Raw genomic sequence first — 57,671 nt, 5'->3', positions numbered from 1 at the left:
TGCTGATGTTAATATAAAAGCAACAAAATCTGGATGGACCGCTTTACATCAAGCCGCTTATGTTAATAATGAAACGGCTGTATCAATTTTGTTGACTCATGGTGCTAATAAATACGCACACGATAAGGGAGGATATTTACCAACGCGTGAGGCATGTTATTGGCAAACCGATAAAGAACAATTGCGCCGCCATGCTGAAATTATAGCATTGATTCGCGACTTTAAGCAGGATGAATCGCCTGCAATCAAAACTAATTCGGGTCTCAATCCATAAAACCTACAATTCAAAATTTTGATACAAAGAGGGCCTCGCTCCAACAGGATGGTTGTTGACTTTATTTACCGCTTGTCAGGGAAGGCAAGGCGCTGCCAAGAATGCCGAAAATCCCTTATCATACGATCCACACCATCAACCAGGCCTAACGATGGAATGTGCCCTATGGCAATAGATACAATTGAAAAGAATCCAAGTACTATACTCATATCCTGAAATTAATTCTTTGCAACTGAATAATTGTAATCAGGCTGTTATTAAAGCTTAAAATGCAGAGCAAAATACTTAAATACAAGGAACGAAGGTACAAGAAATGAATAACGAGTTATTGATTGCATATAAAAATTCTCAACGCGAAATCTGGGGGTTATTTGCACCATTAGATATGATGACTACTGTTACAGCACCAACATTAGTAAAGTTTTCACAGTTGCAAGCAGGGGATTCTGTTTTGGATGTTGGTTGTGGTACTGGTGTAGTTGCTATAACTGCTGCTCGGATGGGTGCAATTGTTTCAGGCCTTGATTTAAGTCCGCAATTACTGGAGTACGCTGATAGAAATAAAACTTTGGCTAAAGTTGATGTTGATTTTAAACAAGGTGATGTAGAAGCACTACCCTATGCAGATGAATCCTTTGATGTTGTTTTGAGTCAGTTTGGGCACATGTTTGCCCCGAATGCACAATTAGCAATTGATGAAATGTTGAGAGTACTCAAGCCGGGCGGGATTATTGCTTTTTCAACTTGGCCTCCAGAACATTTTGTCGGAAGGTTATTTGCATTAGTTAGTAAATATAATCCACCACCTGTAGCAATAGATTCACCTTCGAACTGGGGCTCTCCTGATGTGGTGAAAAATCGTTTGGGCAACCAAGTCAAAGAAGTAATTTTTGATTATGATGCGATGTATTTTCCAACTCTAAGCTTAGCTCACTACAGACGAACCGTGGAGAAAACACTGGGGCCCGTTGTAACGTTTGTTGAACAATCCAAAAATGATTCTGAAGCACTTAGGAATTTTCGCGCCGAAGTTGATAAGTTGGCCGAACAATATTTTATGGACAACAAAATACATCAATGCTTTTTGATGACACGAGCAATAAAGCTATGAAGGATTATGTAATGAGCGACCATGCCATCATGGTTAAGGGTATTTTTCCAAAATGGATCTAAATCTTCGCGCCTTCGTTTGAATGAAAAATCCTTAACTTAATGGCGGTGCCGCCTGGACTCCAGCTGCATTATACCAAAATAGTCAAATCATAAAGCTTGACTCACTTGAACTATGCTCGTTATATAACGTATTATCTCTTTTTAATTTAGAGTGTTTGCAATACGATTTCATGCTTGAATCAAGACCTATTAGGAGCAAGACCATGACAGTTGCGCATTATCCAGCCTCACTGGTCAACAACCACCTCATTGATTCGGGAACAATGCTTGTCCCGAAAGGTTACTATCGCTCTAAATTATTCACTGCTCCTTTTTCTACAAATGCTTTAGTTGCAGCAGCAGGTCCTCTTTTATCACTATTAGAGCGACTCTGTCTTAGCCCCTCGCTGCCTCCTATTGAGAATATCAGAGATAATATTGAGCATGAGTTACTTGCTTTTCAGAGTAAAATGGATGCTTCTAAATATCCGGCAGACTTTTCAGCCATAGCTTATTATTTAATGGCCGCAACTATAGATGAAATGATTGGTAAAAATTACATGCGAGTATACCAAATTTCTGCTGAATTTAAGGCATTCACGCCACTCACTAATGATAATGCTCAACCACAACACCGTTTTTTTGAAATCCTTAATTACATTAAGGAACGACCAACTCAATATCTTGATCTTATTGAGTTAGTTTATTTTTTCCTAATTATTGGTTTTGAGGGTCATTACCATCTCAAGGCGGATGGACGGCAGGTATTAGATAATTATATTGAAGATCTCTATCAAATAATTCAGCAAAATCGCTTCCATCAACCCCGCCGGTTATTTAATGAAAACCCTATACCTAAAATTGTTAAAAAGAATTATAAAGCGGTCATCATTACCTTGGTTACTGCGGTTACTATGGTAACACTTGCTTTTTTGACCAGCCAATATTTATTGGAAAATAAGGCGAAAACCGTTTTATTTGGACACACCCAACTTGCTCTTTTGGATAGCTAATGGACAATTCTTTACGCGCATTATGTGATGCTATAAAAAAAATACTTTCACAACTAAAGCCACAAAGTAATGAGCTATCTTTTATAGTGATTACCGGCAGAAATGCTCAAGGAAAATCGGCCATATTAAAACAAAGCAATATGGAAGAAATACCTGTTTTTAGCGAACAACATGCCAAAATTTATTTTAATCAAAAAGGGATCATCATTGAGCTTGGTGAAAATTGGCTTACTCATAGCAAAACCTTATTGCTTACAACGTTAAAACAATTGAATCGATGTAACTCCTATCTAAAAATTACCGGCCTTGTTTTATGCATTGATGTAAACGACCTGCTGATAGCCGATCCAGCACAGTTTGCAGAACAGAAAAAAGCACATTTACAATTATTGGAACGATTTGGAACAAACCTGGGTTATCCCGTCAATATTGCACTGATGTTTACTAAAATGGATACCCTCGCTGGTTTTACCGAATTTTACCAATCAGAACATACAACTGATTTATCAAAGCCTTTAGGGTTTTCGCTCGATTGCAGGAATGAATTAAAGAAAAAAATAGAAGCCTATTCATTACAATTCAACCAGCTGACGGAACAAATCGGCCAACAAGTAATTCATAAAATGCACCCTGCCCGCTCTACAATGCGACGCAGTTTAATTCGGGAATTTCCATTGCAGGTAGCTAGCCTTCGCGCCCCTATTCAAGCATTAATTCAAGGAATTTCTCCTAAACTCTTTAATTTACATTCGATTTATTTTAGTAGTGCGGAGCAAGGTGGGGTGAGTATTGATCGCTTAAACAAGAGAATTCAGCATGAATATGCCTTGGTAGTACAAGATACTTTTCCTCAGGCGACAAATTTCAGAGCCTATTTTGTTGAAGGTGCATTAAGGACCATTCAGGAGCATTGCAGCCAAATTCCACAAGCTAGAAAGTTTTCACAAAAGCCCATTATTGCAGTAACCGCAAGTATCGCCGTAATCAGCCTGCTGATTTTAAGCTATAACTATTACAAAACAGCTCATTTACTCGATGAAACAAGTAAAGAATTACTGGCTTACGATGTGCTCAATAGTCAAAAAAATAAAGAAAAGCAGGCTCTTTATCATTTATCCAATGCGGCAAAAACGATAAGCCACATTCCCAGTAATTCCTTATCGCTACCTACGGTACATCAATTAAAATATAATTTGCACCATAATGCTGAAAGCCGTCTACAAGGTGAATTTTTACCCTCATTAACCAGCGAGCTGGAAGATGTAATCAATAATCCAGGAAATACCCCTATCGTTCGTTATAACGCATTGAAAGTTTACCTGATGTTAAGCCAGCCAGAACATTTCTCAGCAATGCAAGTTCATGATTGGTTCGCGAGTCAATGGAAAAACCAACCTGAACATGCTTTAAAGAAACAACTGGCACTATTAAGGCTTCTGTTAAGTAAACCACCCAAAAATATAACTGTAAAACAGCAAGTAATTAGTGATGCCAGAAATTATTTAAATGCATTACCCACTAGTTACCTTTATTATTCGATTGCAAAAGAATTTTTCCCTGACACGAAACAAAAAATCGCAATTGATGGCTTTATATTGGCAACCAATGAGTTGCCAAGTTACTTTACCAGGGCAGGTTTTAACGAAGTTATGCAAAAGATTCCGAGCATCAGCTACAACCTACAAAAGGAAAAGTGGGTACTCGCACGCAATGACTTAAATCAATTACAGGAAATGATAACTCAGGCTTATTGTTTTGATTACGTAACCTGGTGGCAAACGTTCATGCGCAAATCACAACCCCTGCATTACCAAGACTATCAAACAGGGCGGCAAGTAGTTAAAAATCTGGAACAATCTCATGCGATAGGGAAGATAACAGCTCTAATCCAACAAGAAACCAAAGCTGACTTGAGTAATAGCTCATCACCTTTTAATCATGCGATTGCCAATCAATTTACTGATTTGAATTTAATGAGCCACTCCAGTACTAAAGAAATCAGCCAAAAAATCGTTGATTTGGAACGCTTTATTTCAACGTTGTCCATGATAAATGATGGCGGAAGAACTGCGTTTAATATTACAAAAACTCGCTTTTCCAGTGAAAGTGCTTCTGACCCCGTAAGCCTGCTTTATAATCAAGCACGACAATTACCTGAACCTTTAAGTACATGGACCAAACAATTAGCAAGTGATGCATGGGGTATTCTGATTAGAGACAGCCGTCAGTATATCAACCAACAATGGCAGCAGACTGTTTACAGAGAATTCCAAACCACTATTGCCAGACGCTATCCTTTTGACGCCTCACAACAAGAAGAAATTTCGATAAGTGACTTTAATCATTTCTTTTCTACTCGTGGCGCATTAAACTCATTTACCGAAAGCTATGTTAAACCGTTCTTGGATATTTCCAGCGCAGAATGGAAACCTAAAGCAGTAAATGACTCAGTATTACCTATTGCCTCAGAAACCTTAGATGCGCTGATACGTGCGAACATTATTACCAATATGTTTTTCCCTGATCATGGTGAAGAAAGCAAAATTGATTTTAGTCTACAAAAAATTAGCCTAGATCCTGTGGTTGCGAACCTAGAACTTGAGATTGGCAGAACCAAATTAACCGATAATCAAAGCACTGACTCAGTTATGCGTTTTACCTGGCCACAATCCTATGCCAAACTTGCCCTTGATTCAATTGAGGGGAATCATTATGAGTTAGCAGAGCAAGGAACTTGGGCCTTATTTAAACTACTCGAAAAAGTGAATGTCCTGATTGATGAACAAGACAGTTCTAGCTTACAAATTCTTTTTGAAATTAACAGCAATTCGGGACGTTACCTCTTGAAGACAAACAATCAAGTGAATCCCTTCACACCAGGAATTTTGAATGGATTTACATTAAAGGAATCTATAGTCTAGCTCCTGATTTCCTTAGCAAATCATTCGTCGGAACCATTCAGGGGTATGCTTGAATCTGAGGGAGCGATTTGATTTGAGCGCAGGTTGTGCGCAAAATGATGCTGAGAAAACGTAGCATACATCAGTATGTGGGGCTTCCGAAGTGCTATTTTCGCGAAAGATGTGCCAAATACAGCCGTTCAGTGAATAGAAGTGAACGCTTACCATTCGTCAGCGAAGAAATTTATTAAGAGCCACCTTTCAATGCTCGTGCTTCATAAATCAATGCCTTAGTATCCTCATCTTCGGGGTCTTTATCCCATTTAGGATAAATCCTCATATACTCTTCTAAAAGATCCAGCCCTATATTGCCACAGACATAGTTTTTGGTAGCATTTAAAACCGAAATTTTGTCTGAATATTGTTGTATTCTCGGATACATTTCTTTTTGTCGCTTGCAGTATGCAATTCCCGCTTCAATACGCCCCACCAGATCCTGTAATTGAACCGATATTCTTTCGGACTCATCAGTATGGTGCAGAGATTTTGAAAAAAAACGACTAACAGTGTCTCCCAAATCTCCTTTTTGATATGCAGACATAACGAACTCCTTATGTTCTTAACACATACAATAATGGTCATATTAAATTTTATTGATTTAATCCATTATATGTTACGCTACTGAATTTTTTAAAAATCCTTCCGACTTTTTAATTATAGTTCAATGTTTAACCACAAAGAGGCAGTTTCATTCGAATTGATATATACTCATTGTCTCTATTTTAAAAAGAAAGGTCTGATACTATGCGTACGCTTGTTTCCTATTTACTTATTGCATTACTAAGCTTTGGGCTTTTGGTCAACGAAGCCTCAGCGAAACGTTTTGGTGCTGGCAGAAGTTTTGGCATACAACGTTCACAAAGTGCTCTGTATTCACCAAATAAAGTGCAAAAATCCAGTGTTTTTGGGCAAAACACAAAAAATACAAGCCGATGGGGAGGATTACTCAGTGGGTTATTAATTGGCGGCTTGCTTACCAGTTTATTTATGGGGCATGGCTTTGCTAATGGGATCTTGTCATGGTTGATTATGGGGGCAATTCTCTTCTTTGTTATTGGCTTTTTCCGTAAAAGAATGCAACCTGGATTTCAAGCAAATCAAGGACAAACTCGTTCTTTTAATCAAAGTCCTTTTAATAATTTTACCCAATCATTCAGTAACAGTTCAGGAAATAGCGATGCGAGTAATGCGTCTGAATATCCTGCAGGTTTTGTGCCTGAAACATTTTTACGTGAAGCCAAAGTGACATTTAACCGCTTACAAGCTGCTTATGATCAAAAAAACCTTCAGGATTTGAGTGAGTTCACAGCACCAGAAGTATTTGCTGAAATCAAGATGCAATTAGATGAGCGGGGAAATGCCGCGAATAAAACAGATGTAATCACTTTAAATGCTGAGCTCCTTGATGTTTCAAGACAGTCTAATTCGCTCATCGCCAGCGTCCGCTTTACCGGTTCAATTAAAGAAGATAATGAGCCCGTTAGTCAACTTGATGAAATTTGGCATTTCCGTCAATTCTCTAATAGTTCTCAATGGGTTGTCGGCGGTATTCAGCAGGAAGTATTCCAACCTTAATTCTAATGTAGATAACCTGGGTATCTCGTTCTTGAAACCCAGGTTATGCTTCATCATCAATCAAAATTAAATGCCCATCTCTATTCCGACGGCACGTAGGCGGTAAGGTGAATTGTCAACAGTCTCTAGTTCAAAACAAAGCTTTCATCAAAAATCAGAACTTGATTTCGCCCATTTTCTTTAGCTTTATATAATGCGCTCTGCCTGTCTCACAAAACACATAGAATAAATCCCTGCTCTCATGGCAAAAGTGCCACCTGCCAACCACTCAAAAACCTGAGCTACGCTGTGCCCAGGTTACATGAGGGAAAGTTCTAATTTTTTATGAGTCTTTAGACGTATTGCACATCAATAATTTCGTAATCCACCATACCACCGGGTGTATTTACTGTTACTGAATCGTCCAATTCCTTGCCAATTAAAGCTCGGCCGATCGGGGAACTATAGGAGATTTTATTTTGTTTAATATCAGCCTCATCTTCACCTACAATTTTGTAGGTGACTGTGGCATCTGTTGCAATATGGCACACAGTAACTGTAGCGCCAAAAACCACCTTGCCATTATTGGGCAATTTGCTGATATCAATAATTTGTGCGTGAGATAATTTTGCTTCCAACTCCTGAATACGCCCCTCATTAAAACTTTGCTGTTCTCGAGCAGCATGATATTCGGCATTTTCTTTCAAATCACCGTGAGCTCGTGCTGTAGCAATCGCTTCAACAATACGGGGTCTATCCACAAATTTTAAACGATTTAATTCTTCCTTCAGTGCTTCTGCACCTTGTACTGTCATAGGATGTTTACTCATATCTACCTCAAAAAAAAATTCCCTGGTAATTCTACCTTTTCTCCAATACAACAAGAAAAAGAGCTTTTCAGATTAAGTTAAAGAAACCATTGTAACGATCGTAGCCTGGGTGAGGACGTAAGTCGTACCCCGGTTCAATCTGTCATAGGAAAACCCGGGTTGTGCTCCGCTTCACCCAGGCTACAATTTTTATTAATGTAAATCCTGCAATCGAGTTACAGTGTCTCTATCTTCATATTTCATAGCCAAGCAAGCCGCCTCAGCTCCTGATAGAGTAGTAGTATAGCTAACCTTGTGTTGCAATGCATTGCGCCTGATTGCAAAAGAATCGGCGATTGCTTGCTTACCTTCAGTTGTATTTACAATAAAATCGATTTCATTATTTTTTATAAAATCTAAAACGTGAGGCCGGCCTTCGTTCACCTTAAATACTCGACGACAATCCACTCCTGCTGCTTGCAAAGCCAATGCGGTACCGCGCGTTGCAATAATTTCAAAGCCTAGCTCAATCAACCGCTTAGCAATTTCACCTACTCGTGTTTTATCTGCGTCGCGAACGGAGACAAAAGCGCGACGGCGCTTAGCTATGTTACAACTGGCTCCCAATTGGGCTTTAGCATAAGCTTGTCCGAAACGTCTGGCGATCCCCATCACTTCGCCAGTAGATTTCATTTCAGGTCCAAGAATGGAATCTACTCCAGAAAATTTGATAAAAGGAAAAACTGGCAGTTTAATTGAATAAAATGAGGGCATGTGGTGATTTTGGCTCAAACCTTGTTCCTTTAAACTAATGCCCAATTTGCACAGAGCAGCAATTTTAGCCAAAGGCAATCCTGTCGCTTTGGAAACAAAAGGAACCGTTCTTGATGCTCTTGGATTAACTTCCAAAACATAAATGTCATCAGCTTGAATAGCAAATTGTGCATTAATCAAACCCACAACACCCAAATTCAATGCCATTTGCCGCATTTGCTCCATTAGGTCCTGTTGAACCACAACGCTTAAGCTAAAGGGAGGTAAAGTACAAGCAGAATCTCCTGAATGAATACCAGCCTGTTCTATGTGCTCCATTACCGCACCAATCAATACTTCTTTCCCATCACATACTGCATCAATATCTACTTCAATTGCATCATTCAAAAATTTATCCAATAAAACAGGTGAATCATTGGATACAGCAACCGCATGCGATAGATAGTGGCGTAAATCATCTTCTTGGTACACAACTTCCATAGCTCGGCCGCCGAGAACATAGGAAGGTCTAACCACCAATGGGTAACCGATTTTATTTGCTAAAGCAATGGCTTCTGTCTCACTACGCACAGTACCATTATCCGGTTGATGTAATTTCAATTCAGTGACCAATTTTTGAAAGCGATCCCTATCTTCCGCTCTATCAATTGCATCAGGCGAGGTCCCAATAATTTTAACACCGTTAGCTTCCAATGCGCGCGCTAATTTTAATGGGGTTTGTCCACCGTAGTGAACAATAACTCCATCCGGATTTTCTACATCAACAATACCTAAAACATCTTCTAGGGTTACCGGTTCAAAATACAACCGATCGGACGTATCAAAATCCGTAGATACTGTTTCAGGGTTACAATTGACCATGATGGTCTGGCAACCTGCCTCCCTAAGGGCCATAGCTGCGTGAACACAGCAATAATCAAACTCTATTCCCTGACCAATACGGTTAGGCCCTCCACCAAGGATCATAATCTTTTTCTTGTCCGTATCCGGACGCGCCTCACAACGGGTTTCATAACAAGAATACATATATGCCGTATCACTAGGGAATTCGCCAGCACACGAATCAATGCGCTTGTACACAGGAATAATTCCTAGTTCTTTACGTCGTGCACGTACCTGCTCTTCAGTACACGTCCATATTTTAGCCAAATAAGCATCGGCAAAACCACGGCGCTTCAACAAACGTAAAGTTACTGTATCGATATCTGATAATGCTTTGCCTTCCATAGAGCGCTCCAGAGCGACGAGTTCCTCGACCTGAGCTAAAAACCAGGGATCAACACGGCTTTCTTGATGAATTTCTTCAAGAGACATATTGTTTCTAAATGCATCAGCGATATACCAAAGTCTATCTGGGGTTGGCTCTCGCAAATGCCCTCTTAAACGTGCTAAATCACCTTTTGGAAATAAAGAATGCAGACCACAGCGCCCTATTTCTAAACCACGAATTGCCTTTTGCAACGATTCCTGAAAATTGGAGCCAATAGCCATAACTTCACCCACTGACTTCATCTGCGTAGTCAATGTATCCGAAGTTTGTGGAAATTTATCGAAATTAAAGCGAGGAACTTTAGTCACTACATAATCAATACTTGGTTCAAATGATGCAGGGGTCTTTCCACCGGTAATTTCATTTTTTAATTCATCAAGAGTATAGCCTACGGCCAGTTTAGCGGCGACTTTCGCAATGGGGAAACCCGTTGCTTTGGAGGCTAAAGCAGAACTTCGAGAAACCCTCGGGTTCATTTCAACCACCAGCATTCTTCCATCTTCAGGATTAACCGCGAATTGTACGTTCGATCCTCCCGTATCAACTCCTACCGCTCTTAATACTTTAATAGCCGCATCACGCATGCGCTGATATTCTTTATCGGTGAGCGTTTGTGCAGGAGCTACAGTAATCGAATCACCTGTATGAACCCCCATAGGATCAAAATTTTCAATGGTGCAGACAATAATGCAATTATCATTTTTGTCACGTACGACTTCCATTTCAAACTCTTTCCAGCCAAGCACCGATTCATCAATCAGTAACTCATGAGTAGGCGACAACTCCAACCCACGCGTACAAATTTCTTCAAATTCCTCACGGTTATAGGCAATACCGCCCCCGCTGCCCCCCATGGTAAATGATGGACGAATAATAGCTGGATAGCCTAACTGCGCCTGTACCTGAATTGCTTCTTCCATACTATGGGCAATCGCTGAGCGGGGCATATCCAAACCAATTTTAATCATCAATTGGCGGAATTTTTCTCTATCTTCAGCACGATCAATCGCTTCTCGTGTTGCGCCAATCATTTCGACATTATATTTTGCCAAGATTCCTTCGCGGACCAAGTCCAAAGCACAGTTCAAAGCGGTTTGGCCTCCCATAGTTGGCAAAAGGGCATCTGGGCGTTCAATTTCAATGATACGTGCAACCTCTTTCCAGGATACCGGCTCAACATAGGTGGCGTCTGCAAGTTCTGGATCGGTCATGATGGTTGCAGGATTGGAATTTACCAGGATCACCCGATATCCTTCCTCCCTTAGGGCGCGTACCGCTTGGGTACCTGAGTAATCAAATTCACAAGCTTGTCCTATCACGATAGGACCTGCTCCAAGGATAAGAATGGATTTAATATCGGTTCGTTTTGGCATATTGGCAACAAAAAAGAATAAAATTGACGTATTTTACCTACTTTTGCTTAAAGTTTATACCCTTGATGCAAAATTAACTGTATCGATTAGCTAAAATAATTTGTAATCCGGCCTCAGTTAACGATAAATATTTATAATTAGGATCTGCTGTTGTTCGTTCCAGCCATTCATTAGCAATACAGATGTCAGTTAATTTTTGTACGGATTCCAATGATACCGATTGTTTTAATTTTTGAGTAAGCATAGCGGCTGCATCTTCTTCCATACTTAAAAACACTTGATCGCGAGTTATGCCTCGATTTTTCATTTCATCATAAAATAAATTTAAAATATCAAGTTCATTCATGATGAGTGCCCTTAAAAATAATCGCTTTGAATACTTACAGTATAAGCTTAAATTAATACCTCGGTTATGATTCAAAAGAAAAAGACTTGGATGTTTGAATAGTTGGTACTACTCAACTGAGTTGGGTTTTAGGCGATTCTACATTATTCACTTCAGAATTCTGATTGACTAATTCATCATCGAGTTTTGTAGGAGAGGAATGATTCATTCCCGAACCAAAAAACGATTGCGGAGAAGAACCCAAGCCTAATTTTATTTTTTGCGAATTCGATAATACAGCAAGCAAAGCATCCGCCAAAATAGACATTTGGGCCGCCGCCTCATCTAGCTCTTGGGAAGAGCAGTCCTCTATTGTAAGAACATACCAGATATACCTTGTTGTCATTCCATTATACTGGTCTGGATTTTTCAACAAGTCTTTGTTTAGAGGATGGCGAGGATTTTCTTTTAACCAATGTAATAAACTCTCCTTATCTGTTACGTAACTGTTAGCAGGCACATTATACCATTTGCCATCCGTTTCATTCTTATATTGTTTCACCAACAAAATGGGTGTTTCCACATCATTATAGGCGATTAACTCATCCTTAATTTGTGTCTTGTCATCGTTAACTAAAGCAGTTCGTACCTCCTCCAGCTTTTTCGATAAAAGGTTATATTGTATAGACAACTTTTTTAAAGAGTCCAATCGTTGTTTTGCTTCATGGGGTAAAGGGGCTTTGACATCAGCTAATTCGTTTATGAGTGCATCGATTTTTTGTAATTGGGTGTGATCCCATAATAAAGGCGGTTTCTTAGTGTCTTTATGTTCCAAATCAGGAACTTCTAAATCTTCGTGCACCACGACAACGTCTTGTAATTCCCCTCTAATGCGTTGAAATCCATCAAAATCAACATCATCAATTAACTCGTCTGGGTTAATCCCTGCAACAAAAGCTCTAGCACGTGAAGATAAATCTGCATCAAAGAGGGTTTGCGAATTATATGCACTCCAAAAGCCATCCATTTCATAAAGCAAACCATTTTTAAAACCCAGCCAGAACGATTCGAGCATATTAATTACAGTATTGTAAATTAAATAAGTCGCTGTAATTGCAAGAGCGATTGCAGTGATTGCCAATGTCATAGGCACAACAATCATCATCGTCAACAAAAAATTCGTTATGGGTGACATGCCGTTATTTTTAAATGCGAAAGCCAAATATATAGGCAAGCCTATTGCAGCTGCAACGCCCAAAATCAATGCGATTGTTGCATACAACATGTTGTATGCAAGTATACGTAATGGCAATATGGTAATACCCAATAAAATCGCTAAAATATGTTTTAGAATGTACATAAAATGTATTAATAATTAATAAGTTGAATGATTGTATAAAAAAATCACATTGCGCGCAATGAGAAATCTTTGAATCCCAACTAGACGCATGTTAACCTTGCACATGTTTAGGTTTAACTCAAGTCGATCCGAAATGGAAGCAGTTGATGTCATTATTGTAGGTGCAGGCGCCGCAGGTTTAATGTGCGCCATTGAAGCAGGCAAACGCCATCGTAAAGTTCTGGTGTTAGATCATGCGAATAAAGCAGGAAAAAAGATTTTAATGTCAGGAGGTGGCCGTTGTAATTTTACTAATTATTATATTGAGCCTGAAAAGTACAAATCCCATAATCCCCATTTTTTTAAATCTGCTTTAACTCGCTATACTCAATGGGACTTTCTCGAACTTGTGAAGAAACATAAGATCCCGTTCCATGAAAAATCCTTAGGACAATTATTTTGTGATAATAAGTCAAAAGATATCGTTGATATGCTGCTCAAGGAATGTGCTGCTGCAGAAGCGACTATTCAACTCAATACCAACATAGAGCACATTCAAAAATCACAAGGCTTTAAAATACAAACTTCAAAAGGGATATTTCGTTGTAAGTCTTTAGTCATTGCCAGTGGTGGTTTATCCATACCTACAATGGGAGCAAGCCCATTCGCCTATAAAGTTGCAGAACAGTTTGGGATTAAAATATGGCCAACTCGTGCCGGACTAGTGCCTCTTACTTTGGATGTATTGGAGAAAGAACGAGTCGCTCTACTTTCAGGGATTGGTATTGATAGCTTAGTAAAAAATGCACGCATCGAATTCCGTGAAAATACATTATTCACGCATCGCGGTTTGAGTGGCCCTGCAATTTTACAATTATCGTCCTATTGGCATGCAGGAGAAAGTATTTGTATTAATTTATTGCCGGAAATCAATGTATTGGAGTACTTAAAAAATATACGTCTCGAAAAACCACAAAAACAATTAAACTCAATTTTGTCCCTACATTTACCGAAACGAGTCATCGAACTCTTTATTTCACCAGAACTTGCCGAAAAAAAACTTGCCGAGTTATCAAATCGTGATTTGGAATCTATAGCAAAACAACTCAACTCCTGGATAGTAAAACCTAATGGCACCGAAGGGTATCGCACTGCCGAAGTAACCATTGGCGGTGTGGATTGCCATGCCATTTCTTCAAAAACAATGGAAGCTCAAGATGTCCCCGGACTATATTTCATAGGGGAAGCCTTAGATGTTACCGGTTGGTTAGGAGGGTATAATTTTCAATGGGCTTGGTCATCGGGATGGGCAGCCGGGCAAGTGGTATAATTCCTCTACGTGTTATTACAGCATGTGCAATGTTTTGCCAAAACTAAAGTAATAAGCAAAACATCGAACAAGTCATCAAATGCCTTGATGAAGCGTTATCTAACTCTTCTCATCAAATATAGGCCTAAAAGGGCAAAAATAAAAGTAGGACCCAAAGCAGCTAATTCAGGTGGCAATTGAAAAACTGTACTGAGTGGGCCAAAAAAGCGACTTAAAATATGAAAGCTAAATCCGACTGCAGCACCTACTAATAATTTTGATCCCATCGTGCTCGAACGCAAAGGCCCAAAAATAAATGGGATGGAGAGAATCATCATCACCATCGTCGTAAGTGGTTGAATAATTCGTTGTAAAAAAGCGAATTGATAATTATGCACATTTTGATGATTACGCTTTTGTTCTCGTATGTAGCGATTCAATTCTTTCAAGGTCATTTCATCCGGATCGCTACTGCTGATCATCAAGATTTTGGGTTTTACAGGCACCTCCCAAGGAAGAGAAGCAATAGTCCGAGCTGTGATTTTATCTGCGCTAAAATCCGTTTGCTGTACATTATAGGCAACCCAACCGGTTGGAGTATATTTGGCTTCACGAATAAAACGAGACATTTTTAAATGATGATGCACATCAAAATGAAATTGATAAATGTTGTTTAGGACATTATTAGATCGTATCACACCCACAGAAATAAAATCATTACCATAACGCATCCAAAAACCACCTTTTGTGGTTCTTAATGTTTGTCCACCGCTGATTGCAGCCGATTTATAATCATTCCCATAATGAGATAAGTAGGGGACTAAGGTTTCGCCCAGTGCCGTAACGATTACAATGAGTACTAAAGATGCTTTTAAAACTGCCCAGGTTATTTGTCCTATAGACATTCCTGAGGCCCGCATTACTACTAATTCACTATTATTGGCCAAAATTCCAAGGCCAATCAAAGAGCCCAGAAGGCTTGCCATAGGGAAAAATAAATAGACTTGATATGGCATTTGTAACAAAATAAAAAACGTTGCTTGAGCGATACCGTAATCAACTCGACCTAGATCACTTATTTCGCCGACAAATAAAATAAAAATCTCTAGACCTACTAGCATGAGCGTGACTAAAGCAATAGAGCCGAGAACAGTTTTCGCTATGTAGCGGTCTAATATTTTCATACTCATGCCAGCTTCGCCCTATCACGCCAGATTAGTAATAGTCCAAAGATAACAATGATAAGATGAACCCACCATAAACCCATCCATTGTGGTGTTTTTCCAGAAATCATTGCATCACGCCCAATAAACAAAAAGTTAGCATATAAAATATAAATAATGATTGCGGGTAATAACTTGGCATACTTCCCAGAACGAGGATTAATACGGCACAAGGGAACAGCAATCAAAGTCAAAGTAAAAACCATGATGGGTACGGATATACGCCATTGTAACTCAGCTGCCTTAGCAGCACTTTTATTATTGTAGGGTAATAAGCTTGCAGTACTCATTGTACGAAGATCTTCAGATGCCTGGATTACAGGATGTGGTAATCGTGTTTTATATTGGCCAAATTCCGCAACTTGATAATCAGCATGGCCTGGCACCCCCTGATATTCTTTACCCTTTTGCAGAATAATATAATCCTCACCTGTTTTTGCATCGGTTTCAGCAAAGGCTTGATCCGCCCATAATATATCCCAACGCATTTGCTTATTGACAACACTTCGTTTTGCCAGAAATACCTGTTCAGCCTTGGCATGATCACGACTCATAGATTGAACATAAAACACTTCCTGACCACCATTAATGGCATGAAAACGTCCAGGCATGATTGTTTGAACCAAGGTTTGTATCCCCGTAGTACGTAATAGCTTAGCACGTTCGATATATATTAAAGGGCTGACCCAAATCATTACTATAGTCACAATAATCGCCACTACTGTTGCCATGATAAAACTATGTTTTAATAATTGATTTGGCCCATACCCACAAGCACGTAATACGGTCATCTCACTTTCAGCATATAAACGCCCAAAAGCAAGCAACAGGGCAATATAAAAACCTAATGGAATCAGTAAACTTAGTAAAGTGGGCAATTCCAGCATCATTAACTTCATAATAATGACGCCCGGAATATTTCCGGAAGCTGCCCGATTGAGATATTGAATGAATTGATTGCTCAGAAAAATTAATACCAATATGGAAGTTAGCGAAATCAAAGTGACAAACACTTCTTTAGCTAAATAACGAAAAATGATCACTCAATCAATGCCCCCATTTTAGTAATCTTATTCATAGAATCATTCTCATCTTAAGCATTGTATCCTCTTGTGGAGAACTAAAAAAGCCTTTTCTATCTCACACAGAAACAATCAATTATAATAAGGAAGGAGAACAACATGAAGGCGACCTCGATTTTTAGGGCTTCGATCAGTATATGGAGGATATGACAGGGGAAATCTAAAAACAGCACAAACTCGATTGTTTGCACTGTTTTTTAAAATAGATACTAATTAATGTTTAACTTCAGTTGCTTTTTTAGCTTCTTGAACGAATCCAAACATTGCTTTCTCAACAATTTGAAAAGATTTTTGCATGTAATCTAAAGCCTTGTGACCATTTTCAACAGCTAGATTAATTTGCTTTTCTAATAGTTCTTCAGGTTTTTTAATGCTCGCAATCTCTTCAGGTTTGAGATAATGCATACCTTGTAATGTTTTTACATTCAATTCAGCCATGGCTTGAAAAGGCTCTTGAAGTTTTTTCGCCATTTCAGTCCATCTTTCGAAATTTTGTTGAGTCATGATACGCTCCTCTATGTTGCATTGCACAATTTAATATTAGTACATAGATAATAAATATGTCAATGAGTTAGCGAAAAAAATTTTGCGATGCAGCATAAGTAGAAAACACGTTGAACTCACTTATTTTCATTGATAAAAGCAACTTACCTTTAGAAAATATCGGGTTTAACTTTTAAATAAGCTTTGCCATTGTTGCATCATTTTTTGCATTTGCTGATTCCATGTTTCAGTTGCCTGGCGGTAAGGGTTATTTTGCAAAGGTTTCTCCATAGCTTGAAACATTTGTTCCATCATCTGTTTCAAAGACGCATGCATTGGATGATTTGCCAAAGCGATGATTTGTCGCAAAATATCTGAAGATAAAAATTGAGTTGAACCAGCCTCCATCTCGACAATAATTTGTAGCAAAATTGAGTTGGTTATGTCATTTCCGGTTAAGGAATCTTCTACTTTAAATTGCTTTCCATCTACAACATAACGCTGTAACTCTTCAAGGGTTATATACTGACTGGTTTCAGTATCATAAAGCCGACGATTTTTGTATTTTTTTATTAATCGAGTCATTGTTTTTCTCTTGATATTTAGGTGATTTTGAATTGTTAAAAATCTCACCCTATTCCTCATTACCTTATCAGTTAAAAAACTGCCTTAAGATCCTGGGAACACGCCGTAGGACGAAGACAACAGATTGATTCCTTAACTGAATGGCGATGAATCGACACCCTCTCCTGTCAGCAGGAGAGGGTCTTTAATAAGGAAGATACTATCATTTTAATACATGTGGAGGCCACCATTGACGCTTAAATTAGCTCCGGTAATATATCGACTCTTCTCACTAATTAAAAATTCTACAGCCCAAGCGATTTCTTGAGTTTGTGCCAAACGTTTAGCAGGAATTTGCGCAATAATCCCGTCCAGGATATCTGGTCTAATCCCTTTCATTAACCGAGTATCTACATAACCTGGAGAAAGACTGTTCACGGTGATGTTTTTACTCATTAGTTCTTGTGCCAAACTTTTAGTGAAACCATAAACACCCGCTTTCGATGCAGCATAATTTGCTTGCGAAAATTGTCCTTTTTGGGCATTCACCGAAGAAACATTGACGATTCGTCCTGATTCATGGTCTTTCATGTTTTCAACTACATGACGAGTTACATTAAACATCCCATCAAGATTAACAGTTAACACTTCATCCCATTGTTGTTTGGTCATTTTTGTAAATACTGCATCGCGAGTGATGCCTGCATTATTAATTAGCGCATCGATATTACCGTACTCTTCAATAATGGAAGAAATAACAGTTCCACATTGATCATAATCGGTAACATCCATATGTCGAAAATAGATATTCTTATATCCCTCATCTAATCGCTCTTGTTCCCATGCTTTTCCTTCTTCGTCAGAAATTAGATCAAGAGCAAAAATATGTTTATAAGAAGAGTTTAATTCCTTCGCGATTGCGGTGCCGATATCGCCAGTACCACCAGTGATCAATACAATATTATTATGTTGCATAGGATTCTCTATGAGTTAGGATGTTGTGAGAATTAATGAAAAACTGACTATCAAGCCCAAGGTTAACCCTGGGCCTAACTGTTACATATACTGTCCGCCATTAATATCCAAGTTCGCACCGGTAATAAATCCACTATCCGGAGAGGCTAAAAAAGCAACTGCATCAGCAACTTCTTTTGGATACCCCAAACGACCAACAGGTATACTTGAGATGATTGACTTGAGGACTTCTTCTTTCAATGAAGATAGCATTGGCGTTTCGATATAGCCAGGAGAAACCGTATTCACAGTGATGCCTTTATTTGCTACTTCCAGGGCGAGACTTTTAGTGAATCCATATAATGCAGACTTGGTTGAAGCATAATTACATTGGCCAAATTGACCTTTTCGTCCGTTAATTGAAGAAATGCTAATAACACGACCATAACCCTTATCGAGCATTAAGGGGATGACATTACGGGTCATATTAAATACGCTGGTTAAATTGGCGTCAATCACGCATTGCCATTGTTCTGGAGTCATTTTTCGTAAACTGCAATCTTGAGTAACTCCGGCATTATTAACCAGAACATCAACACGACCATAGCGCTCCATGACTAAGGCCATTATTTTTTCACAATCTGCAAATTGTGCGATATCACCATAAACGATATCAATATCATATCCGAGCTTTTTTTGTTCTTCTTGCCATTGCTTCGCTTCTTCATGTTTTCCATGTTTGAAATAACACGCGACAACTTGAAATTCGGCAGCTAAACGTTGACAAATGGCGGTGCCTATACCACCAGTACCACCAGTAACTATTGCTACACCTTTCATCATAACCAACTCCCTGTAATTGCGACAATAAAATACTACTATAGACAATAATAACTAAAAAACAAATAAAACCATCGAATTCACTCTGTCCTATCATCTTCATGATACGACAGAGTGAGAAATTATAGAAAAATTATCTATCTATATACAGGAACATACCCTTTAATCTGCTGGGCAAATTGTCTCAATACGTCTAGACCTGATTCTTCTGCTTGTCGGCACCATTGCTGTAATGCGTCGATTAGCTCTTTTTGGGAAGAGGCAGTCTTTAACCAAATACTTTGTAATGACTGCTTATAGGCATACACTATACGCAACTGTTCGCGAGCTTCTAGCAAATTAGATAAACGAACTTTTGCTTTATTACTCAAGAGACAATTTTCACGTCGCAATAAACTTCCAGCACGCGCAAAAAGTTTCCTTTCTTCCTTGCTTTCAATAACGCTATGCTTTTCTTGTTTCAGTATGGGACGAATCACACTTTTGTAATAATTAGACATCACTTGAAAGCGATTCGCAATCACTGCTCTAACAGTATCCAAATCTACTTGCAACTTGCCTTGTTCCATAGCCAGTTTAGGTGGTAATTTTTTTACCTTAGCAAGGCCTAAAAAAGAAAGAATGCGAATGTACATCCAACCAATATCAAACTCCCACCATTTAACTGAAAATTTGGCTGAAGAAGCAAAAGTATGATGATTGTTATGCAACTCTTCTCCACCTATCCAAAAACCCCAGGGGAAAATATTTCTTGCAGCATCGGGGCATTCAAAATTTCTATATCCCCAATAGTGACCAATTCCATTAATGACCCCAGCAGCATGAAAGGGGATCCACATCATTTGAATTGCCCAAATAGTAATTCCAGGAACACCAAACAAGAATAAATCTATGAACAACATCAAAATAATTCCCTTGGCAGAATGGGGGGAATAAATTTTTCGCTCAAGCCAGTCTGTAGGGGTCCCGTGGGAATACTTGGCAACCATTTCTCTATCTTTACGAGCTGCTTTATAAAGTTCAGCCCCTTCCCAAAATACTTTTTTGATGCCAAAAACGACAGGGCTATGAGGATCTCCCTCGGCATCTGATGATGCATGATGTTTACGATGAATAGCAACCCAATCTGCAGTAACCATTCCAGTCGTCAACCACAACCAAAAGCGGAAAAAATGACTGACAATAGGATGCAACGTCATCGCTCGATGCGTTTGATTGCGATGAAGATATAGCGTTACTGCTGCGATAGTAATCTGCGTCATAATCAATGTTGCAATCACATATCCCCAAAAAGACAGGTTTAAATAACCAAAAACCATAATAGCTCCACTTCAAATGCAAAAATGCAAAAATGCAAATTAAGAAAAAACTCATCCTTTAGTTAGGTACCCATATTGTAAGGATTCCAGAAAATCCTTATATCATCTTAAGGATAACACAATTTTACTCTTTACGTTGCAACATTTAATTATGTAGCCGATAATTAATAGATAATTACATAGGAATTATGTTATGAACGATAAATTTTCCCTGGGAAAAATCTTTGAGAATTTAGTGCCTTTCTTAATAGCAGGAGTTGCTATTGCACTGTTCTTTGGACTGCTATTTATGTTTTCCTACGTTTTAATTTGGGGTCTTATCATAGGAGGTATTCTCTGGATTATCACAACAATAAAACAATATCTATTCCCAAGCAGCCCGGATAAAACAGAAGTAACTACGAAAAGTCAGGGCAGAATCATTGAACATGACGATAAAAAATAATGCCCGAATTACCTGAGGTTGAAACAACAAAAGAAGGAATTAAATCCCATCTGGAAGGACAAACAATCACAGGGATTACTGTGCGTAATCCTAAACTCCGCATCCCTGTTCCGGAGAATTTGGATCAATTATGTGCTGGCAAAAAAATAGTCACCGTTTCCCGTAGAGCAAAATACATTTTGATTCATCTCTCAAAAGGATATCTTTTAATTCATCTGGGAATGTCAGGACATTTACGTATTGTCCCAGCTAAGAGTGAACCAGAAAAACATGATCACATCCTATTGATGTTGACAAATGGCCTTATGCTTCGCTTCTGTGACCCCAGGCGTTTTGGTTTATTTCTTTATATCGATGAAAACCCCTATCAACATCAACTGCTTGCTCATTTAGGCCCAGAGCCGCTTTCTGATGAATTTAATAGTCATTACTTACTTCAAAGAGCGAAAAATAAAAATAAACCCATCAAATCATTGATTATGGATAATGAAATTGTAGTCGGTGTTGGAAATATCTATGCTACAGAAAGCCTTTTTTTAGCAAATATCCATCCAACCACCCCAGCTAAAATGCTCTCTGAATCAATGTGCCATGCGCTTGCAACACAAATTAAAGAAGTACTCAAACAGGCCATACTATGCGGCGGAACTACTCTCCGAGACTTCTATGCTTTTGACGGAAAACCGGGTTATTTCAGTATGTCACTCAAAGTATATGGCCGGAAAAATCAACCTTGTTTGCTTTGCCAACACCCTATAGAATCACTCATAATCGCTGGGCGTAATTCTTTTTTTTGCCCTAAATGTCAAAATTAATTTGCATCAAATAATGCAGCGATAAAGGCAAAATCCCGATCGTGTAAGAGTACGCTATAGTCTGTTCATTCTATAACTCAATTGCCCAATACTTGATTTTAAATTACCATACAATTGCTTAATTTTATTGAGGTTTTTTATGTTGTGTTTAAAATTAGCAAGACACATCGCTCGACAATACCAGAAAAAAGGAACAATTCACCTTCCCGATTTCGTTATTTATGATTTTGATGAAGAGGAATACCAAACCTTTTGGCGAGAAATCACATCATATCCGCGGCAACGATTGTATACAGATGGAATCGATGTGTTTCAAGTTAGTTGGTTTCGTACTATTTTTGAATCATTTAAAGGTTGGTTAGGCTTTGAAAATCATTGCCACCCTAATCGCATTGAAATGACTTTAGCTAAAGTCGCCTATACTGGCTATATCAAAGGCTTTAAATCTAAAGAGTTAAATAAAAGCACCGATGGATTCCCCATATCTAGTCGCTTTATAAAATTAACTAACTTATCAAGAACAAATGAAACCTCTGGAGAACTACAGCGATTATTAATGGGTTATTTCATCACTCATTCACACGCCTTTCCAGAGTTCAATGCATCCATTCGTGAAAGTTACCCTTTTGGTCAGACTCTGATACAAGAACATTTGGCTTATTTAATTCCCTCAATTGATCCTCAAGATAAGCAAACGATTAAAAATGCGATAAACCAAATCCGTTGTTATAGACAATCCGTCAGCAAAACATATTGTTTTCACTCCAGTCCCTTTGCTGAGGCCTATGCGCAATTTTTGGTTGAGCAACAGCAATACCATGAAGCATTACAATGGTTTCCGGAAGTCAAAAGTAAGTTTAAAGAATCGTTTATTGATTATTATTTAACTCAGAAAAAATTGGATCCCCAAGCATTAAAAGTTGCGATAGAACTCATTGCTGCATTATTTTTATCGGCCAATATGAACGATCAAGAAAAAGCTGTTGATTACATTAAAGTTAATTTTGACGACGAGGAGCAAGCTGTCTATTTAACACCCTATTCCAAATTACGAGCCCAAGTAGCAAAAGCTTATTTAGAGGATGCTAAAAGGGAGCACAACAAATGGGCGATAACCAAATTACTCACTGGCAATCAAACCATTAAGTATTTAGCTCAAGCAGTCAGACTCCAACCCCAAATAATGGAGGAAGACGACTCCACTCAAGACATCATACTGAAAGAAGAATGGACTCTGTATCAATTTGACCGTGCCATGGAAAGCAACCGCTTTCATGACGCTGATGCTTTATATACAGATAATCCTGGCTTCAAATTTAATAAATATGGGCTTGAACGTTTACGAGAATATTATTTTACTCAATTTAATGCAAATGAATCACGAATAAAGCGACTGTTATTGAGTCAAAATCCGGAAGCAGCAGTGCAAATAGCCGAAGAGCAAGTAACCCGGGCTAAAAAAATAGTGGGTATCGAGCCTCACGATTCTCTTGTCATGGAAGCAACTGTAAATTATGCATCTACACTATTAGCAGTTGATGAATTAATACACTCTGCGAAGGATTCCGATCGCACTCAATTGAATAAAGCACAACTTTATCTTAGTAAGTACTTATTCCTCAATAGCAATAGTGCGCTAACACAAGTTTATAATAAATTGTTACTACGAAAAATTGATTGTTTGATTGCACGACTTGCTGTCCCCATTGATTACAACGATCATTTAAATACCCGAATTGATTTTATTAAAGAACACATCGGCGAAATAGAAGAGTTGAAAAAGGAGCTTCGGGCTTTTATTGCCTTTAATGAATCCAAAACAAACGAAATGCGTCAAACGCTTGCGAAAATGTATTATTTATTGGCTGATGCCCTGGTTTATTTTGAGGAGAAAAAACAAGAGTCTATGCCCTACTTCAAAAAAGCGAAGGAACTAATGCCTGAGAATATTTATTACAATCTGCGTTATCTAGAAATCATTCAAGATGAACGAAGATATGAGGCAAGAGAAAAACTAAGTGAAATTGGTCATTTACATCAACTTCAATACAACAATTACATGCTCGAACGTTGGGGGGAAGACAAAATCATGTCCTCCGGTTTTGATATTCATATGGTTCCCCCGAACGACTCCCTTTTCAATTCCATTGGTAGGGCAATAGGTTTTTCTAAAATTGCATTATACCCCAGATAGTTGTGACAAAGATTGCATTCTTACCTAAAAAACTATCTGGGCAATCGAATCAACTTGCGCTATATTACCGCTAATTTACTTAACCCTGGCGCTAATGAAAATAAATCAACTCCGAACGGCATTGATTCTCTGCAAGATCATATTTTATACAGGAGTAACCAGCTTACGCTGTCTCTTTAAATATTTTTCTAGAACCATAAACCGTCCGTGGACGGATAAAGCATTACATCATTGGATTGATCAATTGCTGAATGCGGTGCAAGTTGAGTATAAAGTGATAAACCCTTTTAATACTCAACCCCTAGCAGGAAATGCCACGATTATTATGTGCAATCATTCCAGTGCGTACGATATTCCTCTTGCATTTAAAGCATTCCCAAATAACTCCATTCGCATGCTCTCAAAAAAGGAACTCTCAAGGATCCCTTTAATGGGGCAAGCAATGAAAGCGGCAGAATTTCCTTTTATTGACCGAAAAAATAGATATCAAGCCGTTAAAGACCTGGCATTTGCCAAGAAATTAATGGAAAGTGGGATTGTCATGTGGATTGCTCCCGAAGGTACTCGTTCCAAAGATGGAAAACTCGGCTCATTTAAAAAGGGAGGCTTTATCACTGCGATTCAGTCGAAGGCAACCATTATTCCTATAGGTATACGTGGTGCTAATAATATTTTACCGGCTCGCACTTTTAATTTTCATCTCAAACAAAAAGCCGAAATACACATAGGCAAGCCGATTGATGCATCACAATTTACTCTTGAAAACAAAGATGAGCTCATTCATCAAACTTTTGAGGTAATCAAAGAGCTGGTTGGAGAAAATCCTCCTCACTAATATAGTTGTAAATACTGTCTTTAAAAGCAAGTTAAATGTTCATTATAAACTTGCTTTTAAAGACAGTATCTACATTACGAAACAACTAGAACCTAACACCATATCCACTTGGTGTATTGACTATGGAAGCTGCCAATCCTATAGCTCTCGGATCAGATGCCGCAGTTAAAATATTGGTTTGTTTATCCCAGGTAATTGCTTGCATATCACCATAATTTTGTCCTAACTGCATTAGATTATACCCCATGGCTTTTAATGCTTCTTGTATTGATGGGGGCAAAGCATCAGGCTCAATCTGTATCACATCAGGTAAATACTGATGATGAAAACGCATAGCCGATACCATACTAATTGCCCCATACGCGTCATGAAACACCAATGATGCAATTAACACCATAGTAGGAATACGACTACCACCAGGGGTTCCCAAAATTGCTACGCGCCCTGGTAATTCAAGAAAAGTAGGCGTCATGCTGGATAATGGCCTTTTACCAGGAGCGATCGCATTTTGATCTGCGCCAACAATGCCAAAAATATTCTCTTGGCCAACTTTACTCGAAAAATCATCCATTTCATCATTCAGCAACACACCTGTTCCTTCAGCCACAACACTGGAACCAAAAATAAAATTTATGGATAGGGTTGCAGAAACACGATTCCCCTCGGCATCAATAATTGAGAAATGAGTTGTGTTCGTAATGCGATTCTTTTTCTCTTGATTATTTTTCGTTTGCCCTTGCAAAATAGAACTGGCAATTGCTTTATGTGGAGGAATTAATGTACTTAACTGTTTGCCATTTTCTGCAGAAAGTAACTTTTCAACAGGAATAGTCACAAAATCAGGATCGCCTAAAAACCGTTCACGCTGCCAATATGCCAGTCGCATGGACTCTACCAGGTAATGTACCCATTGAACTGTTGAGAATGATGATAGGGAATAGTGAGATAAAATATTCAGCATAGTCAATAAGGCGATGCCCCCTGCTGAAGGTGGAGGAGCAGTAATAATTAGCATATTATGATATGCCCCAATCAAGGGTTCTCTGACTTTGATGCGATATTTAGCCAAATCCTCGAGTGTCCAAATACCTCCTGCAGCATTCACACCTTTAACCAAACGTTCAGCAACCTCTCCGGAATAAAATCCTTGCTCTCCTTTTTCCGCAATGAGCTTTAAGGTGTTCGCCAAATCAGTTTGAATTAAACGCTCTCCAATGAGGTATGGGCGCCCATTGTTCAAGAAAATTTTAGCAGTAGCTGGATATTTTTTGATTTGTTCCAATCGATCTGCATTCTTTAAAAATGAACTTAATTGTTTATCAACCAAAAATCCTTCTTGTGCTATCTTAATGGCAGGAGCCAATGTTTTTGCCAAGGGTAATCGCCCGTAATTTTTGGCAATATATACCAATGCTGCAGGCTCTCCTGGAATTGCTGCAGCTAAACCTCCATTTAAGGATAATCCTGGTATCACGCTCCCATCTGGTGCCAAATACATGTCTTTTTTCGCAGCCAACGGTGCAGTCTCCCGCCCATCGATAAAAATGTTCTTATGTTGATTTTCTTGATGTAGAAGCCAAAATCCACCGCCACCTAGCCCGGAGTGATATGGTTCAACTACTGCTAATACTGCTGATACGGCAACGGCTGCATCAAAAGCGTTTCCACCACTTGCTAAAATTTCAAGTCCTGCATTAGTTGCCAATGGATTTGCGCTGGCTATAGCATAACCCGGCGGAAGAATGTCATTTGATTTGGCAAAACTAGTTATGGTGGGATAAAACAATAAATTAACACTGATTGTAATTAGAAAAAGTACTTTAAATAATGCTCGATGTTCCATGCTCATCCTGTCTCTTTTGGAGTTCCCGTACGACACAAGAAGGAACAAACTGAGAAATATCTCCATTTAAATTCGCAATTTCACGCACAAGAGTAGAAGAAATATACATAAAATTTTCTGATGGGGTTAAAAATAGTGTTTCAATTTGCTTGGATAATTTTCGATTCATTCCCGCCAATTGAAATTCATATTCAAAATCAGACACTGCGCGCAAACCACGTAAAATAATTCCCGCATTCTGTTCTAATACAAAATCGATTAACAGATTATCAAATCCGAGTACACGAACCCCTGATAAATCAGCAACTGACTCTTCTACAAGTTGAATCCTTGTTTCTAACGGCAAAAAGGGACGTTTCGCCTTATTGCTTGCCACAGCGACAATCGTGTCAGGAAAAATTTTAGCCGCACGACGGATAATATCAACATGCCCATTGGTAACCGGATCAAACGTTCCGGGATAAATTGCTTTTAATTTCATATTAATTAACCTGATTGCATATGCGAACAGTCTAGCGTATTGTTAGTTGAAAAACTACAAAAATGGACTTGAGGTGATAAATGAAAAGTATGAAACATTTTATAATAATTCCCTTTTTCTTGCTAACCGCCTGTGCCCCTCCCCGACCTGCTGCAGAATTGCCTGAAAACAAGGTTATGCCAGTAGAACAACGTAAAGCAAAAACAGAAACTGTTTCTTCCTGGGAAATTCGTGGTGCAATGGCTGCAAAAAATAAAAATAAAGGTTGGTCGGCTACTATGAATTGGAAACAAAGCGGCCCAGGTGCTTATCAAATTCGACTAATGGGTCCTTTAGGTGGTGGAACAGTCCTTATCGACAAAAAAGGTGATATAGTTACATTCCAGGATGGGCCTAAAAAAGTCACGTCACACAATGCTGATGAACTATTAGTAGAACAAACTGGAATCAGACTCCCGGTAAATAATCTTTATTATTGGGTGAGAGGACTTCCTGCTCCAGGCCCTGTTCAAGCAGAACATCGCGATGATTACAATCACCTGGTACAGTTAAAGCAAAATGGCTATACAATCAATTTCACCAAATATACTTCGGTAAAAGGGATTGATCTGCCAAGTATGATCCGTCTTGAAGGAAATGGAGTAATGGTCAAAGTAGTGATTCAAAACTGGACTGTTTAAATACAGCGTTTGAGCTTGAATTTGGACGAAGCGAAGTTTAGGAGTTTCTTGCTAAATTTCGTTTCTGCTTTACTTGCTCAACTACATATGACATTCTTGCCTCAATGTCAACTCCTACTTCTCGTTAAAAATACAAAAAATTATTGCATTCAAAGTTGACATGTTCCGAAAACCACTGCAAAATACGCATCACATTTGCAGGGATGAGCGCAATTTTATAACGGATGATTGTAAGAATCTGCAAATTTTAGGGGTGTCGCCAAGCGGTAAGGCACAGGGTTTTGATCCCTGCATACCTAGGTTCGAATCCTAGCACCCCTGCCACATTCTTGTTGATTCAAGTAAACAGACAGCAGAAGATAACCTGGAAGGATGCGTCTTGTAATGCTCAAATAATAATAATATCTTTTTGGCTGTCTTCTGCTATGTGTTTAAGTTAAATGATTAACCTAGATCTAAAGGCTTTTTACACATGTCCACAATGATGATTTTTGCCGGAAATGCAAATCCGGAATTAGCTCAACAAATTTCTTCTCATTTACAAATACCTATTGGCAAAGCGACTGTTGGTACGTTTAGCGATGGGGAAACGATGATCGAGATTCTTGAAAATGTCCGAGGAAGAGATGTTTTTATAATCCAATCAACTTGTGCTCCAGCAAATAATAATCTGATGGAACTCCTGACAATGGCTGATGCGCTAAGAAGGTCCTCTGCATCTCGTATCACGGCCGTAGTTCCTTATTTTGGTTATGCACGTCAGGATCGTCGAGTTCGCTCTGCACGTGTGCCAATTACAGCCAAAGTTGTTGCTGATATGATGGCATCAGTAGGTATTTGTAGAGTGCTTACTGTAGATCTACATGCAGATCAGATCCAGGGGTTTTTCTATATGCCGGTCGACAACGTTTATGCAACTCCGATACTTCTCGATGATATTAAAGAGCAAAATCTGAAAAATATGATGGTTGTCTCTCCTGATGTCGGGGGTGTTGTTAGAGCACGTGCTGTCGCAAAACGTCTTGACCATGCAGAGTTATGCATCATCGATAAACGCCGTAGTGGTCCTAATAAATCCGAGGTAATGCACATTATTGGTGAGCCAAAGAATAAAAACTGCATTATCGTTGATGACATTGTTGATACCGCAGGAACTCTTTGCTCTGCAGCACACGAACTTAAGAAAAGTGGCGCTCACAGTGTTAGGGCTTATATTACTCACCCTGTTTTATCTGGCCCTGCAATCAATAACATTAAAAACTCGGGACTAGATGAAATTGTAGTAACAGATACTATTCCTTTGTCTGATGAAGCACGTAAATGTGAGAAAATTCGCGTTGTAAGTTTATCTGATATGTTGGCTCAGGCTATTAAACGAGTTAATATAGAAGAGTCTGTAAGTTCCATGTTCGCAGAATAAATTTAAAATCTGGATGAAAGCCACAACAACCGGGAAATCTTTGATAGAAGCCCGGGGCTCTCCACTTCGGTTCATCCAGGCTACACTAATCATAAGTGTCCACTATCTTTTAGTTTATCCCCCACACCCTTACAACTATTTATATTACAGACTGGATTCTCTAGCCAAAAACTGAACCTAAAAAAAAGGAGCTAAAAGCTCCCTTTTTTTACTATAAATTTTATTAGTCGCGAGTACCAACATATTTATCATCGAAATATCGACGTAATTTGGTTCTTAAAGTTCCACGACTAATCCCCAGCATAATTGCTGCTCGAGACTGATTGTATTTACAATGTTCCATTACTGCACGAAATAATGGTGTTTCAATCTCTTCAAGTACAAATTGGTATAAGTCAACAGGATCAGTTCCCTTAAGCTCTGAAAAATATTTTTGCACTGAAAGAGTTACGCTTTCGGCCAGTGAAGCGGTGTTATCCACTACTTCATTACTGATTGTTGTCATTATTATTAGCTCCTCCTTTTAAAAACAGTATATTACCGAAACAAGCCCATTGAGACAAGGGTAGAACAGAAAAAACTGTATTAAAAATCAATATATAATGTTGAATATCAGTTCAAAAAGTTCTTATAGGGAGTAGGCTGCTTTTTACGATCTACTCCTTACAAAATTACTCCAGTTGCATCCTAGAATTTCATCATTGAAGGGTCATAAGGTTTTCCATTAATTGTGAATTTACCTTGGTCTAAACTCACTTCTATTACATAATCCGTACCTTGGACTGTAATTAGCCCATTTTGTTGTAATGCGCTTAGTTGTTTATTTGTTTGCATTTCTGCCAATTGCTCAGGCGTTAAAGCAGGTTGATTTGTTTGGTCTGCAGCTTGGCTTGCTTGGAGCTGCTGAGTTAAGGTTTGTTGCAAGTCAGGTTTATTGGAAATTTGTTGTATCACTGATTGCTTCATAACCGCTTTTACAGCTTCTGCCGGAACTTGTAACTTCGCCTTTCCTTGAATTTTTTGCATCATTTCAAATGGATTAGCATTTTCACCTTTAGGCAATGTTACATAAAGATTCCCTTCAACCTGTCCTTGAGGAATCTTGAGGCTAAGTTTAGAAATCTCAAACTCTGCACCCTTGTTAAATAATTTGGGTAGTTCAGGGAGAAGAGCAAGCATTGCTTGTTGCCGTTGGGTGTCATTCCCATTTTGCATGGCTGTTGTTTGTTGGTTAATTTTAGCCAGTACATCCGCGTCAAGATTTCTTAAAGCAACATCCAACTCCCCTGGACCATAATTTTGTCCATTCGCTAATACTGATTTTAAAGCAAGGTTAAAATGAGTATTGAAAAGATGTTGTTCAATATCGCTATCTGACTTAATTATAAGGTCATTCAACGAAAACAGTTTTTGATCTTTTACAAAAACATCAAAAGAAGGTAGGGAGAAATTTGCATCGCCCAGATACAATCCGGCAGGTGTTTCATGCAAATCATAATCACTGGATACCTTGTTTAAAGTAATTCGAGTACCCTCTTTAGTAGCTTTTAAACCATCCAGAACGATTTTACCAGCAACTTTACCCATCCCAGAAGACATTGTGGTTTTTGAATTCATTCCTAACCATTCAAGGTCGCCAGAACCATCTTTTGCAATTAATTTAAAATTAGGAACGCTGAATTCCACAGTACTTTCATTAAGGTAATTAACAAAAATACTTAAATCTAACTGTGGTTTTACGGAGTTTGCAGTAAATTGAGCTTCAAATTGTTGATTGTATTCTGCAGGGAATGGAAAAACTGCCTCACCATAACCCAATCCAAAACGTAATTGTTTGTTTGCATAAATAAAAGGGCCATGATGGATTGTTAGTGGCATCTCCATGTTATAGTCTTGAGCAGGAAGAGTTTTAGTCTGTCCATTTTCATCTTGTACTACACGCTCGGGAATATGCAGGCGCCACTTAATTTGAGCTTCAGAGTTAAATAATCCTTTATTGTATTGTTGGATTTCAGCATAAAGCCCATTAGACTGGTCAATTACTTCTATATTCTTTCTGATTGTTCGTTCAGTAAGAACGCCCATACCATAATATCCGCCTAGAATTAGAACGGCCAGGATAATTACTAATCCTGTAAATTTTTTCATTCTCGTCTCCATGTTATTAATTCGCATACAAAACTGCAGCTGAAAGTATAACAGCAAATAACATCAGAGTGCGATAAGCATATAAAAAAACAGTTGTAACTATTTTCTTATCAATCAACACAATTTCAAGCACTTAGGCGTGCTTTTGGGGTTTACAGTATGTTTCTTTAACAGTAAATGCCAACACAAGTGCGATAATGGAACAAAGTGGTAGCAACTTCAAACCTGCTTGGAAATCAGGAAGTAATAACGTTTCGACATTATAAGCACGAGCACCAGATACCATGTCAACCAATCGTCCGACTAAGGGCTGCAATAACGCCCCTACAAAAATCGATACCATGTTAGTAAACGCAATAGAAGTTCCTATCACATTTCTATCATGGATTTCAGTTGAAACGGCATAAGCAATAGCAACACCGGTATTGGTTAGACCAAAAAGGAAGAACAATAAATAAGCTGAGTTTTGACTTAAAGTAGGACTAAATACATACAAGGATGTGAAAACGACACCAAATAATGCAGAAATAATCATTAAAGGTTTACGACGTCCCATCTTGTCTGAAAGCCAACCGGATAAAGGACCACTAATACCCCAACCGATAAAAATTAATCCAGTAGCAAAAGCGGCCGCATGAGCACCTAACCCCCTGCCGAATTGCAGATATGCAGGACCAATTGCCTCGCCAATAACAGCAGTTGGTCCAAATAAAAATCCAGCATATAACGCATTAAGCCAGGTTTGTCTGCATGATAATATGACTTTTAAACTCTGAAGAATACTGAGCTGATTTGCAGAGCGGATCTCACTACGATGCTCACCAGGTTTATCTTGTACGAATTGGTACAATAGGGCTGCAAGTGCAATGAACAGAAATGCAATAATCAACATACTGTGGCGCCATCCCACATTAGTGACTAAAAATGAAACTGGAGCTTCTCCAGCAGCAGCACCTAGCATTCCTAAAGCCTGTGTTAAACCTGCAAGCAAACCCAGCATTGTAGGGGGAAACCAAGATGTAGCCAATCGAAGTGAGCAAACGAAAGCAAAAGCCGCGCTAAAACCTATAAGCATCCTACCTATTGAGCCCATAAATAGGCTATCCGCAAGACCAAAAACACAACAGCCAAAAGCCGTAACTAACGACATCACTGTGAGTAGCCAACGTATACTTAAGCGGTCTACTGTGAGTCCGACAGGGATTTGCATAAGGATATAAGGGATATAAAATGAGGCAGTCAAAATACCAAAACCTGCTTCGTTTATTCCAAAATCAATTTGTAAGTATCGATGCATTACTCCAGGAGCAACACGAGCCATATAATCAGAAAAATAGAATGCAGCAGCCAACCCCCATACTAACCAAGCAAATCCCATATAATTTTTACTGGTATAAACTTCTACTCTTGACTCATGTATTTTGTTCATAAACTCTCTACGCTAATAAGATCCTAGTCGGCTTTGTAGGGTTACAACACACACATCAAAAAATAACCCCAAGATAAAGATTGCCAGCATTTCATTTAACAACTCACTTTTATATCGTTAGCAGTATAAAAATGAAAAAAACTAACAATATTTATCCAAAAAATGAGCAATAAATCTGTCAAACAAAACCTACATTATACTGCTGTTGTCATTTATTTCAACACATAGTTTGGTTTCATTTTCATAGGTACAGAAAATGGTTATAATTGTCGTACTTGATATATATGGCATAACATATACCTAGTATCGCTATATGTATACTATTTTCGGCTGTTTTTACACCAAAATGCCGGGGTATCGTCCAAAATTACAACTAAGGCAAAAAATGAACGCTCTTAACCTTGCAATTAAAGAAGCTCTTGAAGCAGCTGGTAATTCCAAAGAAGCGAATAAAGCTTATCTTGAATTTATTAAAGCCAACTTCATTATCCCTGTAGAACAAAGTTCTAATGATGACCAACCTGTGGTGTTATTTTTACAAGAGGGAGAGCATATCTTCCTTCCAGTATTTACTGAAATGAGCTATCTTGATGCTTGGGCTAGTGATATTGTGAAGGACATAAAACTCCTTAAATTATCTGGTGTCGACTTACTTAAGGGGCTTGGTGATAATGTGACTATATGCCTCAACATAGGTAGTGAAATTTATAAAGAATTTAATCCGTCCGAAACCGCGCGAATGCGGTCTATGATACTCAAGCTGTTCAAAGATTAGAATATATCAAATGAGGTTGACGCATATTACGACATGTCGTTCGTAATCACGTCATCCTGAGGAGTTTACGACGAAGGATCTCCTGATTTTAACATGATAACTTTGTTATAATGTTCATATCTCTGCTGGAGCTCCCTCACTAAGGGATTACGTATCCCAATGGACGCAAACTAGTACGACAAAGTAATAAAATTACAACCACTTTATAACTTTTACGTATAAAATCTATGCTACCAACTCAAACAATTGGTATCCAACAATTGCAGAAGCTGCTATAGCACCGCTAATTTCGATTACCAGGGACAAAAAGCCATGCTTATGACCATACTCTTGATCATTTGCAGCGACCCCTTCACCCGTGGTCAATTCCTCTTTTTCTAAAGCATTCAATTCAAATAAAGGTTCTTCGCCCTCAATTGCATCCCACCATCCTTCTAACCAGTGTTCTGCTTGTTGGGTTCCTTCACGAAATGGATTATCTTGTTCCGCTACTTCTGCCAGTGCACATTCATATCCAAATGCATAACTGTCTTCATAGCTTGGATGTTCAATGTTAAAACGTAATTTAATATGTGGTAGTAAGGCTGTTATGTCGTTCATGATTATACCCTCTATTTATTCGTACAGTATTTACCTTTAATACTGTTAATAATTTCTACACTTAAAACAATTTTACGACTTTCTATAAACGCTTATTTACCAAATAAAAACATTTACTAAATCTTGACAAATTTTTCTTTAACCTGAAAAAAAATAACAACAACATCAATGAGAGTTTTTATAATTCTATATTATATAAAGCAATTATCAGGCCAAGTTTTTTTCTGTATCTTTAAGAAACAGAAAAAATAGAGTAAGAACAAAAAGAGGGATGAAATGTACATTTATGGCAGAACTTAATTTCTTGCCGGCAAATTTTGCCGCCAATACATGTTATTACTATGGTGCTAGGCGATGAAACGTCCATTGCCCATTTTTTAGATAATAGTGAATTCTATCGTGCAAACGGTTATCCCGTCCTTGCCAAAACTCAATTTCATTAGGAATAACCATGTAGCCGCCCCAAAATGTAGGACGTAACACGGGTTCTTGTCCATGTTTTTGAATTAAATCATTCAGGGCTTTTTCCAATGCTTCTCTTCCTTCAATTTCATGGCTTTGCGGAGAAACAATAGCACTGAATTGGCTTTTGATCGGTCTTGTAGAAAAATATAGATCTGATTGTTCTTTATCAATCGATGTTATTTGACCTCGAATACGCACTTGTCTTGCCATTTCTGGCCAGTAAAAATTAAGTGCTACATATGGATTGTTTTGAATTTGCTTTGATTTTTTACTTTGATAATTCGTAAAAAAAACAAAATTCCCCCCTTCCAAACCTTTTAACAGAACAACTCGAGAATCTGGGAAACCTTGATCATCTACGGTGGAGAGAACCATAGCAGTAGGATCATTCTTTTCATTTTTTAAAACATCTTCAAACCAAAGCTTAAATTGAACAATTGGATCTTCGGGAAGTGATTGTTCACTTAAATTGAGATCACCATATTCTCGTCTTATATCTGCAATGCTTCGAAAATTTGTCATGAAGTACCATAAGAAAATTGGGTACATAACCCAGAGTTAATATTCAATTGTTCTGGGTTATGGCGTTGCTCACTTATATTGACCATGAACATGTTGTTCTCGCAGAGGCATAAACCCATTTCTAACAAGACATGTGCCTGTGCAAGAATAGATTTACGCCTTCGCGGGATTGACAAAAATCATCAAGGCACAAAATCATGAAATCAATAGTAGCCTTGTTTAACCCAGAATTACACCCTGATAGATTACCAGCCTGTAACTTCGGCAACTGCATCACCTAAATCAGCAGGCGAACGTACTGTTCTCACCCCGGCAGCTTCTAAAGCTGCATATTTTTCAGCTGCAGTCCCTTTGCCACCAGAAATAATTGCACCAGCATGCCCCATACGTTTTCCGGCAGGTGCGGTAACGCCCGCAATATAGGAAACCACAGGTTTGCTAACATGTGATTTAATGTATTCGGCTGCCTCTTCTTCTGCAGAACCTCCGATTTCACCCACCATGATAATCGCTTCTGTTTGAGGATCTTGTTCAAATAGAGCTAAAGCATCAATAAAACTGGTTCCAGGAATTGGATCACCACCTATGCCAATACACGTACTTTGACCAAACCCTTTATCTGTGGTTTGTTTTACTGCTTCATAAGTTAAAGTTCCAGAACGCGAAACAATACCTACTTTACCAGGTAGGTGAATTGAACCTGGCATAATCCCAATTTTGCATTCGCCTGGGGTAATGATTCCAGGACAATTGGGTCCGATCAAACGGGCTTGAGTATTATTCTCTAAATAGACCTTTACCTGTAGCATATCCAATACGGGCACACCCTCTGTGATACAAACAATTAATTGAATGCCTGCATCTGCAGCTTCTAAAATAGAATCTTTGCAAAATGGTGCGGGGACGTAAATCACGCTCGCATCCGCTTTGGTTTCTTCAACGGCTTCACGCATGGTATTAAATACCGGCAAGCCTAAATGTTTCTGTCCACCTTTACCGGGTGTCACGCCACCAACCATACGTGTGCCATAAGCAATCGCTTGTTCTGAATGATAAGTTCCTTGCTTTCCAGTAAACCCCTGACACAATACCTTAGTATTTTTATTAACCAATACACTCATTGTTAACCTCGAAATTTAGTAATTAAGCAACAGCTGCCACAATCTTTTTCGCAGCATCAGTTAAACTGGTTGCAGCAATCACATTCAAATCACTTTTATTTAAAATATCAGCACCTAGTTGTGCATTATTACCTTCAAGACGTACCACCACAGGAATTTTTACATCTACTTCTTTCACTGCAGCAAGAATACCATCAGCAATGAGGTCACAACGAACGATACCACCAAAAATATTTACCAAAATACCTTTGACGTTGTCATCGGAGACAATAATTTTCAGTGCCTCACTGACTCGTTCCTTAGTCGCGCCACCACCAACATCAAGAAAGTTAGCCGGTTCACCACCATGAAGCTTAATCACGTCCATGGTCGCCATTGCCAATCCAGCACCGTTTACCATACAGCCAATAGTGCCATCTAGAGGAATATAATTTAACTCCCAGTCGCTGGCACGATTTTCGCGCTCATCTTCTTGAGTTGTATCACGCATGCTTTTTAATTTGGGTTGACGGTATAATGCGTTGCCATCGATATTAATTTTTCCATCCAAACAAATTAATTGTTCTTGTTTTGTTACAACTAGTGGATTGATTTCTAATAAGCTCAGATCACAATCAACAAACATTTTGCCTAAGCCCATCATCAAATGAGTAAATTGCTTAATTTGATCCTCTTTGAGGCCTAATTTAAATCCTACGTCACGGCATTGAAATGGCATCACACCAACTAAAGGATCTACAATTACTTTAAAAATTTTTTCGGGCGTTTCTTCAGCCACTTTTTCGATTTCTACACCACCCTCTGTAGAAGCCATAAATACGATACGGCGTGTAGCGCGATCAACAACCGCTCCTAGATATAATTCTCTACCAATATCACATGTTTCCTCAATTAAAACAGCATTAACTGGTTGTCCATGAGCATCGGTTTGATATGTAACTAAACGTGTACCTAATAATGATTTGACTGCTGCAGCTAACTCATCTTTATTCGATACCAATTTCACACCACCAGCTTTTCCTCTACCGCCAGCGTGTACTTGGGCTTTAACAACCCAACGCGCAGTAGATAGCTGTGACGCAACTTGCATTGCATCTTCAACACTGTAAGCGACTTCACCGTTTGGTACTGGTAAGTTGTAGCTAGCAAATAATTGTTTGGCCTGGTATTCATGTAAATTCATTGCAATTACCTTTCTAAAAAAGCAAAATTCGTCAATACTCATAAGTGTTAATTTATGCATCATATCCCGGGTGAAGAAAGACCAAACTCAGGATGTACAATTGATAAATTTAAAAACCCCTGGGCTCCAGCTGCGCCTTCACCCAGTTACATTTATGTGCCAAAGCGAATTTCGCTGTTACATTTCATTAAACATTAAGCAAAAGACGAGCAGGATCTTCCAATAACTCTTTCACACTTACCAAAAACTGTACTGAATCTTTACCATCAATCAATCGATGATCATAAGATAAAGCCACATACATCATAGGACGAATCACGATTTGTCCTTTTTCCACTACAGGTCTATCTTCAATTTTGTGCATTCCCAAAATTCCAGTTTGGGGTGGATTAATGATCGGAGTAGCTAATAAAGAACCGAATACCCCACCATTCGTGATAGTAAAGGTACCTCCCTGCATGTCTTCCATGGCTAACTTACCTTCTCTAGCCTTTTTTGCAGCATCATTAATTGCCAATTCAATTTCAGCCATACTCATCTGATCTGCATCACGAATCACAGGTACGACCAATCCTCTCTCAGTAGAGACGGCGATACCAATATCATAAAAGCCATGATAAACCACATCCTGACCATCTATAGAGGCATTCACTGCAGGAAAACGCTTTAATGACTCGACAACAGCTTTGGTGAAAAAGGACATAAACCCAAGTTTGACTCCGTGTTTTTTTTCAAAACTGTCTTTATATTGAGTACGCATGTCCATCACTGCTTTCAAGTTGACTTCATTAAAAGTCGTCAACATCGCTGCATTATGCTGAGCTTCCAATAAACGTTCCGCGATTTTAGCTCTCAAGCGTGTCATTGGAACCCGACGCTCTTCACGTAAGCCCATAGGTGCTTTTTGTGTTTGCTCTTTTCCACTTTCTTTAGATTGGGATGTTTTTTCTCTACTCGATTCTATATAAGCGAGAACATCTTCTTTAGTAATACGACCATCTTTGCCACTGCCTTGTATTTGCCCAGGCTGGAGGTCATGTTCTGCCATCATCCGTCGAACTACAGGACTGGTTGACTTATCTTCTTTAGCACTTACTTCATCACGTTCAGATTGTTCACTAGCCTTAGATGCTTCTGCTTTTTCTTCTTTAGCTTCAGATCCAGCACCCTCTTTGATTTTGGCAAGTAATTGACCTGAACGAACTGTGTCACCCTCTTGAAACATTATTTCAGCCAGTATTCCATCAGCAGGAGCAGGAACTTCCAGTACGACTTTGTCTGTTTCCAGATCGAGTAAATTCTCATCACGGGTAACTTTATCACCTACTTTTTTATGCCACGCTGCTACAGTTGCATCTGCAACCGACTCAGGCAAAACAGGTACTTTGACTTCAATAGACATGGTTATACCTTCTTATTTTATTAAATTCGTTAACAAATTGTAGTCTGGAAAAAGGCAAAGCCATACTCCAGACTACGAGAAACTCACAATTAGTCCAATAAAGCTTGCTCTACTAAAGCTTGTTGTTCTTTTGCATGCAGAGCAGGGCTTCCTACAGCAGGTGCCGCAGCAAATTCCCTTCCGGCATAATGCAAGGTTTGTTCAGGACGCAAACAATCTATTATATTATGCTGAGAAGAAAACCATACCCCTTGATTTTGTGGCTCTTCCTGACACCAAATAACCTTCTTGGCCTGAGGATATTTATTTAGCTCAGTCATAAGTGCCTTTTTAGGGAATGGATATAATTGCTCAATTCGCACTAAAGCTATATGGTTTAATTCTTTATCACGACGCATTTGCAACAAATCATAATAAACCTTTCCACAGCACAGCACTACTTTTGTAACTTTTTGTGCATCAATTGCATCAATTTCCGGAATAATAGTATGGAATTTACCTTTGAATAAATCTTCCAATGGAGAAACTGCTAATTTATGACGTAGAAGACTCTTGGGTGTCATAACAATCAACGGTTTACGGAAATTCCGGATAACCTGTCTTCTTAATAAATGGAAGATCTGAGCAGGTGTAGTTGGCGTACAAACTTGCATATTGTGCTGAGCACAAAGCTGCATATAACGCTCCAAACGAGCTGATGAATGCTCTGGGCCCTGTCCCTCATATCCATGAGGTAATAACATGACTAAACCACATAAACGACCCCATTTTTGCTCACCAGAACTAATAAATTGATCGATTACCACTTGCGCGCCATTGGCGAAATCACCAAACTGAGCTTCCCAAAGTACCAGGAAATTTGGAGCAGAGGCGGAAAATCCATATTCGAAAGCCAGTACTGCTTCTTCAGAAAGTACTGAATCGATTACCGAAAAAGGTCGGTCCAGCTCATTGGTGATTTGCTCCAAAGGAGTGAACGCCTCTCCAGTTTCAACATCATGCAATACAGCATGGCGATGAGCAAAAGTTCCTCTTCCAGAATCCTGGCCAGACAAACGCACACCATAACCTTCTTGAACTAAACTGGCATATGCCATAATTTCTGCATATCCCCAGTTCATCGGTAACTCACCGGCAGTCATCTTATCACGTTCATTTAATAAGCGTTGAACCACTGGATGCAATGCAAAACCTTTTGGCAATGTGCTTAATATTTTAGCTAATTTTTGTAAGTTCTCTTTTTTGATTGTGGTATCTACTTTATCTGTCCATTTTGCATTCAGATAAGGGGTCCAATCAACTGCATACTTACCTTCATAATCACCATGAACCAAATCTACAACCGCTTTACCCTGATCCAGGGCATCACGATATGCATCTACTAATTTTTCAGCATCTTTACTGGTCAGAAAACCTTCTTGTACCAATTGTTCAGCATAAATTTCGCGCAAGGGGCGCATGGATTTAATTTTTCGATACATTGCAGGTTGGGTTACCGCCGGCTCATCTGCCTCATTATGGCCATGTCGTCGATAACATACGAGATCCACTACTACATCTCGTTTAAATTTCATTCTGAAATCAAATGCCAGTCTGGTCGCAAACACCACTGCTTCAGGATCATCGCCATTCACATGAATAACAGGAGCCTGAACCATTTTGGCAACATCAGTACAATATAAAGTAGAACGAGCATCGAGAGGATTGCTGGTAGTAAAGCCTATTTGGTTATTAATTACAATGTGAACGGTACCACCAGTACAATAGCCACGGGCCTGAGAAAAATTAAAAGTTTCCATTACGACACCTTGGCCGGCAAATGCAGCATCGCCATGAATAACGACAGGAACAACTTTATCTTTTTTGTCCAGATCACTACGTCGACCTAAACGAGAACGCACAGATCCCTCTACTACTGGTCCAATAATTTCTAAGTGTGAAGGGTTAAAAGCTAAAGCCAGGTGTACTACTGAGCCCGAATTTGTTTTTATATCTGAAGAAAAACCTAAATGATATTTCACATCACCAGTACGTTCATATTTTATTTTTCCTTCAAATTCTTGGAACAGTTGATTAGGTTCTTTACCTAGTACATTCACGAGTACATTTAAGCGGCCTCGATGTGCCATACCAATAACTAATTCTTTAACATTATCTTTGCCAGCACACTCAATAATTTCTTTCATCATGGGAATTAGTGAATCGCCCCCTTCAAGAGAGAATCGCTTTTGACCCACGTAACGTGTACCTAAATAACGCTCCAAACCGTCCGCAGCAATTAAATCTTTTAAAATTTGCATTTTTTTTGCTGCATCTAACTTAAGTCGGCCACGTACAGATTCCATTCGTTCTTGCAGCCATTCTATTTCTTCAGTATTAGAAATATGCATATATTCAATACCAATACTGCTGCAATATGTTTCGCGCAGTGCTTGATATATTTCATCCAGAGTCATTTCTGGACCATTAAATCTAGTGCCTGCAAAAAACTTACGGTTTCTATCTACATCGGATAAGTGGTGATACTCCAATTCCAATGCAGGCACTGGAGTACGCTCTGTCATTTCCAGAGGATCAAGTTTGGCCGCATGATGGCCCAATGAGCGATATGCGTTAATTAAATCGGCAATCCGAAACTGCTGACTATCTGAAGCTTGAACGACAGGTATTGCTTTTTTATCTGCATTCTGCAAAAAATAATCACGAATTTCTCTATGCGAGAATTCTTTTTCGGCGCTATTAACCTTAGGCAAAGCACTGAATACTGCTCGCCAATCGGATGAAACCGAACTCGGGTCAGCAAGATAATCTTCATAAAGACTATCAACATAAGCCATACTTCCGCCAGATAAATAGGAAGAAGCCCATTTTTTTTGCAGATCGGAACTGCTCATTTTCTTTTCTCCAAAGGGGTATTAATCACTACCACCAGTAAATTGGCTATTCCACTCATCCCCGTGGATAAAACAGCTATCCCCGCAAGTGCGGGGATCATCCTTATACTGATTTCGAGCTCATTTAAGATCATTCCCATTGTATGGGAACTATATTTTTCTATACATGGCTTTTACCAGTACCTTAAAAATAAGAAAAGTACTATTAGGTCTCTTTTGTCAACATTTGTTGGCGAATCTCGGAAATCGCTTTCGTTGGATTGAGTCCTTTAGGGCAGACATTAGTACAATTCATAATACTGCGGCAACGAAATACACTGAATGGATCTTGCAATTTATCCAAACGATCTGCTGTGGCTGTATCACGACTGTCTGCTAAAAATCGTCTTGCCTGTAATAATCCAGCAGGACCAACAAATTTGTCCGGATTCCACCAGAATGAAGGACATGAACTGCTACAACATGCGCATAAAATACATTCATATAATCCATCAAGTTGAGCGCGTTCCTCTGGTGATTGCAACCGTTCTTGAGCTGGAGGAACCTCATTATTTTGCAAATAAGGCTCTATACGCTCATATTGTTGATAAAACTGCGTCATATCAACTGCTAAATCACGAATTACAGGAAATCCAGGCAAAGGACGGACAACTATTTTATCGGTATTCAACTGAGACACATGGGTAATACAAGCCAAGCCATTTGTCCCATTAATATTCATACCGTCCGAGCCACAAACTCCTTCGCGACAAGAACGTCGGTACGTGATGGAGGGGTCCTGTTCTGCTTTCAAACGTTCGAGTAACGTGAGTAACATCGGATCGCTTTTAACTGGGATCTCCAATTCATAATCTTTCATATAAGGCTTAGCATCCACCTCAGGATTATAGCGATATATTGATAGGGTCAATTTTCTACTATCTGCTGCCATGTAATCTATCCTCTTTAGTAAACGCGTTCTTTTGGCGCAAAAGGCTCGACATGCTTAGGTGATGCATTAACTGGACGAAAATCAATCTTCTCACCTTCCTCAAAATATAGCGTATGTTTAATCCAGTTCGCATCATCGCGTTTTGGATAATCTTCACGACTATGAGCACCGCGACTTTCTGTACGAACAATTGCAGACTGCGCTGTAGCATATGCAGTTGCCATCAAATTATCCAACTCTAATGCACTAACTCGCTCTGTATTAAATATCTTACTTTTGTCTTCTAATTTAGCATGCGCCAAGCGCTCACGCAGAGCCTGAAGACGTTTTAAGCCAGAAGCCATTACTTCACCGGTACGGAAGACACCGAAGTCTTCTTGCATTACACGTTGCATTTCATCATGAATTACTGCTGGGCTTTCACCGTCTGTTGAATTATTCCATCGGTTATATCGTTGCAATGATGGAGCAATATCATCATCACTAATATAAGTCATTTCAGGCAATTGATTTGACTGCCATAGCTCTTCAACATGCAATCCTGCTGCGCGGCCAAAAACAACTAAGTCCAGTAATGAGTTACCACCTAAACGGTTCGCACCATGTACAGAAACACAAGCACACTCACCTACTGCATATAAACCATCTACAGTATGTTCAATACCGTTGGTTTTGGTAAGTACTTGGCCATACATATTTGTAGGTATACCGCCCATGCTGTAGTGGCAAGTAGGAACTACGGGAATTGGCTCAACAATTGGATCAACTCCTGCGAATTTCATAGACAACTCACGAATTCCCGGCAAGCGTGATTTAATAAGATCGGCACCCAGGTGATCCAATTTTAATTTAACGTGATCAACTCCTTTAGGATCAAAACCTTTACCGGCACGGATCTCAAGTGCCATCGATCGAGCAACTACATCTCGGGAAGCTAAATCCTTAACTCGCGGCGCGTAACGCTCCATAAAACGTTCGCCGTCCTTATTAATCAGATAACCGCCCTCACCTCGACAACCTTCAGTCACCAAAACACCAGCTCCAGCAATTCCAGTAGGATGAAACTGCCACATTTCCATATCTTGTAATGGGATACCGGCTCTTAATGCCATACCAAAACCATCACCAGTATTAATAAAGGCATTGGTTGTAGATTGGTAAATACGGCCTGCGCCACCGGTAGCCAAAATACATACTCTTGATTGGAAAAATACTACCTCTCCTGTTTCGATACACATCGCAGTAACACCGGATATATGTCCATGCGAATCTTTAACGAGATCAAGCGCATACCATTCACTAAATACATGTGTTTTAGCTTTTAAATTTTGTTGGTAGAGGGTATGTAATAACGCATGCCCGGTTCTATCCGCTGCAGCACAGGTTCGCGCGGCTTGATCGCCACCAAAATTTTTGGATTGACCGCCAAACTGACGCTGATAAATTTTACCATTATCCATGCGTGAAAAAGGCAACCCCATATGCTCGAGTTCATATACAGCTTCAGGGCCCGTTTTACAGAGGTATTCAATTGAATCCTGATCACCAATATAGTCAGCACCTTTCACGGTATCATACATATGCCAACGCCAATCATCCTCATGCGCATTTCCCAGTGCACAAGTAATACCTCCTTGAGCAGATACTGTATGTGACCGAGTTGGAAATACCTTAGATAAAAGTGCGACTTTTAAACCTGAATTTGCCATCTGCAGTGCAGCTCGCATTCCAGCCCCACCAGCTCCAATGATTACTGCATCAAATGTGTTACGTGCAATTGCCATGCTACTGCCCCCAAAGGATCATTAAGCCCCAGATAAATTGACTAAGGAGCCATAAAACTACTAACATTTGTACTGATAAACGCAGAGCAGTACACTTCATATAATCGGTAGTCACAGTCCAAATACCTACCCATGCATGCAATGAAAGCGCAAACAATGCGATAAGAGACGCAATTCGAACTAATACATTGGAAAAAAGAGCGTGCCATTGCGCAAACCCCAGCTCAGGGTGCAATAACAAAAAACCAATTATAAAAAAAGCATATGCAGCAAAATAAACTGCTGTAACTCTTTGAATCAACCAATCCTTTAACCCATTACCTGTTAAGCTGGTGACATTATTTACCATATCCAGATTCCTAGAAAAATTGACAAAATAATGGCAAGAAAAATGACTAAAACAGCGGAACGCCTACCAGCATCAAGATGCTCACCAAACCCCATATCCATCAAAAGATGCCTAATCCCTGCAAGCAAATGGTAAATCATCGAGGCACCAAATGCCCACATGACCATTTTATAAGCAGGATGAGACAGCAAATTTTTCACCTGCGCAAATGTTTCTTCTGATTGCATTGACTGGCCAAAAATGTACAACATAATGGGTAACAGTAAAAATAAAACTACCCCTGAAATCCTATGTAAGATGGACGCTATAGCCATAGGGGGATATTTTAAACTGCCCAAATCCAGATTAACGGGTCTTTTTTTGTTCACTGTGAATTTCTTCCTTAATTAGAAATGTTAATTAAATCGCACAAATGCGAAGTATAGCACTCTGTTTTTATCGTGCAAGATAAGCTCCTGCCTAATCCGAGCAAATTTTAATTTGTTTCCATCTAATTCAAATAAATTTTCTTTAATTACCTCATTCATTAAAAAATCTTCAATTCAAAATAAATTTTGTAAATACTGTTAGATAATACTTCGACAACTGACTCAAGCAAAATTAATATTTTTACAAATTGTCATTCTATGATGCAAATAATCAGATCTTTTTTCATTTAGATCTTTTATTGTGCTTATATTTGATGTGCCAAATGAAAGACCAATCTATTGTATTGCTAAGGAAATTTTTGTAAAGATGTTGCAAGCCTTTACACAGGGGAAGTATATAAAAGTGAAGCAATAAAACTCAACTAAAAATAATTGAACAGCCAATCAAAAGTGCATTAAAGACAATCCGTCAGAACATACTTATCTTTTTGGACCTGAACCGGATGTTTTATACGGTTGTCGAAATATTTCACGCGGCGATTCAGAAGGATATCCATACTTATCTGCATTTTGTTTGACAATTTGTAAGTAACGCTCACCCCATGCGCCCGGATCAAAGTTAGTTACTACGACGTTGTAAGGTAAATTGATAATCGACTCAAAGGCTTTTCTTTGGGGAAGCAAATGCCCACCGAAAGCTACTTGCACCTCTGTTTCTTTATCAATGCCTTCTTCTTTCAAACGCTCAACCAGAATATATATCATTTTTTCTATGGTCATGTAGAGCTTATACATTGACATTCCGGCAGAGAACAGCTCTTCGCCTTTAGACGTAGATAATTTTGATCCTGAATCAAGAATAGAATATACAAATTCAAACTCATTTGTTCCGAAGATTAGTTCGGGTTTAATTATTACAGGAGGAGAAACAAGATCAATCGATGGAGATACAATATAAAGTTGAAAATCTGCCCAATGCCACCAGATTTGATAAACACGCTCAACCAAAGTTACAGGATCATTTAAATCTTCTTCCATTTGTAACTTGCGCAAGTCGATGCTGTTATCGATACTATCAATTAACTCTGAGTTTTCGTCAACAGTAGGAATATCTGGTTCATCAGCCATTTGCTTACCATACGTAAATCAAACCTATATGAGTATATTAGCCCAAATTTAGTGAATGAGCACGAAAGTTAAAACAGCTTAAGTAAAAAACCCGTAAAAAAATACAATTTGCGCAGCAGCAAGCTATAAAAGATATTGGTAATATTCAGGGGCGCTAGAGTGACACTTAAAGCATGTACTTTGACAATTTGCCTTTTCCTGGCATTTACGTATTACGCCCTTCCCGATCCATAAATCTAGCATGGGTTGTAATGCAGGAAGATCCACACGAAATTCCCTAGTCAATTGTTGGGTACTGACGACACCTTCACGGCAAATGTAATCACGTATTTGCAACAGCATCATTCCTCCTTGTGCTGCGTTTGGTGTATTGGCGCACGCCTATAACAAAAAATAGGATCAATAAGAATAAAAGAATCTCGACCATACTTTGCTCTGAACTTTGAATCCATTTAGCTACTTGATAAAATACAACTGCAGTAACATATGCAATCACAAAAGACCAAATTACAGAAATCCACATATATTTCTTATTTGCTTCTTGTCGAATGACCGCCATAGTAGATACACAAGGAATATAAAGAAGTACAAACAGCAGATAAGCATATGCCCCTATTTTACCATCAAACCGCTCTGCCATAATTCCATATACTGACTGAGATACAGGATTATCTGCTGCGCTAGCCAATATAGGATTTATCAATGCAGAACCCAATTGAGCTAAATTTTGTGGAATTGACCAGAAAGCCGCCTTAATACCTGCCCAAAAATCAAAATGTGCGGCAGCAATTTCAGTCACATGACCTACTTGCGCATAAAGTGAATTTAACGTACCCACTACCACTTCTTTGGCCAGCATTCCAGTTAGTAACCCTACAGTTGCTGGCCAATTGTCCTGGTGGATGCCCATTGGGGTAAATAGAGGAGTAATCGATTGACCCATTAAAGAGAGCAATGATTGAGTACTGGCTTCACCCGAATTAATTCCACCATCTAAAGTAATGGCGTTTAAACCACCCAAAATAACACAAATAGGTACAATTAATTTACCTGCACGCACAATAAAAAAACGCAAGCGCATAAAAGTCTCTTTAAATAAACGCTTGAGCGCAGGCTTATGATAAGCGGGAAGCTCCAAAATTAAGGGAGAGGCATGCCCTTTTAACGTCGTTTTGCGCAAGAGAAATCCTGTTAATACAGCCATCAAAATCCCTACAAGATACAAAGAAAACACGATGTTTTGTCCACCTGATGGGAAAAATGCGGCAACGAATACTGCATAAATGGCCAGACGTGCGCTACATGACATAAAAGGGCTCATCATTACGGTCAATAATCGATCGCGTTCTGAATCTAAGGTACGAGCAGCCATAATCGCTGGAACATTACATCCAAAACCAACAATCATCGGCACAAATGACTTACCAGGCAACCCCATCTTCCGCATCGCCTTATCTACAACAAAAGCCGCTCTTGCCATATATCCTGAGGATTCCAACAAGGATAAGAAGAAGAACATGGCCGCAATGACTGGGATGAACGTTAACGTGGTATTAATCCCTTTTCCAACACCATTTGCCAATAAAGCGATTATCCAATTAGGCGCATGAATTTGTTGCAATAACCATGATGTCCCTTGTACGAATATTGTATCGGTACTGATATCAAAAAAATCCTGAAAAGCGCCACCTACATTAATCGCAAATAAAAACATCAAATACATCATGGCAAAAAATATGGGGAGGGCAAAAAAACGATGCAACATAATCTTATCGAGTTTTGCAGTAAAATGTTCACTGGCATCACTGCGCTTTTTCTGTACAGACGTAACTATTTCATGTATTTTCTGATATCGTGCATCAGCCAATAATACATCAAGATTAGGATCTACTTCGTTCAATAAAGTTAAATCCTGAGTAATTGCCTTATCGAATAGTAATTTATCCCCCTCCGCAAGCCTGCGGGCATAATAATAAGCAAGCGATTGACTATAACCTTCGTAAATCAAGGTGTTTTCCAAGGTCATTAATGTCTGTTGTATCGCTTGGGATAGAGGAAGCGTCAAGGGAGAAACTGCTTGAGGCAGCCGAGTCAACTCCTCCATCAATTGAGCCATGCCTATTTTTTTATGTGCCTGGATCGGGATAACAGGACAACCTAATTGTTGTGACAACGCGTTTGGATCTATGGATATACCTCTTTGCTGTGCAATATCCATCATATTCAACGCGAGCAGTACAGGTTTTCCTAATTCCAAAATTTGGGTGGTCAAATATAAATGCCGCTCGAGATGACATGCATCGATCACATTAATAATGCAATCTGCTTCAATGGTTACAACAGACTGAGCAGCAATTCCCTCATCTTGGCTGATGCCATCCGCATGAGCTACTAAAGAATAAATTCCGGGTAAGTCAGTCACTTCAATTCGTTGCTGTCCTACAAAAAAAGACCCTGTTTTCTTTTCTACTGTCACGCCAGGCCAGTTTCCAATGCGCTGATTATCACCAGTTAATGCATTAAATAAGGTAGTCTTACCACAATTAGGGTTACCGACCAATAATACATGAGTCATATACGCTCCAGAATTAATTGGCTCGCCTCTTCCTTGCGCAATGTTAAGGCCGTTCCTCTGACTTCAATTTGTATAGGACATCCTAAAGGAGCCATTCGGACAACTAAAAACTCAGTCCCGCAAGTCACTCCCAAAGACAAAAGTCTGCGTCTGTATTGCATTTCTGTTGCACCAAAACTGGTTAACCGTACTCTATCACCTTGTACTAACTCTGTAATTTTTATCATGTCCTAACAGCAACTCGTGAAATATCTTAAATAATAGTAGCATAAATGTAATCGAGAATCATTCTCAATTTAGGAAAAAATTATACATTTATTCAAATCCACAGATCAACTCATAGCCTAGGTATAGCAACGCGGAACCAATTTTGGGTCACTTTTAACTACCTATGCGATTAAGAATTATCTGAAATCAACTCCTTAAGTGTTCTTTTGGGATGGCGTGCCAAATAATCTACCGATTGCATTTCCAGCAACCGGCTTAATGTACGCTTGAACGTTTCTTGCATTTCGCCTTCAACATACAACTCCTCAACTGCAACCTCTGCGGAAATAATAATATTTATTCCTCGATCATACATCACATCAATAAAGTGAATGAACATAATTGTTTGCAAGGTATGATTGGCTGTTAATGCAGGTATATTACTTAAAAAAATAGTGTCAAATTTATCTGCAATCTCTAAATAATCCAATTGGCTACGAGGCAAATTACATAAAATATCAAAAGCAAACCAAATCGATTGTTCTGCAAGCTTAAGGTAAGGGATCTCGCGATTCTGTATTGTAATAGTACCATTTTCTTTAAATTCACGCGCCAAAAACGTGAATTGTTGCTCCATAACCGAGGTGGTTTGCTCATTTAAAGGAAATAAATAAGCGTCTAACAATGGCGCTCTCCCAACCCGATAATCTCTTTGCTCATTTAAATGCAGTACCTCGCAGTGTTCCTTAATTGCTGCAATAGCTGGTAAAAATCGTTTCCGATGAACTCCGTTACGATATAAATCATCTGGAGGTATATTCGAAGAAATTACCAAAATAACGCCATAAGCAATTAAAGATTGCAACAACTCCGCTAAAATCATGGCATAAGCCACATCATGGACCATAAACTCATCAAAACAAAGTACCCGTGTCGTTTTGGCTAATTTCTTAGCGATTTGGCGAAGAGGATTTTTCTGACCTTGTAATCGTCTTAACTGCGCATCAATTTGTTGCATGAAATGATGAAAATGAAAGCGAGCCTTCTTTTTCTCTTCGAGACAGTCATAAAATAAATCAATTAAGTATGTTTTTCCTACCCCAACAGGGCCATAAAGGTATATCCCCTTAATTCGAGGTTTAATTAATGGATAAAACCAGGATGAATTCGATTTTTTTACGTTATTAGCAAGAGACTCCAGGTGCGTCAATATGTCTCGTTGCAAAGGATCATCGTCGATGTCACCGCGATGAATTGCGGCTTCATATTGCATAATCAAATTCATTATAAAATAACCTGAGATCGAATGTATTCCGTGAGCTTTGCTTTCAGTTCAATTAATTTACCATGAAAAAAATGGCCTGTGTTCGCAAACTGAATCACCGGTATATCAGCTTGGGCGGCAAAATCAAAAACTAAAGCAGAAGGAACTACTTCATCTTCATCGCCTTGTACAATAAGCCAAGGAGATGGGATAGGATTAAATTCTTGATAATTATAATGATGCACTGCCGGGGCTACCGAAATTAATAATTTGGAATCCGATTGGGCCGAGGCGCGATAAGTCACATAAGAACCAAAAGAAAAGCCCGCAAAAATTAGTTTTTTCTCGGGCTGCACCTTTTGCCATTCACGAACCAACACCAGCATATCCTCGCTTTCACCTATCCCTGCATCATAAGATCCTTCCGATTGGCCTACCCCACGAAAATTAAAACGCAATGAAGGAATACCTAATTCTCTAAAAACACGTGCTAAGGTAGTCACTACTTTATTACTCATAGTGCCCCCTTGTAGGGAATGAGGATGCCCTAAAAAGGCGATGAAGTCAGAATGATTCTGCTCTGGAACAGTTAAAACTGCCTCCAGTTTCCCAGTCGCTCCTTGCAAAAACAAAGCATGCTCACCCGGGAGAGTTAATTTTTCAGTGATTTGCATAAAAAGCCCATTATAAAGTACATATTTCACACAAATTGTTGCGTTTTCCACATAAAATAGCCGCTGTGCGAAACATTAATGATAACTCAGAATTATAGATGAACAAAATGGATAAAGTGCAAAATGCAGCAACGTCAATATTGAAACAGCTACGCTGCACCCGGAGATAAATGCATTTACATCCACTTCTCATCTATCCGAATTTGCAATATGATAACCAATGTGAGCCGGCTGAATAGCTACTCATAATGCGCTGACCTATCGGCAGCGACTTCATATTTCAATTTTTTTGGGAGGACTTGATCCATGCGACAGGTACCTATAGTGCGTTTCGCTTTCCATCATACTGCTTACTCTTTGTTATTAAGGGGTAGCGCAGCATGAAAATTCATGATTTCAAACGTAAAAAAGAAGAACAACAAAAAATTTCCATGATAACTTGCTACGATTATCCATCTGCCTGCATTGTAGCTGAATCAAATATTGATTGCGTCCTGGTCGGAGATTCTGTAGCCATGGCCGTACACGGCCATGAAACAACCGTTACGGCTACCATGGAGATGATGATACTTCATACCCAAGCTGTAGCACGCGGCCTAAAACAGCAATTTTTAATCAGTGACCTTCCCTTTTTATGCCATAAAAGTTCACTCAATCAAACTGTAGATAATGTAAAACACTTATTACAAGCAGGTGCGCAAGCAGTGAAAATTGAAGGGGCAGATGCAGATACGTGTCACACCATTTCCTATCTCGTAAATGCAGGCGTCCCAGTTGTTGGACATATCGGTTTAACCCCTCAATCCATTCATCAATTAGGTGGCTATAAGATACAGGGAAAAAACAAAGAGCAGGCAGAACAACTACTCCAGCAAGCTCATCAGTTAGAGGCGGCTGGATGTTTTGCTCTAGTCATCGAATGTGTTCCCCAACAACTAGCGCTCACAATAACCGAGTCGTTAAGTATACCTACTATTGGTATTGGAGCGGGTTCTCATACTGATGGACAGGTTCTTGTTTGGCATGACATGCTGGGTTTACAAACAGAATTTAATCCCAAGTTTGTCAAAAGATACCTTCAAGGCAAAGAACTTCTATTAGATGCATTAAATGCCTATGCACAGCAGGTTCAACAGGTCAATTTTCCAACGGCGGAACATTCATTTTAATTAGAAAGTGAACCTAAATAATTATTGATGATTTTTTTATCAAAAATTATTCTGGTTCACAAATTGTAACTGTTAGCACTATTGTAGCTGGGTGAAAGTACTCCAACCCGGGTTATGCTTCACTTCATCCCAGCCCACAATTTAAATGGTTACTATATTTAAGGAGTAACTCATGAAAATTTTTCACGATCTGAACGAATGGATAAGCTTTCGTAAAACTTTATCTACCCAATTAACTCTGGGCTTTGCGCCAACCATGGGTAATTTGCATGCGGGGCATGCCTCTCTGTTTTTAGCCAGTAAAAAAGAGAATCACTATACTATTTCCAGTCTATTTGTAAATCCAACACAATTTAATCAAACCGAGGACTTTAAACTTTATCCTCGAACATTAGAAGCGGATCTTAAAATTATGGAAGATTCCGGTGTCGATTTTTGCATTCTTCCGGATGAACAATCCATGTATGTGGATGAATACAATTATCAGGTACATGAGCATCAACTTTGCCAACTCATGGAAGGAACCCATAGGCCCGGGCACTTTAACGGTGTATTAACTGTAGTGATGAAATTATTGAACTTAGCTAAGCCTCAAAGAGCATACTTCGGTGAAAAAGACTATCAACAATACTTATTGATTCAAGGGATGGTTAATGCTTTTTTTATGGATATTGAAATTAAAGCATGTCCAACGATCCGTGAACCAAGTGGATTAGCTTACAGCTCACGTAATAACCGCCTCAATCAAGAGCAAAAGGCCTTGGCTGAAGAGTTTGCCAGATTATTCCAGCAAAAAGAGCTGACATGTGAGCAAATCATCAAACAATTAACTCAAAAAGGGATTGCTGTAGAGTATGTTGAAGAACATCAAGGTCGTCGTTTTGCGGCAGTACGAATTGATAACATCCGCTTAATTGACAATTATTTGTTGGGGTAAGTTCTATTATAGTAGCCGGATTGAAGCGAAGAGCGGAACCTGAGTTCTGCCTCGCTTCTCCCTGGCTACATTACTACAATAACTCTGGAAGAGCTTCTTCTGGACTTTCTTCTGGAGCAAGTTGAGGGGCAACTTGTTGATGTGACAATCCAAGTGCTGTCGATTGTGCAGGAATACCAGCCCAATGAGTATTTTCAGGTAACCGTTCCCCCTTCATTAGTAAAGAAAGACTACCCAAAGAAGAGTTTTCTTCCATCAACGTGTTGTAGAGAACAATTGATCCAACACCTACATTACAACCAGAACCAATAGTGACATTTGAGACTTTGAATATTCTATCCTCATAGAGATGAGTTTGAATTATAGTCTCGGCATTGATACATACATCATCACCAATTGTAATTAAATCAAATTCTGAAAACTCGGCACTGTCTGTGAAAACCCTCTTCCCTGCTTTAGTTCCTAAACAACGATGCACCCAAAGCGCAAAAGGAGTCCCTAAAACTTTATTAGTCCAATGCGGGTTCGTATAATAGTTATACGAATATTCGATCACATCATTTTTCCAAATAAAGGGATCCCAAATAGGCTTGGTTAAAGGTTTTAATTTACCTAACATTATCCATTTGAGGGCGACCAACACGCCAACAAGACAAACTGTAATGAACATCTCTACTGGTGGAAGAATCAGTGCGGTAACAAGCCAGGAGTACTCACTTAACATATAATCCAAGACATAAAGCATATTGAATAATGCAATTAATGAAAAAGTCGATGGTAAAATAATTCGTATAAATTCAATGAGTAAGCGCATGAAATAGAGCTTTTTGGAGGGATAAAATGTATCCTTATCAGAAAATCCAACAAATAACTCTCGCTTTGGTAAAAAAACAGCAGGTGAACCTAGCCAGGCAGAATAAGGCTCTGCTGCTCTGCCATCTGATGGAGTCACTGATAGACATCCTAATAGAGCGCCTTCACCAATCGATTTACCAGCAGATAATAAACTGACATTCCCTACAAAGCCTCTACGTCCGATGGTCACCGGAGCAAAAGAAATAAAACCATTATAAACACTAGGCCAGGCTAGAGCGACAGAACTGGCGGTAAAACCACCTTCTTCAATGGTGACTAGGTCAGGAATAATATGCGGAGTTTCCCCCATTTCTACTCCCTTCCCTAATTTTGCCCCCAGCAATCGTAAAAAAGCAGGCATATATAAAGTGTCTGCCATAATCGAGATTTCATCCCCATCCAATAATTTCACCAGAATCCAATGACGGAAATAATAAAAACTCTTCAAGGGATAATCACCGGGTTTTACCTTATCCAAAATAATCTTTTTACAGAGCACAATAGCGGAATAATATAATCCTAAAAACAGGATAGCCCCTAAAGGTATGGCAAAAAACATGGTGGTCAGATAGTGACTCTGATCATAGTAATAGCTAATTAAAGAGATTGAGGGAATTAAGCATAAATAATAAACCACCATGACAAAAACGACGCCTAAGTAATGCAAAATACCAAAAAGGGTATTTTCCAGCATGGTAGATTCGTCAACCGCAACTTTTTTCCGAGTAACATGATCCGCAGGAATAGTACCTGGAACCGCTGGAGAGCCTGAAAAATAGACTCCTTGAGGAATTAAGCCCTGATCAGGTAGCATGGACATTTCATCCAAGACGCCATGATCTTCAATCTGTGTATTTAACCCAACAACGGCACGTGAACCTATATAACAATTATTGCCGATATTGATAGGGCCTATTTTTAACCAACCGTCCTCAATGATATAACCGTTAAGTCTACTGTCCGCACCAATAGAAGTATTATCTCCGATGGTCAACAAATCATGTGCAGAAATTTGCATGGAACCCAAATAACAGTTCTTACCTATTTTAGCTCCTAGTAAGCGATAATAGATACCAGCTAATGGCGAACCAACTAAAAATTTAGCTAAAAACAAATTCTTCTGCAGCCTTTGCACTAACCACCAACGATAATAGAACCATCCCCAAAGTGGATATTCACCAGGCTTTACCCGTCCCAATAATATCCATTTCAAACCAATCGTGATAAATAACGAAATGATTGGCATCGATAAAAACAAAGCTAGAAATGCAAGCTGTGACTCTCTGGAAATAATCGAATACTCAGAGCTAACCCAGCTGTAGCACAAAATAACAGCCAATAGCTGTAAAGTACCTACCGCGTATTGCAATAAGCATCCAAAAAATTGACCAACCCCACACAAATAGTATTTCCATTGTGGTACTTTGTACTTGTTCTTAACCGTTTGTTGCCCATCAATTTGTGGATTGCTATGAGGGGCACTAAACTTCTGTTCTAATTGCTTAATTGTTGGATTTTTATATAAATCAAGTATTGAAATATTTTTTAAGGCAGGTATTTTGCGTAAATTAGAAATTACTTTTGCGGCATGCAGTGAATGTCCACCTAAATCATAGAAAAAGTCTGCTCCAGCAGAAATATTCTTACAATCAAATACATTTTCCCAGACTAGAGCAATTTCCTTAGCTAACTCAGATTCTGGTGCTATATAAACATTTTCTGACTTTTGCACAGGTCTAGGAAGCTCTTTGCGATTCACTTTACCGCTGGCTAAAACTGGAAACGTTTCTAAAATCTCAATTAGGGATGGCAGCATGTAATCAGGTAAGCGTGACCTTAAAAAGATTTTAAATTCATTTACATCAAATGCATTTTTTGGATCAAGAATCAAATAAGCAACGAGCGTAGGTTGCTCCAGGGTTTGCAATGAAACCACGGCTTGTTTAATTCCAGCATATTGCATGATAATCGTTTCAATTTCGTTTAATTCAATACGAAACCCACGCAATTTGATTTGATCATCTATTCTCCCTGCAAAAAGGAGATCACCACTAGGAGCTCTTGAAACTAAATCCCCTGTTCGATATAAGCGTTGATTATTATTTACCGGATTTAAAACAAACTTTTTTGCTGTATCCTCTGGTCGATTGACGTAACCACGAGCTAGGGCAACTCCAGCAATACACAGCTCGCCCTCCTCTCCTACAGCTACTTCTCGTAATTGTTCATCAACGATGAGGACTTCATAACCTGGCAAGGGTTTACCAATGGTCACTTCCTGTTCAGGATGACATTCTGCATAAGTTGCAATAATCGTTGCTTCAGTAGGGCCATAAGTATTAATAATTCGCAGCCCCTCTCTGCTCCAACGCTTAACCAAACTAGATGGGCAAGATTCTCCACCCAGGATTAAAAGGCGTAGATCCGGTAATTGGCCTTCTAAAGTAGACAATAAAGTAGGTACTGTTGAAAAAACACTAACTCGGTGTTGTTGTAAAAAGGAGATTAGACCTAGACCAGAGCGCACTTCTTTTGCTGTACACGCAACCAGGGCGGCGCCATTGGCAAAAGCCATCCAAAACTCTTCTAAAGAGGCGTCAAATGCCAAAGAAAAGCCTTGATATACCTTATCATTACTTTTTATATCATAAAGTTTGCTCGCAACTTGCACATAATGGCAAATACTGCGCTGGGTAATTTCTACTCCTTTAGGCTTTCCAGTAGAGCCTGACGTGTAAATGATGTAACACACGTCATCAGCAGTTAAATCTTCTTGAAGAATTAATCGCTGTGAGGGGCATCTGGAAATTTCCTCGGCCAATTGATCAACTGCATAAAAAGCTGGCCATGCCAGATTCTTTTGGGTCAATTGCATAGACGAAGTTAAAACCGCATCAAAAGGCAGATCAGAGAAAATATAATTAATCCGTTCGTCGGGATAATCTACTTCAATAGGTACATAAGCTGCACCTGTTTTTAACGTCGCCAATATAGCAATATAGCATTCTATAGATCGCTCTAATAGAATGCCTACAATGCTACCCTTGGAAATTTTGTTCTCATGAAGATAATGAGCTAATTGATTCGCACGATTTTCTAACTCTTGATAGGAAATAAACGCATTATCGCAAATCAAAGCAATATTGTCTGAATAATTATCAACTGATTGCTCAAAAAAGTGATGAAGTTTCATAGTTATGGCCGGATGAAAAACTCAAATTGGGTTTAGCCTCTACCGATCGAGTATTTTTTCCACAATTTGGTTTGTTTTGTTGCTTATTCTTAAAAGAAGCGAGTAAGAACTTACATTCATCCAATATATTATATTTAACGTCAATAGTAAAAGACTTATGGAAAAATCACAGAAACAGAAGCAAGATTTTTTTCGGGATTATAATTCTTTATTGTCTAATAATCGAGGTCAACGGAAATTGTTTTTAAAATTTAGTTCGCTACCCACAAGGGTCTGTTGACATTTCATTTAATTCCGCCCACTTCACGCGCTTTATGCCTGAGAGATGGTCACAATAAGTGACCATTATTTTTAAAAAAAGAATAATT

At 38.9% G+C, this 57,671-nt stretch carries 51 protein-coding genes and 1 tRNA gene (1 of these 52 running past the window's edge); 16 read left to right on the top strand and 36 right to left on the bottom strand.

What is annotated here, in order from left to right:
- Positions 1-274, top strand: the end of a protein-coding gene (locus DGG96_RS00255) for an ankyrin repeat domain-containing protein (RefSeq protein ID WP_110141022.1). 281 nt of this gene lie to the left of the window's left edge; the window shows 274 of its 555 coding nt (coding positions 282-555); the start codon falls outside the window, past its left edge; its stop codon occupies positions 272-274.
- 65 nt (positions 275-339) lie between these two features.
- On the opposite strand, the gene DGG96_RS20700 is transcribed toward DGG96_RS00255, so the two are convergent.
- Positions 340-483 (bottom strand): hypothetical protein, encoded by a 144-nt coding sequence (locus DGG96_RS20700; protein WP_165831555.1) that lies wholly within the window; start codon positions 481-483, stop codon positions 340-342.
- 104 nt (positions 484-587) lie between these two features.
- Between DGG96_RS20700 and DGG96_RS00250 the strand changes: the two genes are divergently transcribed.
- The 3 genes from DGG96_RS00250 (at position 588) to icmF (ending at position 5,360) form a co-directional block, all read left to right on the top strand.
- Positions 588-1,385: a class I SAM-dependent methyltransferase gene (locus tag DGG96_RS00250; protein WP_110141021.1), complete on the top strand. Its 798-nt coding sequence runs from the start codon at positions 588-590 to the stop codon at positions 1,383-1,385.
- A gap of 265 nt (positions 1,386-1,650) precedes the next feature.
- Entirely contained in the window at positions 1,651-2,439 is a 789-nt protein-coding gene (gene icmH / locus DGG96_RS00245) for a type IVB secretion system protein IcmH/DotU (RefSeq protein WP_110141020.1), read from the top strand.
- The gene (icmF, locus tag DGG96_RS00240) at positions 2,439-5,360 is read left to right on the top strand and encodes a type IVB secretion system protein IcmF (protein WP_110141019.1); all 2,922 of its coding nucleotides are present in this window, start codon (positions 2,439-2,441) and stop codon (positions 5,358-5,360) included. The genes icmH and icmF overlap by 1 nt, the downstream gene beginning before the upstream one ends.
- Before the next feature lie 226 nt (positions 5,361-5,586).
- Here the strand turns inward: icmF and DGG96_RS00235 are convergent, their stop codons facing one another.
- Positions 5,587-5,940, bottom strand: a complete 354-nt coding sequence (locus DGG96_RS00235; RefSeq protein ID WP_110141018.1) for a hypothetical protein — start codon at positions 5,938-5,940, stop codon at positions 5,587-5,589.
- Positions 5,941-6,143: 203 nt separating this feature from the next.
- Between DGG96_RS00235 and DGG96_RS00230 the strand changes: the two genes are divergently transcribed.
- Positions 6,144-6,974 carry a Tim44 domain-containing protein gene (locus DGG96_RS00230; protein ID WP_110141017.1) on the top strand — a complete coding sequence of 277 codons (831 nt, stop codon included), beginning with the start codon at positions 6,144-6,146 and terminating at the stop codon, positions 6,972-6,974.
- Between the two features lie 332 nt (positions 6,975-7,306).
- On the opposite strand, the gene greA is transcribed toward DGG96_RS00230, so the two are convergent.
- The 4 genes from greA to DGG96_RS00210 form a co-directional block, all read right to left on the bottom strand.
- Positions 7,307-7,783 carry a transcription elongation factor GreA gene (gene greA, locus DGG96_RS00225; protein ID WP_058469593.1) on the bottom strand — a complete coding sequence of 159 codons (477 nt, stop codon included), beginning with the start codon at positions 7,781-7,783 and terminating at the stop codon, positions 7,307-7,309.
- Positions 7,784-7,975: 192 nt separating this feature from the next.
- Positions 7,976-11,179: a carbamoyl-phosphate synthase large subunit gene (gene carB, locus DGG96_RS00220; RefSeq protein WP_110141016.1), complete on the bottom strand. Its 3,204-nt coding sequence runs from the start codon at positions 11,177-11,179 to the stop codon at positions 7,976-7,978.
- Between the two features lie 73 nt (positions 11,180-11,252).
- Positions 11,253-11,525, bottom strand: a complete 273-nt coding sequence (locus DGG96_RS00215) for a hypothetical protein (protein ID WP_110141015.1) — start codon at positions 11,523-11,525, stop codon at positions 11,253-11,255.
- Between the two features lie 112 nt (positions 11,526-11,637).
- Entirely contained in the window at positions 11,638-12,864 is a 1,227-nt protein-coding gene (locus DGG96_RS00210) for a phage tail tape measure protein (RefSeq protein WP_126955299.1), read from the bottom strand.
- Positions 12,865-12,997: 133 nt separating this feature from the next.
- Between DGG96_RS00210 and DGG96_RS00205 the strand changes: the two genes are divergently transcribed.
- A complete protein-coding gene (locus DGG96_RS00205; RefSeq protein ID WP_110141013.1) occupies positions 12,998-14,173 on the top strand; it encodes a BaiN/RdsA family NAD(P)/FAD-dependent oxidoreductase in 1,176 nt (391 codons plus the stop codon).
- A gap of 95 nt (positions 14,174-14,268) precedes the next feature.
- Here the strand turns inward: DGG96_RS00205 and lptG are convergent, their stop codons facing one another.
- The 7 genes from lptG to DGG96_RS00170 form a co-directional block, all read right to left on the bottom strand.
- On the bottom strand, positions 14,269-15,342 hold the full coding sequence (gene lptG / locus DGG96_RS00200; RefSeq protein ID WP_110141012.1) for an LPS export ABC transporter permease LptG: 1,074 nt from the start codon (positions 15,340-15,342) through the stop codon (positions 14,269-14,271).
- Positions 15,339-16,418: an LPS export ABC transporter permease LptF gene (gene lptF / locus DGG96_RS00195; protein WP_110141011.1), complete on the bottom strand. Its 1,080-nt coding sequence runs from the start codon at positions 16,416-16,418 to the stop codon at positions 15,339-15,341. Before lptF ends, lptG begins: the two co-directional genes overlap by 4 nt.
- A 252-nt stretch (positions 16,419-16,670) precedes the next feature.
- Positions 16,671-16,961, bottom strand: coding sequence for a phasin family protein (locus DGG96_RS00190; RefSeq protein ID WP_165831554.1), 291 nt, complete (start codon positions 16,959-16,961; stop codon positions 16,671-16,673).
- Between the two features lie 165 nt (positions 16,962-17,126).
- The gene (locus DGG96_RS00185; RefSeq protein WP_110141009.1) at positions 17,127-17,525 is read right to left on the bottom strand and encodes a polyhydroxyalkanoate synthesis regulator DNA-binding domain-containing protein; all 399 of its coding nucleotides are present in this window, start codon (positions 17,523-17,525) and stop codon (positions 17,127-17,129) included.
- Positions 17,526-17,732: 207 nt separating this feature from the next.
- Positions 17,733-18,479 carry an acetoacetyl-CoA reductase gene (gene phbB, locus DGG96_RS00180; protein ID WP_110141008.1) on the bottom strand — a complete coding sequence of 249 codons (747 nt, stop codon included), beginning with the start codon at positions 18,477-18,479 and terminating at the stop codon, positions 17,733-17,735.
- An 81-nt stretch (positions 18,480-18,560) separates the two neighbouring features.
- Positions 18,561-19,301, bottom strand: a complete 741-nt coding sequence (phbB, locus tag DGG96_RS00175; protein ID WP_165831553.1) for an acetoacetyl-CoA reductase — start codon at positions 19,299-19,301, stop codon at positions 18,561-18,563.
- Positions 19,302-19,435: 134 nt separating this feature from the next.
- Complete coding sequence (locus DGG96_RS00170; RefSeq protein WP_110141006.1) at positions 19,436-20,617, bottom strand: DesA family fatty acid desaturase; 1,182 nt, start codon at positions 20,615-20,617, stop codon at positions 19,436-19,438.
- A 193-nt stretch (positions 20,618-20,810) separates the two neighbouring features.
- Between DGG96_RS00170 and DGG96_RS00165 the strand changes: the two genes are divergently transcribed.
- From DGG96_RS00165 to DGG96_RS00150, 4 genes are all read left to right on the top strand, one after another.
- Positions 20,811-21,062 carry a hypothetical protein gene (locus DGG96_RS00165; protein WP_110141005.1) on the top strand — a complete coding sequence of 84 codons (252 nt, stop codon included), beginning with the start codon at positions 20,811-20,813 and terminating at the stop codon, positions 21,060-21,062.
- Entirely contained in the window at positions 21,062-21,877 is an 816-nt protein-coding gene (gene mutM / locus DGG96_RS00160) for a bifunctional DNA-formamidopyrimidine glycosylase/DNA-(apurinic or apyrimidinic site) lyase (RefSeq protein WP_110141004.1), read from the top strand. The genes DGG96_RS00165 and mutM overlap by 1 nt, the downstream gene beginning before the upstream one ends.
- Positions 21,878-22,016: 139 nt before the next feature.
- The gene (locus DGG96_RS00155; RefSeq protein ID WP_110141003.1) at positions 22,017-24,071 is read left to right on the top strand and encodes a hypothetical protein; all 2,055 of its coding nucleotides are present in this window, start codon (positions 22,017-22,019) and stop codon (positions 24,069-24,071) included.
- Positions 24,072-24,165: 94 nt separating this feature from the next.
- Positions 24,166-24,906, top strand: a complete 741-nt coding sequence (locus DGG96_RS00150) for a lysophospholipid acyltransferase family protein (protein WP_110141002.1) — start codon at positions 24,166-24,168, stop codon at positions 24,904-24,906.
- Positions 24,907-24,991: 85 nt separating this feature from the next.
- On the opposite strand, the gene ggt is transcribed toward DGG96_RS00150, so the two are convergent.
- The gene (gene ggt / locus DGG96_RS00145) at positions 24,992-26,749 is read right to left on the bottom strand and encodes a gamma-glutamyltransferase (RefSeq protein ID WP_165831558.1); all 1,758 of its coding nucleotides are present in this window, start codon (positions 26,747-26,749) and stop codon (positions 24,992-24,994) included.
- Entirely contained in the window at positions 26,727-27,230 is a 504-nt protein-coding gene (coaD, locus tag DGG96_RS00140) for a pantetheine-phosphate adenylyltransferase (RefSeq protein ID WP_110141000.1), read from the bottom strand. Before coaD ends, ggt begins: the two co-directional genes overlap by 23 nt.
- Positions 27,231-27,310: 80 nt before the next feature.
- On the opposite strand from coaD, the gene lolB reads away from it, so the two are divergent.
- From lolB to DGG96_RS00120, 3 genes are all read left to right on the top strand, one after another.
- On the top strand, positions 27,311-27,910 hold the full coding sequence (gene lolB / locus DGG96_RS00135; RefSeq protein WP_110140999.1) for a lipoprotein insertase outer membrane protein LolB: 600 nt from the start codon (positions 27,311-27,313) through the stop codon (positions 27,908-27,910).
- A gap of 249 nt (positions 27,911-28,159) precedes the next feature.
- Positions 28,160-28,234, top strand: a tRNA-Gln gene (locus DGG96_RS00130).
- A 148-nt stretch (positions 28,235-28,382) separates the two neighbouring features.
- A complete protein-coding gene (locus tag DGG96_RS00120; protein ID WP_110140998.1) occupies positions 28,383-29,330 on the top strand; it encodes a ribose-phosphate pyrophosphokinase in 948 nt (315 codons plus the stop codon).
- 223 nt (positions 29,331-29,553) lie between these two features.
- Here DGG96_RS00120 and DGG96_RS00115 read toward each other — a convergent pair whose 3' ends face one another.
- The 3 genes from DGG96_RS00115 to DGG96_RS00105 form a co-directional block, all read right to left on the bottom strand.
- Positions 29,554-29,835 (bottom strand): helix-turn-helix domain-containing protein, encoded by a 282-nt coding sequence (locus tag DGG96_RS00115; protein ID WP_003633193.1) that lies wholly within the window; start codon positions 29,833-29,835, stop codon positions 29,554-29,556.
- A 182-nt stretch (positions 29,836-30,017) separates the two neighbouring features.
- Positions 30,018-31,478, bottom strand: coding sequence for a YdgA family protein (locus tag DGG96_RS00110; RefSeq protein ID WP_110140997.1), 1,461 nt, complete (start codon positions 31,476-31,478; stop codon positions 30,018-30,020).
- A gap of 133 nt (positions 31,479-31,611) precedes the next feature.
- Positions 31,612-32,907, bottom strand: coding sequence for an MFS transporter (locus DGG96_RS00105; RefSeq protein ID WP_165831552.1), 1,296 nt, complete (start codon positions 32,905-32,907; stop codon positions 31,612-31,614).
- 385 nt (positions 32,908-33,292) lie between these two features.
- On the opposite strand from DGG96_RS00105, the gene DGG96_RS00100 reads away from it, so the two are divergent.
- Positions 33,293-33,682 carry an SseB family protein gene (locus tag DGG96_RS00100; RefSeq protein WP_110140996.1) on the top strand — a complete coding sequence of 130 codons (390 nt, stop codon included), beginning with the start codon at positions 33,293-33,295 and terminating at the stop codon, positions 33,680-33,682.
- 225 nt (positions 33,683-33,907) lie between these two features.
- On the opposite strand, the gene DGG96_RS00095 is transcribed toward DGG96_RS00100, so the two are convergent.
- The 17 genes from DGG96_RS00095 to DGG96_RS00020 all read right to left on the bottom strand — a co-directional run bounded on the left by DGG96_RS00095 (position 33,908) and on the right by DGG96_RS00020 (position 51,149).
- Entirely contained in the window at positions 33,908-34,282 is a 375-nt protein-coding gene (locus DGG96_RS00095; protein ID WP_110140995.1) for a transmission trait enhancer LetE, read from the bottom strand.
- A 339-nt stretch (positions 34,283-34,621) separates the two neighbouring features.
- A complete protein-coding gene (gene pdxH / locus DGG96_RS00090; RefSeq protein ID WP_110140994.1) occupies positions 34,622-35,269 on the bottom strand; it encodes a pyridoxamine 5'-phosphate oxidase in 648 nt (215 codons plus the stop codon).
- 245 nt (positions 35,270-35,514) lie between these two features.
- Positions 35,515-36,390 (bottom strand): succinate--CoA ligase subunit alpha, encoded by an 876-nt coding sequence (gene sucD, locus DGG96_RS00085; RefSeq protein ID WP_110140993.1) that lies wholly within the window; start codon positions 36,388-36,390, stop codon positions 35,515-35,517.
- A gap of 22 nt (positions 36,391-36,412) precedes the next feature.
- The gene (gene sucC, locus DGG96_RS00080; RefSeq protein WP_110141154.1) at positions 36,413-37,573 is read right to left on the bottom strand and encodes an ADP-forming succinate--CoA ligase subunit beta; all 1,161 of its coding nucleotides are present in this window, start codon (positions 37,571-37,573) and stop codon (positions 36,413-36,415) included.
- A 187-nt stretch (positions 37,574-37,760) separates the two neighbouring features.
- A complete protein-coding gene (gene odhB, locus DGG96_RS00075) occupies positions 37,761-38,975 on the bottom strand; it encodes a 2-oxoglutarate dehydrogenase complex dihydrolipoyllysine-residue succinyltransferase (protein WP_110140992.1) in 1,215 nt (404 codons plus the stop codon).
- Between the two features lie 89 nt (positions 38,976-39,064).
- Positions 39,065-41,869 carry a 2-oxoglutarate dehydrogenase E1 component gene (locus DGG96_RS00070; protein ID WP_110140991.1) on the bottom strand — a complete coding sequence of 935 codons (2,805 nt, stop codon included), beginning with the start codon at positions 41,867-41,869 and terminating at the stop codon, positions 39,065-39,067.
- Positions 41,866-42,009 (bottom strand): hypothetical protein, encoded by a 144-nt coding sequence (locus tag DGG96_RS20695; protein ID WP_165831551.1) that lies wholly within the window; start codon positions 42,007-42,009, stop codon positions 41,866-41,868. The genes DGG96_RS00070 and DGG96_RS20695 overlap by 4 nt, the downstream gene beginning before the upstream one ends.
- Positions 42,010-42,074: 65 nt before the next feature.
- On the bottom strand, positions 42,075-42,800 hold the full coding sequence (locus DGG96_RS00065; protein ID WP_058468737.1) for a succinate dehydrogenase iron-sulfur subunit: 726 nt from the start codon (positions 42,798-42,800) through the stop codon (positions 42,075-42,077).
- 14 nt (positions 42,801-42,814) lie between these two features.
- Complete coding sequence (gene sdhA / locus DGG96_RS00060) at positions 42,815-44,584, bottom strand: succinate dehydrogenase flavoprotein subunit (protein ID WP_110140990.1); 1,770 nt, start codon at positions 44,582-44,584, stop codon at positions 42,815-42,817.
- Between the two features lies 1 nt (position 44,585).
- Positions 44,586-44,933 (bottom strand): succinate dehydrogenase, hydrophobic membrane anchor protein, encoded by a 348-nt coding sequence (gene sdhD, locus DGG96_RS00055; RefSeq protein WP_110140989.1) that lies wholly within the window; start codon positions 44,931-44,933, stop codon positions 44,586-44,588.
- Positions 44,927-45,301: a succinate dehydrogenase, cytochrome b556 subunit gene (gene sdhC, locus DGG96_RS00050; RefSeq protein WP_110140988.1), complete on the bottom strand. Its 375-nt coding sequence runs from the start codon at positions 45,299-45,301 to the stop codon at positions 44,927-44,929. Before sdhC ends, sdhD begins: the two co-directional genes overlap by 7 nt.
- Before the next feature lie 480 nt (positions 45,302-45,781).
- Positions 45,782-46,429 (bottom strand): virulence factor, encoded by a 648-nt coding sequence (locus DGG96_RS00045; protein WP_110140987.1) that lies wholly within the window; start codon positions 46,427-46,429, stop codon positions 45,782-45,784.
- Positions 46,430-46,552: 123 nt separating this feature from the next.
- On the bottom strand, positions 46,553-46,771 hold the full coding sequence (locus DGG96_RS00040; RefSeq protein ID WP_110140986.1) for a FeoC-like transcriptional regulator: 219 nt from the start codon (positions 46,769-46,771) through the stop codon (positions 46,553-46,555).
- A complete protein-coding gene (feoB, locus tag DGG96_RS00035; RefSeq protein WP_110140985.1) occupies positions 46,752-49,004 on the bottom strand; it encodes a Fe(2+) transporter permease subunit FeoB in 2,253 nt (750 codons plus the stop codon). The genes DGG96_RS00040 and feoB overlap by 20 nt, the downstream gene beginning before the upstream one ends.
- Positions 49,001-49,231 carry a FeoA family protein gene (locus DGG96_RS00030; RefSeq protein ID WP_058468744.1) on the bottom strand — a complete coding sequence of 77 codons (231 nt, stop codon included), beginning with the start codon at positions 49,229-49,231 and terminating at the stop codon, positions 49,001-49,003. The genes feoB and DGG96_RS00030 overlap by 4 nt, the downstream gene beginning before the upstream one ends.
- Before the next feature lie 170 nt (positions 49,232-49,401).
- The gene (gene zapE / locus DGG96_RS00025; RefSeq protein WP_110140984.1) at positions 49,402-50,496 is read right to left on the bottom strand and encodes a cell division protein ZapE; all 1,095 of its coding nucleotides are present in this window, start codon (positions 50,494-50,496) and stop codon (positions 49,402-49,404) included.
- Positions 50,496-51,149, bottom strand: a complete 654-nt coding sequence (locus tag DGG96_RS00020; RefSeq protein WP_110140983.1) for an alpha/beta hydrolase — start codon at positions 51,147-51,149, stop codon at positions 50,496-50,498. Before DGG96_RS00020 ends, zapE begins: the two co-directional genes overlap by 1 nt.
- A 380-nt stretch (positions 51,150-51,529) precedes the next feature.
- Here DGG96_RS00020 and panB point away from each other — a divergent pair, with 380 nt between their 5' ends.
- Positions 51,530-52,318 carry a 3-methyl-2-oxobutanoate hydroxymethyltransferase gene (panB, locus tag DGG96_RS00015; protein ID WP_110140982.1) on the top strand — a complete coding sequence of 263 codons (789 nt, stop codon included), beginning with the start codon at positions 51,530-51,532 and terminating at the stop codon, positions 52,316-52,318.
- A 172-nt stretch (positions 52,319-52,490) separates the two neighbouring features.
- Positions 52,491-53,255 carry a pantoate--beta-alanine ligase gene (panC, locus tag DGG96_RS00010; RefSeq protein ID WP_110140981.1) on the top strand — a complete coding sequence of 255 codons (765 nt, stop codon included), beginning with the start codon at positions 52,491-52,493 and terminating at the stop codon, positions 53,253-53,255.
- A gap of 73 nt (positions 53,256-53,328) precedes the next feature.
- Here panC and DGG96_RS00005 read toward each other — a convergent pair whose 3' ends face one another.
- Positions 53,329-57,303 carry a Pls/PosA family non-ribosomal peptide synthetase gene (locus DGG96_RS00005; protein WP_110140980.1) on the bottom strand — a complete coding sequence of 1,325 codons (3,975 nt, stop codon included), beginning with the start codon at positions 57,301-57,303 and terminating at the stop codon, positions 53,329-53,331.
- Between the last annotated feature and the right edge of the window lie 368 nt (positions 57,304-57,671).

The organism is Legionella qingyii, from assembly GCF_003184185.1.
This window is presented reverse-complemented; position numbering and strand designations above follow the sequence as displayed.

Bases quoted from the DNA above. Each gene is read 5' to 3' on its own strand.
- DGG96_RS00100 (WP_110140996.1), top strand. From the start codon at position 33,293: ATGAACGCTCTTAACCTTGCAATTAAAGAAGCTCTTGAAGCAGCTGGT.
- DGG96_RS00235 (WP_110141018.1), bottom strand. From the start codon at position 5,940: ATGTCTGCATATCAAAAAGGAGATTTGGGAGACACTGTTAGTCGTTTT.
- DGG96_RS00045 (WP_110140987.1), bottom strand. From the start codon at position 46,429: ATGGCTGATGAACCAGATATTCCTACTGTTGACGAAAACTCAGAGTTA.
- DGG96_RS00190 (WP_165831554.1), bottom strand. From the start codon at position 16,961: ATGACTCAACAAAATTTCGAAAGATGGACTGAAATGGCGAAAAAACTT.
- DGG96_RS00185 (WP_110141009.1), bottom strand. From the start codon at position 17,525: ATGACTCGATTAATAAAAAAATACAAAAATCGTCGGCTTTATGATACT.
- phbB (WP_110141008.1), bottom strand. From the start codon at position 18,479: ATGCAACATAATAATATTGTATTGATCACTGGTGGTACTGGCGATATC.
- carB (WP_110141016.1), bottom strand. From the start codon at position 11,179: ATGCCAAAACGAACCGATATTAAATCCATTCTTATCCTTGGAGCAGGT.
- DGG96_RS00155 (WP_110141003.1), top strand. From the start codon at position 22,017: ATGTTGTGTTTAAAATTAGCAAGACACATCGCTCGACAATACCAGAAA.
- icmH (WP_110141020.1), top strand. From the start codon at position 1,651: ATGACAGTTGCGCATTATCCAGCCTCACTGGTCAACAACCACCTCATT.
- lolB (WP_110140999.1), top strand. From the start codon at position 27,311: ATGAAAAGTATGAAACATTTTATAATAATTCCCTTTTTCTTGCTAACC.
- DGG96_RS20700 (WP_165831555.1), bottom strand. From the start codon at position 483: ATGAGTATAGTACTTGGATTCTTTTCAATTGTATCTATTGCCATAGGG.
- lptG (WP_110141012.1), bottom strand. From the start codon at position 15,342: ATGAGTATGAAAATATTAGACCGCTACATAGCGAAAACTGTTCTCGGC.
- mutM (WP_110141004.1), top strand. From the start codon at position 21,062: ATGCCCGAATTACCTGAGGTTGAAACAACAAAAGAAGGAATTAAATCC.
- DGG96_RS00110 (WP_110140997.1), bottom strand. From the start codon at position 31,478: ATGAAAAAATTTACAGGATTAGTAATTATCCTGGCCGTTCTAATTCTA.
- DGG96_RS00210 (WP_126955299.1), bottom strand. From the start codon at position 12,864: ATGTACATTCTAAAACATATTTTAGCGATTTTATTGGGTATTACCATA.
- DGG96_RS00230 (WP_110141017.1), top strand. From the start codon at position 6,144: ATGCGTACGCTTGTTTCCTATTTACTTATTGCATTACTAAGCTTTGGG.
- icmF (WP_110141019.1), top strand. From the start codon at position 2,439: ATGGACAATTCTTTACGCGCATTATGTGATGCTATAAAAAAAATACTT.
- greA (WP_058469593.1), bottom strand. From the start codon at position 7,783: ATGAGTAAACATCCTATGACAGTACAAGGTGCAGAAGCACTGAAGGAA.
- DGG96_RS00205 (WP_110141013.1), top strand. From the start codon at position 12,998: ATGGAAGCAGTTGATGTCATTATTGTAGGTGCAGGCGCCGCAGGTTTA.
- DGG96_RS00115 (WP_003633193.1), bottom strand. From the start codon at position 29,835: ATGACAACAATCAGTAATGAAGTAGTGGATAACACCGCTTCACTGGCC.
- DGG96_RS20695 (WP_165831551.1), bottom strand. From the start codon at position 42,009: ATGGGAATGATCTTAAATGAGCTCGAAATCAGTATAAGGATGATCCCC.
- DGG96_RS00105 (WP_165831552.1), bottom strand. From the start codon at position 32,907: ATGAACAAAATACATGAGTCAAGAGTAGAAGTTTATACCAGTAAAAAT.
- DGG96_RS00250 (WP_110141021.1), top strand. From the start codon at position 588: ATGAATAACGAGTTATTGATTGCATATAAAAATTCTCAACGCGAAATC.
- sdhD (WP_110140989.1), bottom strand. From the start codon at position 44,933: ATGGTAAATAATGTCACCAGCTTAACAGGTAATGGGTTAAAGGATTGG.
- DGG96_RS00020 (WP_110140983.1), bottom strand. From the start codon at position 51,149: ATGCAAATCACTGAAAAATTAACTCTCCCGGGTGAGCATGCTTTGTTT.
- DGG96_RS00040 (WP_110140986.1), bottom strand. From the start codon at position 46,771: ATGCTGTTGCAAATACGTGATTACATTTGCCGTGAAGGTGTCGTCAGT.
- sdhA (WP_110140990.1), bottom strand. From the start codon at position 44,584: ATGGCAATTGCACGTAACACATTTGATGCAGTAATCATTGGAGCTGGT.
- pdxH (WP_110140994.1), bottom strand. From the start codon at position 35,269: ATGACAAATTTTCGAAGCATTGCAGATATAAGACGAGAATATGGTGAT.
- DGG96_RS00120 (WP_110140998.1), top strand. From the start codon at position 28,383: ATGTCCACAATGATGATTTTTGCCGGAAATGCAAATCCGGAATTAGCT.
- DGG96_RS00150 (WP_110141002.1), top strand. From the start codon at position 24,166: ATGAAAATAAATCAACTCCGAACGGCATTGATTCTCTGCAAGATCATA.
- zapE (WP_110140984.1), bottom strand. From the start codon at position 50,496: ATGAATTTGATTATGCAATATGAAGCCGCAATTCATCGCGGTGACATC.
- DGG96_RS00095 (WP_110140995.1), bottom strand. From the start codon at position 34,282: ATGAACGACATAACAGCCTTACTACCACATATTAAATTACGTTTTAAC.
- odhB (WP_110140992.1), bottom strand. From the start codon at position 38,975: ATGTCTATTGAAGTCAAAGTACCTGTTTTGCCTGAGTCGGTTGCAGAT.
- coaD (WP_110141000.1), bottom strand. From the start codon at position 27,230: ATGAAATTAAAAGCAATTTATCCCGGAACGTTTGATCCGGTTACCAAT.
- feoB (WP_110140985.1), bottom strand. From the start codon at position 49,004: ATGACTCATGTATTATTGGTCGGTAACCCTAATTGTGGTAAGACTACC.
- DGG96_RS00005 (WP_110140980.1), bottom strand. From the start codon at position 57,303: ATGAAACTTCATCACTTTTTTGAGCAATCAGTTGATAATTATTCAGAC.
- DGG96_RS00070 (WP_110140991.1), bottom strand. From the start codon at position 41,869: ATGAGCAGTTCCGATCTGCAAAAAAAATGGGCTTCTTCCTATTTATCT.
- ggt (WP_165831558.1), bottom strand. From the start codon at position 26,749: ATGGAACATCGAGCATTATTTAAAGTACTTTTTCTAATTACAATCAGT.
- DGG96_RS00030 (WP_058468744.1), bottom strand. From the start codon at position 49,231: ATGATAAAAATTACAGAGTTAGTACAAGGTGATAGAGTACGGTTAACC.
- DGG96_RS00065 (WP_058468737.1), bottom strand. From the start codon at position 42,800: ATGGCAGCAGATAGTAGAAAATTGACCCTATCAATATATCGCTATAAT.
- panB (WP_110140982.1), top strand. From the start codon at position 51,530: ATGAAAATTCATGATTTCAAACGTAAAAAAGAAGAACAACAAAAAATT.
- DGG96_RS00170 (WP_110141006.1), bottom strand. From the start codon at position 20,617: ATGGTTTTTGGTTATTTAAACCTGTCTTTTTGGGGATATGTGATTGCA.
- sucD (WP_110140993.1), bottom strand. From the start codon at position 36,390: ATGAGTGTATTGGTTAATAAAAATACTAAGGTATTGTGTCAGGGGTTT.
- DGG96_RS00165 (WP_110141005.1), top strand. From the start codon at position 20,811: ATGAACGATAAATTTTCCCTGGGAAAAATCTTTGAGAATTTAGTGCCT.
- phbB (WP_165831553.1), bottom strand. From the start codon at position 19,301: ATGATGAAAGGTGTAGCAATAGTTACTGGTGGTACTGGTGGTATAGGC.
- panC (WP_110140981.1), top strand. From the start codon at position 52,491: ATGAAAATTTTTCACGATCTGAACGAATGGATAAGCTTTCGTAAAACT.
- sucC (WP_110141154.1), bottom strand. From the start codon at position 37,573: ATGAATTTACATGAATACCAGGCCAAACAATTATTTGCTAGCTACAAC.
- DGG96_RS00215 (WP_110141015.1), bottom strand. From the start codon at position 11,525: ATGAATGAACTTGATATTTTAAATTTATTTTATGATGAAATGAAAAAT.